Below are 40,836 nucleotides of genomic sequence, written 5' to 3'. Positions count from 1 at the left end.
CCGCGCAAGACGCTCGGTTTCCAGACACCCGCTGAGATGTTCAGCGAATGTGTTGCATCGACCGGTTGAATCCGCCGCCAGAAGCGGTCGTTCGGCAAGACGGCCCAAAGGCGAGCGATAGATGGCGTGTTTGCCTGATATCAATGGTCGTCCAGCCACTCGCCGATGTTCTTCCAGAGATCTTCGATGTTGGCCGCCTTGCCCAGTACATGCCCCTCGCCCCAGTAGCGAACGAAACGGGCTTTCCTCCCGAGCCGCGAAAGCGCCGAAAACATCTCTTCCCCTTGCGAGATTGGAACGTAGTCCTGATCCCCCTGGACGATCATCAAGGGCGCCTTCATCTGTTCGACCGAGAAGATCGGACTGTTGCGGACGTAGCGCTCGGTGTCGGCCCAAGGTGGTCCGCCCATGCGAAAAACACGTTCGCACATCTCAGCCATAGCAAAGCCGTAGATTGCTGGGGAGTCATATCGCATGCGCGGATCGCAACTACCGTGGTAGCTGATCAGATTGGAGATGCCAGCCAACGCGATGCCCGACTTGAAAAGGTCTGTCGTGGCAAGCAGACTCATTACCGCCCAGCCCCCCAAGCTATGGCCCATCACGTGCAACCGCTCGCGGTCTACCAATCCGGAACTCACGCTGATTTCAATCGCTCGCCTGACCTTCGCGGCGACCAGCATGGCCATATCCACCGGCTCCTGGTCCTCTGGAAGAGGCAACGCAGGCTCTATGACGATATAGCCACGCGCAGCCAGCAACTGCAGATTGAACTGCGAGGGATCGTGCAACCTGTGAAGCGACCGCAACTTCCGGCCTGGCGCCGCGCCGGGATAGACCCACAACACTGCCGGGGCAGGCTTGGTGTCGTCATGGTTTGGCGGAAGGAGGAGTCGGACCCTGCGTGGCTTGCCTTGCTCGTCAACATACTCTAGATCGTGGATCTTGCCGGGTCGGACCCCTTGGAGATGTGCATTGGTCCTGAAGATCTCGTCCTGGGTGGCCTTGGCCTCGCGGCACAACACGAGTCGGCTTCCTTGGCCATCCTCGACCAGGAACAGCGCTTGCCCACTCGCCTCGTGCACAGCGACAAGCGCACCATCGGGAAGCACCTGATTCGAAACAAGCGTGGCGCGCTCCAGGCCGGCCTGATGGCCGGTGTCGAATCGCCGCCGGAACTCGACCAACCTTGGGCTCCCTTCTTGACCCGAAACCGGGCAACCGACCCTGCTTCGCACGTCATATACAGCGAACTCATGCGGCACCGCGGCAGTTGGGATGGCCGGAGTCTTTTCGACCGGTGATTCCAGCATGCTGCTTGTCGTTTGTCCCGGCACATTCAGCGCCTGCCATGCTGCAGCAGCTTTCCTGGAACCTTGGTTGTCTATGCCCAGCAGCCACGGCCGGCCCCCATCGGGAACGACCACGCTGGCCAGCAGGCCATCCCCGATCCATTCATAAGGGCGCATGCCGCTCAGCTGCAGGCTGCATTGCGGGATTTTGAACTGCTCGCGGGTCCCCATGTCCATGAAGGTGAGCTGGATCGCATCTGGAGTTGCCGTGCCGAATGCAAGATAGTTTCCACAGGGTGACCATGCTGGCGCGAAGCAGTCTTCCGCAGACTCGACCTTGCTCACGTGGAGAGTGGCAAGTTCCACCGTATAGAGCACGCTGCGCGCGACGCCCGCGAGGAACATATCGCAGTAGTGGCTCGCGTCGGCCAGGGGACGCTGAACACAGTAGGCCAACTTAGTGCCGTCAGGCGAGAAAGCAAAGCACGAGCCGTGCGCTTCGTGAAAGCTGTAGAGGCTAACGACATCCCGTACGGCCAGGCACCGGCCGCTTTTCAGCGATTCATTCATCTTCTTGACTCGGTTATTCAGCGCCGAACGCTCTTGAAGGCGTCGAATGCTATTTGAGCATTCTCCGGCTTGGGTCCACACGTTCACATGTCAGGTTCGCCAAGGTCAAGCGTCCGCTTCGGAGCGGCACTTACCGCAGGTTTGGGCCCGCTCACGACGGCGGCGCGACCGGCTACAGTCGGCCAGGACCGGACATCTGCGAAATGTCCATCGAAGTCGCCGAAGGGCTTCGTTGCAGACATTCGTGCGCGCCTGCCCAACCGGCCTTTTCGAAGCCGCTAGCAGTCATGGCCTTCAGCCGGCCGACGCGGCTTAAAGCTTGATCCCTGCGCCCTTGACGGCAGGTCCCAACACGCTCACCTGTTCTTTGACGAAATCGTTGAACATCGCAACGGTTTCAGGTTTGGCCACGATGCCAAGTTCAGTCAGTTTCCTCTGAATTTCAGGCATCACGAGGGCCTCATTGCACGCCGTGTTCAGCCGTGCCACAACGTCCGCAGGCAACTTGGCCGGGCCCGACAACCCAAAGAAGTTTTCAAGCACCAACTTCGGTTGCTTGAGCTCAACAATCGTCGGAACATCCGGCATCAGCGGCGAGCGCTGCATGCTGGTCACAGCCAACGGCACCAGTTGACCGCTCTTGAAGAAGGCGACATAGGACGTGAGCACGTCGATGCCAACGGGAATCGTGTTGGCGATCAGGTCGGTGGTCATCGGTGCGCCGCCGCGGTACGGCACATGCACCATATTGATCCCCGTCGTCTTCTTGAGCAATTCGCCGTGGATGTGTCCGATCGAGCCTGGCCCCCCGGAGCCGAAATCCATATGGCCTTCCTTGCGCGCGACCGCCTCGAACTCGGCATACGTCTTGATGCCCGACGGTTTGCTGGCCATGATGACGAGCGGTGCAGCGCCCAGATACGCGATGTGGCTGAAGCCAGTCACCGGGTCATACGGCTGCTTTTCCAGCGTGAACGGGCCGAGCGCGATCGGCGTGGTGTTAGACAGCATCAACGTGTAGCCGTCAGGCGCGGCCGAGGCGACCTGGGCCCCGCCGATGGTGCCGCCCGCGCCGGGCTTGTTGTCGACCACCACAGGTTGGCCCAGCTTCTTCGTCAGTTGCTCCGCCATCAGGCGGGCAAGCACGTCGCTGGAGCCACCGGGAGGAAACGTGACGATGATCTTGATGGCCTTGTCGGGCCATTGGGCGAACGCCGGAAGAGCCGCAACGGCGGCGCCAGCGGCAAGGAACTGCAGCGCAGTGCGCCGAGTGGAACGGAAGTTTGTCATGACATCCTCAGCGGCGGTATGGGATGACCTCTCATGCAGGAAACGAGCCCGATGAGATCGCAGCATTGAAGTGTCGGACCTGCCGCATCGTGAGCTCGTGCCGCTGATGCTCGAGGGCGTTGGGATGGCCTGTTCGGTTTCGTCAACACGATCCGGGCGCAGACGATCGAGGCCGGCCTCGACCCGGACACCGTGTTGCGTCATTTCGAGTGGCAGCACTACGTGCCCTCGCTGTACGGTGCCGCCGTGATGGTGACACCTGCCTTGCTGCGCGACCAGCCATCGACCGTTGCGGGGCTGGTGCGGGCGGTGAATCGCGGTGTGGTCGATACCGTCGCCGACATCGAAGCGGCTGTGGATGCAGTGGTCCGGCGAAACCCCTCGATGGACCGCGTCGCCAACCGGGAGCGGCTCGCAGGAACGCTCGCGCTTGAGATGGCGCACGAAGAAGGCTCGGTGCTGGGGATTGGCGCAATAGATATGGCGCGCCTCGCGCAGACCGTCGATCTGATGACACGCGCTAAGCAGCTTGCCCTTCCCCCCAGCCCCGAACGACTGTTCGACGACCGCTTTCTGCCCCCGTCTTCGAAGCGCGTGCGCTCCCTGTCGTCCGCGCGATGACCCCGGCTGGGTCGTCGGTGCGACCGGGACCGCCCTCCTGTCCAGTCTGATGGACTGAGTGTTCCCGGCAGCCCAGCCTTGCAGACCAGACTTCTAGAGTTGGTCGATGGTGTTGCTCGGCGATGCAGTCGCGCCGAGCGCAAATCTCTGCTTCGTGCCCACATAGAAGCTCGCTCCGAAGCGCCCGACGGGCTGGTAGTCCTGCAGCTGAACACGCCATCGCTCGGCGTCAACCAGTCCCTCGCGAACCGCAAGCCACTTCACCCGGCCGAAGAGGACATATCGGCTTTCTGTTTCCATCTTCTCGTGCAGCACGCACTCGAACGCTACGGGCGCCTCAGCGATCCGCGGTGGCGCGACTGTGGCTGACGGGATTGCATGCAATCCGGCATGTGCAAGTTCACTCGTCCCACGCGGCAGTGCATCGCCGCAGGCGTGCATCTGCATCGCCATCGCCTCGTCCGTCAGGTGCACGACAAATTCGCCGGTGCGAAGGATGTTTGCAGCGGTGTCCTTGATGCGGCCGTCATGCATCCGGTTGATGCTGACGAATACCAGCGGCGGGTCTTCCCCGACCATGTTGAACATGCTGAACGGCGCCGCATTGACAGTGCCTTCAGGTTCGAGCGTCGTTATCAGCGCGATCGGACGCGGCACGATCAGGCTCGCCATCAGCTTGTAGCGGGCGTAGGGGTCGAGGGTCTGAAAGTCAATCTCCATAGGGCCTCCTAGATCGAGTTTGGTGATTCGTATGCACATTATTGGTGTTAGTGCATGCAATTTGTGCGAAATAATAGAGTGTGATTCGATGCGAAGTCCGATGGCAAGCATCGCATCCACGCATTATGTGGTTGATTTTAAAGGGGAAAAATACGTTTTCTCCGATGTAGAAGAGATTGGCACGAAGCATGCATGAAAAAAAATCGTATGCAATCCACATTCCATCCAACCGAAGGAGTCGACATGTCAGCAGCCCAACTTCCCCAGCCCCGCGATTTCAGTCGCCGCGCATTTCTGCAAGCCGGCGCTGCCATCGGTGCCACCGCTGCGACCGCGGCGTGGACCTCCGCCGAAGCGGCGGACCCCAAGGTGCTGAACTACCTGTCATGGCCCGGCAATGCCGACCCGTACCTGATCGAAGCCTTCGAGAAAGCCAACGGCGTGAAGGTGCGCATCAAGGAGTACGTCGGGGGCGACCAGATGATGGCGGTCATCAATCAGTCGCCGCCCGGCAGCTTCGACGTGGTCCTGGCAGATGCCGAATACATGCACCTGCTGCACGAGGCCGACTTCCTCGAGGCACTCGACCCGGCCGACTACCCGCTCAAGGACTACTGGCCGGAGTTCCAGAAGTTCCCGCTGCACTGGTTCAACGGCAAGCTCTACGGCGTCATGACCGACTTCGGCTATCTGGGGCTGTCGTACAACACCAAGGCATTCACGCCCAAGGAAGTGGCTTCGTACTCGGCGCTGTGGAGCGAGAAGGCCAAAGGCAAGGTCGGCCTGTTCGACTGGTACCTGCCGTCGATGGGCTCGATCAGTCTCGCCAACGGCAACCGGCCGCCGTTCGATCTGGACAAGGCGCGTTTCGAGGCCATGAAGAAGAAGCTTTTCACACTCAAACCGCAGACGTCGGGCTTCTACACGATCGCCGACATCTTCTCGTCGATGACCAACGGCCGCGCCCTGCTCGTGCCGGGCATCGGCGAGTGGATCACGCTGGGGTTGCGTCTGAACGGCGTACCGGTCGACACGATCATTCCCGAAGAGGGTGGACTGCAGTGGACAGAGTCGCTGTCGATCGTCAAGGGCACACCCAAGCGTGACCTGGCGCGCAAGTTCATCCAGTACACGACCTCGCCCGAAGGCCAGGTTCGCATGGCAACCAAGGCCGACAACAAAAAGAGCATTCCGTCGATGGCCGGCTGGAAGCTGCTCAACGAGACCAAGCCGAAGGACGCGGAAATCCTGCGCATGACGCTCAAGGGGCCAAACGTGATGGACGAATACAAGGCCAAAAAGATCCAGTTCCGCCAGCTCCCCAGCAAGCAGTCGATCGAGGAGTGGAACGACGTGTGGAGCCAGTTCAAGAGCCTTTGAGCACCTGAACATCCGAGCCATGGACGCCGTACCCACTCCACCGCTTGCGGTCCCTTCCGTGCGATCGATGCGCACGGGCATCGCAGGCCGTGGCCCGTCGCTGAAAACGATGCCTGTGCTGCTCGGGCTGCCCGTGCTGTTTTGGCAGGCCGTTTTCTTTGCCGGGCCGCTGCTGTTTCTTGTGATCGTCACCTTCTGGCAGGTGCGATCCTTTCGGCTCCAGCCGGCGCTGTCGCTGGACAACTGGACGCGCATCCTTGGCGCTTCGAGCTTTCACCAGGCCGCCTTGCATAGCGTGGCGGTCTCCGCAACAGCCACCGTGCTCGCACTGGCCATCGCTTTTCCGGCTGCCTACACCATCGCGTTGCGATTGCCCGCGCGCTGGCGCAACGCCGCCATCGCGGCACTGCTGGTGCCGGTGTTCTCCAGCTACATCCTGCGCATCTATGCGTGGCAGATCGTGCTGAGCCCGGAAGGCCTGGCCAACAAGCTGCTGGATGCTGTGGGAATCTCGGCGTTGCCGTTGCTCGGCGGCGCGTTCTCGCTGCAGATCGGGCTCTTGACGTTGAGCCTGCCGATCGCCGTGCTGATCCTGGTCTTCGCACTCAGCGGCGTTGACCCATCGCTCGTGGAAGCGGCGGATAACCTGGGCTGCAGGCGTTTGCGTGTCGTGGGCAATGTGCTGCTGCCGGCCATCCGGTCGGCGCTTGTGCTCGCCGGATCGACCACCTTTCTGCTGGCGTTCGGCGACTACGTGAGTCCGGTGTTTATGACCGGGAGCAACCCGCCGACCTTGTCGATCCTGATCGTTGACACCGTCAAGTCGGGCTCGCAATGGCCGAGGGCGTCGGTGATCGGCGTCTGCATGCTGGCTTTGCTGGGCATCGTCCTGGGCCTGGCCCGCCGTCTGGGCACCAGGCGGGCACCATGAAGCACGAGCGCATGCAGAGAATCTCCCGCGCCGCCCAGTACACGTGGCTCGCGTTGCTGTTCGCCTTCATCGCGGCGCCGATGCTGATCATCATCGTGTTCTCGTTCGACGCCAACCGCTACCCCACGATTCCGTGGGGCGGATTCAGCCTGCAGTGGCACCGCGCGATCCTCGACGACGACATGGTGCGCGAAGCGTTCACGAATACGCTGGTGGTGGCGCTCGGCACCGCGGTGCTGTCGACGGTGCTCGGCTTCGCGGCCGCCTATCTCGACTACCGCTATCGCTATCGCGGCAAGTCGGCCTTTGCGATGCTGGTGGCCATTCCGCCTGCTGTGCCGGCCACCATCCTCGGCATGGCAATGCTGGCCTTCCTGTCGCGCATCGGCTTGTTCGGGCGGCTGGAGGCGATCATTGCCTGCCACGTGGCGATCGCGACCTCGTTCTCGATGGCCATCATCCGGCTGCGCCTCGGCGAGTTGGGCCAGGACATGGAACAGGCCGCGTGGAACATGGGCGCTTCGCCGGCGGTGGGACTGGCGCGCGTGGTCATCCCGTTCTGCAAATCGTCGTTGATCGCCTCGTTCTTTCTTGCTGCAGCCGTGTCCTTCGACGAATTCATGATCGCGTGGTTCGTCGGCGGCGTTCACGAGACCTTGCCTGTGCGCATCCTCAATCTGCTGCAAGGTCAGGTGAGTCCGAAGATCAATGCGATAGGCGCCGTGGTGCTGGTGGTCAGCGTGGCGCTGGTCTTGCTGGCGCAGCGATTCATGGGCGTGCGTGCCGGACGGTCGGCCGCACAAGTTGCAACCGAGTGAGGTCACGATGGACAACAACGCATTCGTTTCATTGCAGGCGCTCGACAAGCGCTTTCCCGGCCACCACGCCGTGCGCGGTATCGACCTGGACATCGCGGCCGGCGAGTTCGTCGCCATCATGGGCCCGTCGGGCTGCGGCAAGTCGACCACGCTGCGTCTGCTTGCGGGGCTGGACCAGCCGACCTCCGGCGACATCGTCATCGGAGGGCGCAGCATGCGCGGCGTGCCGGCCTACCAGCGCGATACGCCCATGGTCTGGCAAAGCCTGGCCTTGTTCCCGTTCCTCACCGTGGCCGAGAACGTGGAGTTCCCACTGCGCATGAAAGGCCTGGGCGCCGAAGCGCGGCGCAAGCGCGCGCTGGACTGGCTCGGCCGCATGGGGCTGGATGGCATGGGAGACCGGCAGATCGCCCAGCTCTCGGGCGGCCAGCGTCAGCGCGTTGCCATTGCCCGCGCGCTGGTCACCGAGCCGTCGATCTTGCTGCTCGACGAGCCGCTGAGTGCGCTGGACGCGCATCTGCGCGTTCGCATGCAGACCGAACTCGCACGGCTGCACCGCGAACTGCGCATCACCTTTGTCTATGTGACGCACGCGCAATCGGAGGCCTTTGCGCTGGCCGACCGCATCGTGATCATGAACGAGGGTCGAATACAGCAGGTCGGCGCGCCGCAGGACGTCTATCGTGCGCCGGTCAATCCGTTCGTCGCCGACTTCATCGGTACCAACAATCTGGTGACCGGCACCGTGGTGGCGCCGGCGTCCGAGGGGTACGTCCGGGTCGACGGAGCGCTCGGCGGCTTCGACGTTCCGGCGCAACGGGCCTTGGAGCACGGGGCGGATGTGAGCTTTGTGGTCGCGGCCGACCGTGTGTCGCTGACATCTTCGGATGCAGGCGCTCCCGCAGATGCCTCGCGCCTCGAAGGGTCGGTGCTCGGACTGGAATTCGTCGGTTCGACACAGACGGTGTTCATCGAGCTGCCGGGCGGGCACGAGTTCCGGGTACAGAAGCAGCAGCACGAGATCGAATCGCTCGATCTCGCGCCAGGCCGGCGCGTGGGGCTGCACTGGGACCCCAGGCACGCATGGCTGTTGCCACGCAACGCCTGACCAATTCAAACAGTCACAGGAGAAACGATGTACGAAGAGAAATTCATGAAGCTGGCGCTGGAGCTTTCGGCGCGCGCGCTCGCAGAACCTGGCACCGAGCCGTTCGGCGCTGTGGTTGTGAAAGACGGGCAAGTGGTCGGCGAGGGCTTCAACCATTCAGTGGCTCACTTCGATCCCACCTCGCACGGCGAAGTCGAAGCGATTCGGGACGCGTGCCGGCGGTTGCAGCGCGTGGACCTCGCCGGCTGCGAGATGTACTCCTCCTGCGAGCCTTGCGCGATGTGCGTGGCCGCCATGCGGGTGGCGGGTATCCGCCGCCTGTTTTTTGCCGCCACGCTCGATCAGTCTGGCGCGGCCTTCGAGGGCTTGCCGATCGCGGCCCGCCATCCCATCGACGTGGATGAACTGCGCCGTGTGGCGGGCGCCACGCTGGATGCCGGCCTGACCCCGGCCGAGCAGCATCTGCCGCGGGAAGCGATCGAGATCCTGGAGGCCTGGGCTGGCTCGCGCAAGGCAGCGGGCCATTCCTGATGAGTCGGATCGCCCGAACGACCTCGGGCGACAATAGCTGCGCTTTCTGAACTCATCGCCACGCGAAACCGAGACCCGTGCCCCCATCCAAACGTCCGTCGAGCACCGCCGCCGCTTCCGAAGACAAGCTCAGTCGGACGCGCACCGAAGCTGTTCATGAGGCCCTTCGGCTGGCCATCATCGAGCAGAGCCTTCAGCCCGGTGCGCGCCTGCCCGAAGACGCGATCGGTGAGAGCTTCGGTGCCAGCCGCACGATCGCGCGTGAAGCGCTCGGCCGCCTGGCGGTGGAAGGCCTGGTCGAGCTAAAGCCCAACCGCGGCGCGTTCGTGGCGAATCCAAGTCTTGAGGAGGGGCGAGAGATCTTCCTGGTGCGCAATGGGTTGGAGCGCACGGTCGTTCAATCCCTCTCAGGCAAGCTCTCCGCGACGAACGAAGCCTCACTGCGATCACATGTCGGCAAGGAAGAGGAAGCGTCCGGGCGCGACGCAGTGCGCTCGATGCGCTTGGCTGGAGAGTTCCATCTACAGCTTGCGGCGATGACGGGCAACCAGTTGCTTGAGCGCTATGTCAGGGAGGTGGTCTCGCGATGCTCGCTGATCCTCGCCACCTATGGCCGGCCGCACTCCAGCGACTGCGCCGTGACGGAGCATGCGGAGATCGTCGACGCATTGGCAAAGGGTGACTTCGAAACGGCAGCGGATGTCATGCAGCGGCACCTCGAAGCGGTTGCTGACCGTGCGCTGCCGCCGATCAAGGCTGGGGTGGACATTCGGGACGTGCTTGCGCGGTATGCATCCGCGACCACCGGGCCCGCGCTGGAAAATGAAAATGCTTCGACCTCTAGTCCCGATGTGAAGGTTGGTGATCGTCGACGTCCACGCAAGCAAGAATAGGCACGGGCTGAAGCTTTGGCGTCGCCGCAATTTCCTGGTTAACGCTGTTTTTTTGGGAGCGGTTCAATGAGCTGTATGACCCGTGCACGAAGGCTTTGAAGAGCTGCTTTCAGGCAGAGCGGACATTCGGAGAAAGTTGACGAAGGACGGCCGTGGGCCCTACAGCGACGTTCGCCGCTTGGTGTCGAACGGCTACAGACAGTCTAGACCGGCCGTAGCGGATGGCCGACCGTGATGGTCGGCCTGCCTAAGACCTGGCAGCAGAGCACCAAGCCGCTAGCACTCGCCCGACCGATGGGCATGTCTCAGACATTAATGCGCTGTCTCGGACTTTAATGCGCTGTCTCTGACATTAATGGCAAAGAACACCAGTCGATGCGCTGTCTCCGGATCACTCCACAGTCACGCTCTTCGCCAGATTACGCGGCTTGTCCACATCGGTCCCCCGCGCACACGCCGTGTGATACGCCAGCAACTGCAGCGGCACCACATGCAGGATCGGCGAGAGCGCGCCGTAGTGCTCGGGCATGCGGATCACGTGCAGCCCGTCGCTGCTCTTGATCTTCGTGTCGCCGTCGGCCAGCACGTAGAGCACGCCGCCGCGCGCGCGCACTTCCTGCAGGTTGCTCTTGAGCTTTTCGAGCAGTGCGTCGTTGGGTGCGACGGCCACCACGGGCATCTCGCTCGTCACCAGCGCGAGCGGGCCGTGCTTGAGTTCGCCGGCGGCATAGGCCTCGGCGTGGATGTAGGTCACTTCCTTGAGCTTGAGCGCGCCTTCGAGTGCGATCGGGTAGTGCAGCCCGCGGCCGAGGAACAACGCGTTGTCCTTGCGCGCGAAGTCTTCGGCCCAGCCGATGATCTGCGGCTCCAGCGCCAGCACCGACTGCAGCGCAACCGGCAGGTGGCGCATTTCCTTCAGGTAGCGTGCCTCGTCGGCGTCGCTCAGGCGGCCCTTGGCTTGCGCGATGGCGAGCGTGAGCAGGAAGAGGCCCGCGAGCTGCGTGGTGAAGGCCTTGGTCGACGCCACGCCGATTTCGACGCCTGCGCGCGTGATGTACGCCAGCTTGCACTCGCGCACCATCGCGCTGGTGGCGACGTTGCAGATGGTCAGCGTCTGCTCCATGCCGAGCGAGCGCGCATGCTTCAGCGCGGCCAGCGTGTCGGCCGTTTCGCCGGACTGACTGATGGTGACGACCAGCGTCTTCGGGTCGGGCACGGAGTCGCGGTAGCGGTATTCGCTCGCGATCTCGACCTGCGTGGAAATCTTCGCGATGCCTTCGAGCCAGTACTTGGCGGTGCAGCCGCTGTAGTAGCTGGTGCCGCAGGCGAGGATGAGGATCTTGTCGATGTCCTGGAACACGCGGTAGGCACTGGCGCCGGTCGCGCCGTCCTGGCCGATGCCGTCGAACAGCTCGGGCACGATGCCTGCCACGCCTTCGAGCGTGTCGCCGATCGCGCGCGGCTGCTCGAAGATTTCCTTCTGCATGTAGTGGCGGTACGGGCCGAGCTCGGCCGCGCCGCTGTGGGCGAGCACGGTGCGCACCTGGCGGGTGACCGGCTTGTGGTTCTTGTCGACGATCCAGTACTTGCCCGGCTGCACGTCGACCACGTCGCCTTCTTCCAGATAGACGATCTGGTCGGTCACGCCGGCCAGGGCCATCGCGTCGCTGGCGAGGAAGTTCTCTGCGCCGTCCTTGCCGGCGCCGAGGATCAGCGGCGAGCCCGCACGCGCACCGACCACGCGCTGCGGCTCGTCGCGGCAGATCACGGCAATGGCGTAGGCGCCGTGCAGTTGCAGCACGGCGGCCTTCACGGCTTCGAACAGGTCACCGTCGTAGAGGCTATCGACCAAGTGGGCGATGACCTCGGTGTCGGTCTGGCTCTCGAAGGCGTAGCCCTTGGCCTCGAGCGCGGCGCGCAGCGTTTCGTGGTTTTCGATGATGCCGTTGTGCACGAGCGCGATGCGGCCCGGCCGCGCGGTCTGCGCATCGGCGCCGGGGCCGTGGCTGAAATGCGGGTGCGCGTTGTGCACGGCCGGCGCGCCGTGCGTGGCCCAGCGCGTGTGGGCAATGCCGGTGAGGCCCTCGACCTTGTCGTCGCGCACCTGCGCCACGAGATCGGCCACGCGCGAAGTGGTGCGCGCCCGCGTCAGGCCACCGGCATGCACCGCCACGCCGCACGAGTCATAGCCGCGGTATTCGAGCCGCTGGAGGCCCTGGACCAGGACCGGAACGATGTTGCGATGGGACGCTGCCCCGACGATGCCGCACATGGTGAGCTGCCTTTGAAAGAAGAAGAGCCTCGATGGTAGGAAGGCATGGAAGAAATATGCACTCGAAATTTTGTTGATTTCGGACTTTTATTTCTCCATTTCTTTGATTTGGACTTTTATTCCATAATTTCATTCAATATGGAATCAATCTCTCTGGATTCAATCGACCTGCGCCTGCTCGACGCGCTCCAGCGCGATGCCTCGCAAACCAATCAGCGCCTGGCCGCCGACGTCGGCATCTCGCCGCCCACCTGCCTGCGCCGCGTGCAGAGGCTGCGCGAAGTCGGCCTGATCGAACGCCAGGTCGCGCTGCTGTCGCCCGACCGGCTCGCCACAGTACTGGGGCACGGCCTGCAGGCGGTGATCGAAATCTCGCTCGACCGGCAGGACGCCGCCTCGCTCGACGCCTTCGAGACGCGCGTGATTGCCGACGACGCAGTACAGCAGTGCTGGCGCGTGTCGCCGGGCCCGGACTTCGTGCTGGTCGTGGCCGCGCGCGACATGCCCGACTACGGCGCACTCACGCAGCGCCTGTTCACGGCCGACGCGAACGTGCGCAACGTCAAGGCCTTCTTCAGCCTCAAGCGCGCCAAATTCGAGCCCCGGTTGCCGCTGCGATAAAGCTTTCGTGCCTCTTCGCGGAACACCGCGGAACCGGCTTTGCCGGGCCGCTGGTGTTGCCCCCGGCAGGGGGTTGGCGAAGCGACACGAAGTGCGCGCAGCCTGGGGGCGAGCCTATTTCTTCTGAGGGCGCTTCCAGTTCGGAAAACTCACCTGCTTGCCCCGCGCCACGGTCAGCGCCCCCGGCTCGGTCGACTTGTTGATGGTCGAGCCGCCGCCGATGGTGCCGCCCGCACCGATGGTTATGGGCGCCACCAGCACGCAGTTGCTGCCCACGTGCACGTCGTCGCCGATCACGGTGCGGTGCTTGTTGGCGCCGTCGTAGTTGGCGGTGATGCTGCCCGCCCCGTAGTTCACTCGCTCGCCCACGGTGGCGTCGCCCAGGTAGGCCAGGTGGTTGGCCTTGGCGCCAGCAGCCAGCGTCGAGTTCTTGACCTCTACGAAATTGCCGATGTGTACCTCGGCACCCAGCTGTGCGCCGGGCCGCAGCCGAGCGAAGGGGCCGATGAGCGAGCCCGCGCCCACCGTCACGCCGGCCTTCTCGCCCTCGATATGCGTGAACGGATGAATCACCGCGCCCGCCTCGATGCGCGCATTGGCAATGACGCAGTTCGCGCCGATGCGCACGCCCTCGCCCAGCGACACCATGCCTTCGAACACGCAGTTGACGTCGATCTCCACGTCGGCCCCGCAATCCAGCGTGCCGCGCAGGTCGAAGCGTGACGGGTCGGCCAGGCGCACTCCCTGCTCCATCAGCGCATTCGCCTGGCGCAGTTGCCAGGCGCGCTCGAGCGCCGCGAGCTGGGCCGGGCTGTTGATGCCGGCCACCTGCAGTGCATCGGTGGTGATGTGCGCGACCACGGGCACGCCGTCGGCGGCGGCGAACTTCACCACGTCGGTCAGGTAGTACTCGCCCTGGGCGTTCTTGTTGTCCAACCGCGCAAGCCAGCCCTTGAGCAGGCGCGCGGGCACGGCCATCACGCCGCTGTAGATCTCGCGCACGGCGCGCTGCGCTTCGGTGGCGTCCTTGTGCTCGACGATGGCGGTGACCTCGCCTTGGCCCGCCGCGCGGATGACGCGGCCGTAGCCGCTCGGGTCGTCGAATTCGATGGTCAGCAGCGCCAGCTTGCTGCCTGCGCTGGCCGCGATGAGCGCGCGCAGCGTGTCTTCGCTGATCAGCGGCACGTCGCCCGACAGCACGACCACCGTGCCGTCGTCCGGCAGCAGCGGCGCGGCCTGCTGCACTGCGTGGCCGGTGCCGAGCTGCGGCTCCTGGCGCGCAAAGCGCAGCGTGACGCCCTCGATGCCGCTGTTCAGCGAGGCCTCGACTTCGGCCGCGCCATGGCCGGTGATGACCACCACGTCGCGCGCGCCGATGCGTGCGGCGGTGCCCGTCACATGGGCCAGCAATGCGCGACCGCCCAATCGATGCAACACTTTGGGCAGTCTGCTTTTCATGCGCGTGCCCTTGCCGGCCGCCATGATGACGACGTCGACCGGCCCCCGGCTGTCTTGTTGCGGAGTCTGATTCATGCGTTTTTCTTCCCGATTTCGTTGCGCTGCAGTGGCCCGAATTATCGGCGTGCTGCTCATCGCCGCCGCCCTGGGCGCCTGCAGCGCGATCAAGCTGGCTTACAACAACCTGCCCACGGTGAGCTACTGGTGGCTCGACGGCTACCTGGACTTCGACGGCGCGCAGACCCCCAAGGTGCGCGACGAGCTCGACCAGTTGCTGGCATGGCACCGCCAGAACGAGCTGCCGCGCATCGCCTCGCTGCTGCAGGAAGCGCAGGCGCTGGCGCCGGGCGAGGTGACGCCGGAGCAGGTCTGCGCCATGGCCGACCGCATCCGCGAGCGCCTGCTGGCCGTTACCGAACGCGCCGAGCCCGCCGGCACCGAGCTGGCGCTAAGCCTGACCGATGCGCAGCTGCAGCAGCTGGAGCGCAAATACGCGAAGAACAACGCCGAGTACCGCAAGGACTGGCTCGACCGCACCTCGGCGCAGGTGCAGGAAAAGCGCTACGACCAGTTCCTCGACCGCACCGAGGACTTCTATGGCCGCCTCAGCACGGAGCAACGCGAACTGCTGAAGCAGCAGGTCGCGCAGTCGGTGTTCGATCCGCGGCTGGCGGACGCCGAGCGCCGCAAGCGCCAGCAGGAGGCGCTGGTGCTGCTGCGCGGCTTCGTGGCCAGCAAGCCGTCGCCGGCCGAGGCGCGCGCGGCGCTGCATGGCTACATCCAGCGCATCGCCGAACCACCGCCCGGACCCTGGCGCGACCAGCAGCAGGCCTTGCTGCAGGAGGGTTGCCGCAACACGGCGGCGCTGCACAACGGCACCACGGCCAGCCAGCGCGCGCAGGCGGTGCGCCGGCTGCAGGCCTACGAGAGCGACCTGCGCCAGCTGGTGGCCACGCGCTGAAGGCCGTGTGGCGGATCAGATCAGCGGCGTAGGCCGCATCGGGCGCTCGAAGTAGTCGCCCAGCGTTTCCAGCGCGTGCGGCTCCATGATGCGCAGCCAGCCGGCGTCGATCTTGTAGAGCCCCAGCCGCTGCAGCCGCCGCAGCGTCTTGTTGGTGTGCACCAGCGACAGCCCCAGCGCATCGGCGATGTGCTGCTGGTTGAACGGAAACTCGACCCAGCCGTCGCGCACCATGCCCACGCGCTGCGCGCGGCGATACAGGTGCATCAGCAGCATGGCCACGCGCTCGCCGGCATTGCGCCGGCCGGTGGTGACGAGGTTGTCATCGACCATCTTTTCCTCGCGCGCTGCAAGCCAGGTGATGTCGTAGCCCAGCTTGGGCTGGGCATGGAACAGGTCCCACAGCCGGTCGCGCGAGAAGGCGCACAGCGTGACGTCGGTCACCGCCTCGACGCCGTGCGTCTGGCCCTCGGCGAACTCATCCTGCAGGCCGAGGAAATCGCCGGGCAGCAAAAAGCTCAGTATCTGCCGCCGTCCGTCGCTCAGCGTCTTGTAGCGGAAGGCCCAGCCTGAATAGAGGGTGAAGAGCTGCGGGCTCGGCCGGTGCTCGTCGATGATCGAACTGCCCGCCTCCACGCGCCGGGTGCCGACGCGGAAAGACTGGATGGCCTGCAACTCTTCGCCGGCAGGCGGCAGGAAGGCATCGAGCCGTCGCAATGCGCACTGGTCGCACGAATTCACGCCCTGGGGAGGCGCTGCAGCAGCGGGGTAGTCCTCGAATTTCACGCTTTACTATAGGCGCTTCGCCTGTGTCTTTTGACATTTCGCGGCGTCCCGGGGCTGCCTACACTCCGCACCGCTTTCCTCCCCAAGACGCATGACAGAAGACCCAAGGCTCCCGCTCTACGAAGTGCTTTACTGCAGCACGCTCGCCCAGGACCTGCCCCCGGGCACCGTGGGCTCGATCACCTCCCGGGCGCGCATGCGCAACGCGGAGCGCGACATCACCGGCCTGCTGGTGTTCGACGGGCAGCGTTTCTGCCAGCACCTGGAAGGCCCGCCCGAAGCCATCGACGCGCTGATGCAGCAGATCGAGGAAGACCCGCGCCATGTCGACGTCAGGGTGGTCTACGAAGCTCCGCTGGCGGCCCGGCGCTACAGCGGTTTCGGCATGGGGCTGGCCGAATGCGAGGGCCCCGACCTGATGGCCGGCGTGCATGTGCTGATTGGCGAGGCGGCGCTGCGGCACTTTCTGGCCCTGGTGCCCAGCTTCGACATCAACGGCTGAATTGAACTGAACGGGCGGCCGCCCGACGGCCCTACCCCAAAAGACGCTTCAAAAAGAAAAAGGCGGCCGAGGCCGCCTTTTCAGCACTTGGAGGGAAAACAATCGCTCAGGCGTTGTCCCAGCTGTAGGTCGCGCCGTAGCCGTCCCACGCCTCCATGACGATGCGCTGGCCCGCGGCCACCGTCAGCGATTCGCCGGGTGCGAGCACCAGGTCTTCGCTGGGGTTCTTGAGCGTGGCATCGGGCGTGATCCACACCCGGCCCTGCTTGACCCGCAGGATGCTGGCCGCCCGCGCCTTCAGGCTCATCGCCTCGCCGGGCGCGATCTGCCAGGCACCACGACGCACGGCCGGCGGAACGGCGGCGGTGCGGGCGGGAACGGACAGGGACGAGAGCGATTCGGTGGTGCAGACGGCGGTGGACATGATGTAACTCCTTGGCTTTGCCGAAGCGCTTGTCAGAAAGTGGCAATAGCGCAGTTCGGGAATGAATGATCGTTTCTATGGCGTTGGCGGTCCAATGAAAACGAGGTAGCCTACTGATGCGCGTTTCGCATCAATCGATCCAAACGCCGATTCGCCCTCCAAAGTCATATCCATGCAACATTCGCAAACCCATCTGCGCTCCCGTCCGATCTCCGCCGGGCACCTGCGCGCCTTCGAGGCGGTGGCCCGGCACCTGAATTTCCGCGCCGCAGCTGAAGAAATGGCGCTGACCCAGTCGGCCGTGAGCCGCCAGATCCAGTCGCTGGAAGAAGAGGTGGGCGTGGCGCTGTTCCTGCGCCATACGCGCGCGGTGGAGCTCACGAGCGCGGGGGCATTGCTGCTGCTGGCGGTGCAGCAGTCGCTGCCGCGCATCGACACGGCTGTGCGCCAGATTCGCCAGAGCGCGGGGCGGCAGAGCGTGTCGCTGACCACTTTTGCCTCGTTCGCCTCGATGTGGCTGATCCCGCGGCTGGAGGCCTTCCAGCGCGACAACCCCGAGATCGACATCCGCATCGACGCCAGCGACGTGGCGGTGGACCTCGAAGTGGCCGACGTGGACATCGCCCTGCGCTACGGCCCGCGCGAGTCCATGACGGCCGGCGCGGTGCGCCTGTTCGGCGAAACGCTGACGCCGGTGGCCAGCCCCTGGCTGCTGAAGAGCAGCCCGCCCATCAAGACACCCGCCGACATCACCCAGTTCACGCTGATCGAGGCCGGCGACGCGCACCGCACGCACCTGGAATGGCTGACCTGGCGCCGCTGGTTCGAGGTGAACGGGCTGGAACGCGCGCAGCCCAAGCGCTGGCTCTATTTCAACTACGCCTACCAGATGGTGCAGGCGGCCCTTACCGGGCAGGGCGTGACGCTGGCGCGAAGCTCGCTCATTGCCGAGAGCCTGGCCAACGGCGATCTGGTCGAGGTGCTGCCGCAGCACCGTATGGATTCGCCGATGTCTTACTGGCTCATTGCCGGGCCGCGCAGCGCGCTGCGGCCGGAAATCAGGGCCTTCTGCGACTGGCTGCTGCTCCAGTCCGAGACCACGCGCGAGACCATCGGCGAGGTGCCCGACCCGGACACCGTCGACAACATCGACTGACGCTGGCAGCTCAGCTGGTCGGCCAGACGACTCCGTTGTCGTTGAGGATGGCGTCGAGCGGCAGGTCGTGCGCCTCGGGCTCGAAGTCTTCGAGAAAGCCGTGGGTGAAGCCCAGACCCACCGTGAACGGCCGCGGCTCGAGCGCCGCCAGCGTGCGGTCGTAGAAACCGCCGCCGTAGCCCAGCCGGTAGCCGCCCGCGCTGTAGCCCACGCAGGGCACGAACAGCAGGGTCGGCACGATCAGCTCGGTGTCCTTGGGCTTGGGAATGCCGTAGGCGTCTTCTTCCATCTGGCAGCCCGGGTACCAGGCATGGAAGGTCAGGGTCTTGTGGACTTTGTCGATCACCGGCAGTCCGATGCGCCGGCGCTGCGTCTCTTCCATGAGTTCGCCGTCTTCCTTCCAGCGGTGCAGGGCGGGCAGCGGATCGAACTCGCCCTTGATGGGCCAGTAGGCGCCGATCACGGTGTCGGGCCGGCCGACCAGCCAGATCCGCATCACGCGCTGCAAAAGGTCTGCGCGTGTCAGCCGGTCGGGCATCGCAAGACGTTGCTCGATGAGTGCCTTCCTCAACTGTTCCTTAAGAAAACTCGCCGTTGCCGAAGTGTCGGCACCCTTTGACTTGTCCATAATCCCCCGATGCAGTTCCCAAGCATTTTGGCACCCAAGCGCCATCGCCCGCGCGTCAACCCGCGCAACGCGGCACCCGCGCTCGTTTTTTCCACTGTTCTTGCCCTCGCCGCGTTGCTCTCGCAGCAACCCGCAGCAGCCCAGAGCAACACCAACGACGACGTGCTGATCCAGATGAAGCAGGCCTTCCAGCGCGGCGACAAGGCCCGCCTGACCGCCCTGCTGCCGCAGGCCCGAGGCCATGCACTGGAGCCCTGGGCCGCCTACTGGGAACTCAAGGCGCGCCTGCAGGACGCCCCCGCCAACGAAGTACAGGACTTCTTCGCGCGCTACCCCGGCACCTACCAGGAAGACCGCCTGCGCAACGACTGGCTGCTTCTGCTCGGCCAGCGCCGCGACTGGGACAACTTCACCGCCTCGGTAGACGGTTTCCGCATGGGCGACGACGCGCAGGTGCGCTGCTACGCGGTCCTGGTCGACTCGCTGCGCACCGGCACCGCCACGCAGGCACAGGCCGACGAAGTGCGCCGCAACTGGTTTGCCCAGAAAGACCTGGACGACGGCTGCCTCACCGCCGCCGACCGCATGGTCGCCGCCCGCCTGATGTCGACCAACGACGCCTGGAAGAAGGCGCGCCTGGCCATCGAGGCCAACCGCCCGCAGGCCGCACGCGCCGCCGTCACCATCGCCGCGCCCGACGCGCTGCCGCTGTTCGAGGAGCTCAACGCCAGCTCGGCCAAGTTCCTGACCGGCCGCGCCTTCGTGGCCGCCAAGTCGCGCAAGGAACTGGTGGTGCTCGCGCTCATCAAGATCGCCATTGCCGACCCCGAGCTGGCCGCCTCTCAACTCGACAGCAAGTGGGGCCCGATGCTCTCCGCCGAGGAGCGCAACTGGCTCTGGGGCACCATCGGCCGCGCCGCCGCGCTGAAGCTCTGGCCACAGGCCGGCACCTATTACGCCAACGTCACCAAGAACAGCGACCTGTCCGACGACATGCTCGGCTGGCGCGTGCGCGCCGCCCTGCGCGCCGGCCAGTGGAAAGAGGTGGCGCCCGCCATCAACGCCATGAGCGAAGCCGCCCAGCTCGAGCCGACCTGGGTCTACTGGAAGGCCCGCGCCCTGGCCAGCGCCGGCGGCGACGAACGCCGCGCGCAGGCCCGCGACCTCTACCAGAGCATCGCCGGCTCGCGCGGCTTCTACGAGATGCTGGCGCTCGAGGAACTCGGCCAGCGCACCATGGTGCCCACGCGCCCCGACCCGCTCACGCCCGAGGAAAAAGCCGCCGCGCGCAACAACCCGGCGCTCGCCCGCGGCCTCTACGCCATCGCCATCGGCCTGCGCCCCGAAGGCACGCGCGAGTGGAACTACGCCACCAACCTGCACGACAAGGGCGGCATGGACGACCGCGCGCTGCTGGCCGCGGCCGACTTCGCCTGCCAGCGCGAGGTGTGGGACCGCTGCATCAACACCAGCGAGCGCACCAAGGGCGTGGTCGACGTGGAGCAGCGCTTTCCCATGCCCTTCCACGACACGGTGCTGCGCAAGAGCCAGGACATCGGCCTCGACCCGGCCTACGTGTACGGCCTGATCCGCCAGGAAAGCCGCTTCATCATGGACGCGCGCTCGGGCGTCGGCGCCTCGGGCCTGATGCAGGTCATGCCCGCCACCGCGCGCTGGACGGCCCGCAAGATCGGCATGAACGACTTCTCGCCCGGCCAGATCAACGACCGCGAGACCAACATCACCATCGGCACCAACTACTTGAAGCTTGCACTCGACGACTTCGACGGGTCGATGGCGCTGGCCGCCGCCGCCTACAACGCCGGCCCGGGGCGCCCGCGCAGCTGGCGCAACGGCCCGGTGCTCGACGCCGCCATCTGGGCCGAGAACGTGCCGTTCAACGAGACACGCGACTACGTGAAGAAGGTGCTGGCCAACACCACCAACTACGCGGCCATCATCAGCGGCCGGCCGCAGTCGCTGAAGGAACGCCTGGGTCGCATTGGCCCGCGCGATGCGGCTGAGCCGGAGCCCAACAAGGACCTCCCCTGAGATGAGCTGGCGCGACGAGGTGCTCGACACCCTCGCATCCGAGTTCTCGGACGTGAGCGACGTCGCGCAACTCACCCGCATCGTGCTGCGCCTCATGCTCGCTGGCGCCCTCGGTTTCGTGCTCGGCTTCGAGCGCGAGCAGCAGGGCAAGGCGGCCGGCGTGCGCACCCACATGCTGGTGGCCATCGGCTCGGCGATGTTCGTGCTGATCCCGCAGCAGACCGGCATCGTGCCGGCCGACATGAGCCGCGTGATCCAGGGGCTGGTGGCGGGCGTGGGTTTCCTGTGCGCCGGCACCATCCTCAAGCAGGGCAAGGACGAGAGCCATGTGCAGGGCCTGACCACCGCCGCGGGCCTTTGGATGACGGCTGCCATCGGCATGGCCTGCGGGCTCGGCCGCGAGGTGACCGCCGTGGTGAGCGCGCTGCTGGCGCTCGCCGTGCTGGCACTGGTGCCGCGCCTCGTGAGCGTGATCGAGCGCGTGGCCGGTCCGAAGAAGAACGACGACACCCGCGAGCGCTGAACGCGCTGCCGCATCAATTCGCGCTGCCTTCGGCATCAATCGCGGCACCGCGCCCGGCTAGCATCGAAGCCCCCCTTTTTGAACCACCGCAACGGACCGGAGATCCCTCTCATGCGCAAGCTCTATGTCGGCAACAAGAACTACTCGTCGTGGTCCATGCGGCCCTGGGTACTGATGAAGCAGGCCGGCATCGATTTCGAGGAAGTCGTGGTGCGCTTCGATTCGTTCGAGGCCGATTCGCAGTTCAAGCACACCATCGCCGCACTGAACCCGGTGGCCAAGGTGCCGGTGCTGGTAGACGACGGCCTCGTCGTCTGGGACACGCTGGCCATCGCCGAATACCTCGCCGAGACCTTCCCCGAAAAGCAGCTCTGGCCCCGGTCCGCGGCTGACCGTGCACGCGCCCGCAGCGTCTGCGCCGAGATGCACTCGGGCTTCGGCGGCCTGCGCAACCATTGCGGCATGAACATCGAAGCCTCGCTGCCCGAGGTGGGCGCCCGGCTGCTGAAGGAAGTGCCCGAAGTCGCCAGCGACCTCGCGCGCATCGTGCAGATGTGGAACGGCCTGCTCGACAAGCATGGCGGCCCGATGCTGTTCGGTGCCGGATTCGGCATCGCCGATGCCTACTTCGCGCCCATCGGCACACGCATCAAGACCTATGGCCTGCCGGTGCCGGCGCATATCACGGCCTACATCGAGCGCGTGCAGGCGCTGCCGGGCGTCAAGGCCTGGATCGACGATGCACTGGCGGAGAAAGATTTCCTGCAGTTCGAAGAGCCCTATCGCACGGGGCGCTAGGGTCTTCGAAGCAAGTGGGGCGGATCAGAACCGGTAGGTTGCCGCCACGTAGGTGACGATCGGGTTCAGCTTCAGGCTGGCTTCGCTATTGGCCACCGGCAGGCCGTAGATCGAGGTCGTCGTCAGCTTGGCCTTGGTCTTCAGCGGGATGTACGACACCGAGAACGAGACGCCCCAGTGCTTGTCGAACTGGTAGGCCGCGCCCACGTTGATCACCGGCGCGAACTTGCTGTCGAGCTTGGCCGTGGTGTTCACAGCGAACGGCGACTGGTGGAACTGGCCGGCCAGTGCGCTCTGCAGGTTCGAGGTCAGCTTGACGTCGCTGTACCAGACGTAGGTGGCGCCCAGGCCCACGAACGGACGGAAGGCGTCGGTGCCCTCGTTGAAGAAGTACTTGCCCAGGATCGTCGGGCTCCACTGGCGCGCCTCGCCGAGCTGTCCGACGCGGCCGAGGGTGCCGGTGCCGTTGAGCTTGAACTTCGGCGGCACGCCGAACACGCCTTCCACCGCCCAGTGGCTGTCGAGGAAATAGGTGGCGTTGAGGCCCACCGTGTCGGAATCGCTCACGCTGGCGCCCGAGCCGGCCAGCACGCTCGGAATGGGCGAGGTCACGGTCAGCGGCTTGCTGGAATCCTGTGGTGACAGATGGAACCAGCCCGCGCCGACGACCCAGTCGCCCGCCTGCTGCGCCATCGCGCTTCCGGATGCCAAGGCACCCAGAGCCGCCAGCGCAAACATTGTTTTCTTCATGATGTGAATTGCTCCTTTGGTTGACATATCCCTCTACGGATGCGGGCGTCGACTTGTGACTGCCGCTGAATTTCGTCCGATGAACGAACGATTTCCCGGTCCGCTCCGGGGATTATCGAACGACCGTTCTATTTTTTGGTACCGGGAGTATCCCTACACTGCACTTATGAAAATTTTTCTCGTTGGAGGTGCACTTCGCGACCGCCTGCTGCAGCGGCCGGTGTCCGACCATGACTGGCTGGTGGTCGGCGCCACGCCCGAAGAAATGGTGGCCCGCGGCTACCTGCCCGTGGGACGCGACTTTCCGGTGTTCCTGCACCCCGAGACGCGCGAGGAATACGCGCTGGCCCGCACCGAACGCAAGAGCGCGCCGGGCTACCGCGGCTTCACCGTGCATGCCGCGCCCGACGTCACGCTGGAGCAAGACCTCGCGCGCCGCGACCTGACCGTCAACGCCATTGCGCTGCCGGCCGAGCTGGTGAGCGCCGACGGCCGCTTCGACCCCATGCCCGAGACCCTGGCCGACCCCTTCCACGGCCAGCGCGACCTGCGCGACAAGGTGCTGCGCCACGTGACCGACGCCTTCCGCGAAGACCCGGTGCGCATCCTGCGCGTGGCGCGCTTCGCGGCACGCTTCGACGACTTCAGCGTCGCCCCCGAAACCATGGCGCTGATGCGCGAGATGGTCGCCGCCGGCGAGGTCGATGCGCTGGTGGCCGAGCGCGTGTGGCAGGAGCTGTCGCGCGGCCTGATGGAAACGCGCCCCTCGCGCATGTTCGAGGTGCTGCGCGAATGCGGTGCGCTGGCCGTGCTGCTGCCCGAGCTCGACGGCGGCACGCAAACAACGATGGCAGTCATCGATGCCAGCGCCCGCCTGCAGGCCTCGCTGGCGGTGCGCTTCGCCTGCCTCATGCGCAACGAGAGCGTCAAGCAGCTGCAGCAGGTGTGCGACCGCTGGCGCGTGCCGGTGGACATCCGCGAACTGGCCGAGGTGGTGGCGCGCGAGCATGGCCACATCGACGGCAGCGACGCGCTGGACGCCACGGGCTTGGTGCGCCTGCTGGAGCGCTGCGACGCCTTCCGCAAGCCCGCGCGCTTCGCCGAGGCGCTGCTGGCCTGCGAATGTGACTCGCGCGGCCAGCCCGGCTCCGGCGATGCGCCCTACCCGCAGCGCGAGCGCCTGCTCGCCGTGCTGGCGACGGCAGCGGCCGTGGCCACCGATGTGGTGGCCAAAGCCGCCCAGCAGTCCGGCGCCACCGGCCCGAAGATCGGCGAGGCGATCCACCAGGCCCGGGTCGAAGCCGTCGCGGCGTCGCTGTCCGCCAGGGCATGACTTCTGGCACTTCCCGGAGCAGACCCGGCCGATAGCATCGACCGGGTGAATGCCACCGCGCCGAAGCCCGCACTCGAATCCGACGCTTCCCAGCATCCGACCGATCCATCCGCCGGGCCGGACGACCTGAGCCTGCGCGTGCTGCGCGAGCATGTGGCCTCGGTGTACGCGGCCTACAACGCATCGGTGTTCGTGCACTTCGGCCTGGGCGCGGCGCTCGGCGCCGCCATGTACGTGCACCAGCCCCGCCTTTGGATCCTGGCCTGGATGGCGGCCCACCTGTCGTTCGGCCTCGTCCTCTTCTTCATGCCGCGCTGGCACGAGGGCGTGCCGCTCGCGGACACGACGCGCTGGGCGCGCCGGCATTCGCGCACCGTCACTGCCGTGAGCATGGTCACGGCCACTGCGCCGCTGCTGTTCATCTCGGCCGGCGACCTGCCCGTGACCTCGGTGGTAACCGTGGTCATCATCGGCAGCTGCGCCCGGGCCATGCAGCTGCTTTGGCCGCTCAGGCCCGCGCTGTACGGCTACACCCTGCCGATGATGCTGAGCCTGATCGCCGCGCTGGCCTGGCAGGGCGACGCCCTGCACTTCTTCCTCGCGGTGTTCAGCCTGGGCTACCTGCTGTTCACGCTGCGCGTGGGCGACCAGCAGCACAAGCTGCTGACCGACTCGCTGGTGCTGCGCTTCGAGAACGAGGCGCTGGCCGCGCAGCTCGGCAAGCAGATTGCCGTCGCCGAACGCGCCAGCGCCGAGAAGACGCGCTTCCTCGCCACCGCCAGCCACGACCTGCGCCAGCCGCTGCATGCCATCGCCCTGTTCGGCGCCGCGCTGGAGAACGAGCTGCGCGAGCACCATGGCGGGCGCAACGCGCAGCGGCTGATGCGCGCGGTAAATGCACTGGGCAATTCGCTGGACACCATGCTCGACGTGTCGCGCCTCGACGCTGGCGTGGTCATGCCGGCCGTCGGGTCCGTGTCGCTGGACGCGCTGTTCCGCTCGCTCAACCACATGTTCGCGGCGCAGGCCGAGCAACGGCAATTGCAATTGCGGGTGCGCGCCAGCGGCCTGTGGGTGCGCAGCGATCCGCAGCTGCTGTACCGCATGCTCTCGAACCTCGTCGACAACGCGCTGAAGTACACGGCACGCGGCGGCGTCGCGGTGCGGGCCCGTTCGCGCGGCGACATGGTGTGGATCGAAGTGCTCGACACCGGCATCGGCATCGCGCCCGAGCAGCACGAGCGCGTGTTCGAGGAGTACTACCAGGTGCAGAACCCGGGCCGCGACCGCGCGCAGGGCCTGGGCATCGGCCTGTCGATCGTGCAGCGGCTCTCGCGCCTGCTGCAGCATCCGGTGCAGGTGAAGTCGCGCCTGGGCGGTGGCTCGCGCTTCCGCATCCAGCTGCCGGCCGCGGCGCCCCTGGTGGCCGACGTCGAGCCGGCCGCAGCTTTCCGCAGCGCCGCTGCTTCGCCCGAGGCGGTGATCCATGCGACACGCGCACGCATCCTGCTGATCGACGACGAAGCGGAGATCCGCGAGGCCATGACCGGCCTCTTCCACGCCCACGACCTGGCCGTGGACGCGGTGGCCAGCGAAACCGAAGCCGTCGAGGTGCTGGGCCGGCCCGATGTGCAGGAGCGGCCCTTCGCACTGCTGATGTGCGACTACCGCCTTTCCAACGGCGACAACGGCCTCGACGTCGGCCTGAGGCTGCAGCGCCGCTTCGGGCTGCAGGCGCCGCTGATGCTGGTAACCGGCGAGACCTCGCCCGAGCGGCTGCAGCACGTGCGCGCCTCCGGGGTGCCGGTGCTGTTCAAGCCGGTGAACGCCGCGGCGCTGCTGCGTGCGCTTGCCGATGTGGTGCCCAAGGCCGCCTGATTCACGGCCCTGACCCCGACGCACGTCCGGTTTTGGCCGACACGCGCATGCTTCGACGCGTGTTAAGGTTTTTCCCGATGCCAAAGTCCTCCAGCAACTTGCAGTTGCCTCCTCCGTTGGGCCGGGATGCAGCCCTCTTCCTCGACTTCGACGGTACGCTGGTCGGGCTTGCGCCCACGCCTGAAGCCATCGAGATTCCGCCTGCCCTCGTGCCTCTGCTGAGCGACCTGCGCGACCAGCTCGGCGGCGCGCTTGCCGTGGTGTCGGGCCGCCAGATCGACTCCATCGACCGCTTTCTCGCACCGCTGCGGCTGCCCGCGGCCGGCGAGCACGGCGTGCAGCGCCGCAACGCCAGCGGCCACACGCAGGAGCAGCGCCCGCCCGATCTCATTCCCATCCTCGAAATTGCCAACGAACTCGCGCGCGTGCACGAAGGCCTGCTGGTGGAGCGCAAGCACGCCGCCATCGCCCTGCACTACCGGCTCGCGCCGCAGCTCGAAGCCGTATGCCGCGACGCGATGTCGCGCGCCATCGAAAACCATCCGCAGCTCGAACTCATGCACGGCAAGTTCGTGTTTGAGGTAAAGCCCACGGGCGTCAACAAGGGCATCGCCATCGACGCCTTCATGACCGAGGCGCCGTTCGCGGGCCGCACGCCGGTCTTTCTGGGCGACGACACCACCGATGAAAGCGGCTTTGCGGTAGTGCAGCCGCGCGGCGGCATCGCCATCAAGGTCGGCTCGGGGCCGAGCCTGGCGCTGCACCGGCTCGAATCGCCGCGCGCCGTCTATGAATGGCTGGTGCAGGCACGCGACATGCTGGCGACACAAAAACCCGCAAAAACCAACGAAGAATCCCCGAGGAGCCCCCGATGAGCGAACAACAACTGCCGGTGGCGCCCGAGGATCGCGCCGGCCAGGCGCTGGCAGGCGCGGCCGGCCCGGACGACCGCGCGCCGGCCGACATGCAGGCAGCCGCAGCACCCGGCCCGCGCGGCTTTGCCCCGCCGGCCGAGCCTTCGCTCAACGTCGGCGTGATCGGCAACTGCGCCTACAGCGCACTCATCGACGCGCGCGGCCGTGCCGTGTGGTGCTGCCTGCCGCGCTTCGACGGTGACCCGGTGTTCAACGCACTGCTGCACCCCGGCGAAGATGCGGGTGCGTGGAGCATCGACATCGAAGACTTCGCCGAGGCCAAGCAGTGGTACGAGCCGAACACGGCCGTGCTGCGCACGCAACTGTTCGACAGCGCGGGCCAGGGCGTGGAGATCACCGACTTCGCGCCACGTTTCTACAGCCGCTCGCGCTACTTCCGCCCGCTGATGATGGTGCGCCGCGTGCGGCCGATTGCCGGCGCGCCGCGCATCCGCGTGTCGCTCGACCCGCGCTTCCAGTGGGGCGCCTCGGCGCCGGTGGAGGTCACGCGCGGCAGCAACCACATCCGCTACGTCGGGCCCGATGTGACGCTGCGGCTGAACACCGACGCATCGATCTCGCACATCCTCTCGCGCCAGCCCTTCGTGCTCTCGCGCGAATACAACTTCATGTTCGGCGTGGACGAGACGCTGCTCGACGGCATTGCCGACACCGCGCGCAAGTTCGAGCAGGAAACCATCTCCTACTGGCGCACCTGGAGCAAGCGCCTGGCCATTCCCTTCGAGTACCAGGAGGCGGTGATCCGCGCGGCCATCACGCTGAAGCTCTCGCTGTACGAGGACACCGGCGCCATCGTCGCCGCCATGACCACCAGCATTCCCGAGGCGCCGGGCAGCCAGCGCAACTGGGACTACCGCTACTGCTGGCTGCGCGACGCGTTCTTCGTGGTGCGCGCGCTCAATTCCCTGAGCGAAGTGGGCACCATGGAAGACTACCTGCGCTGGCTGGGCAACGTGGTGATCGGCTCGCACGGCGAGCACATCCAGCCGCTGTACGGCATCGGGCTGGAGCGCGAGCTGCCCGAGTCTTTTGTCGAGAACCTGGCGGGCTATCGCGGCATGGGCCCGGTGCGCGTGGGCAACCAGGCGCAGGAGCATTTCCAGCACGACGTGTACGGCAACATCGTGCTCGGCGCGGCGCAGGCCTTTCACGATCACCGGCTGCTCAGCCGCGCGGGGCTGGCGGAGTTTCCGCACCTCGAGGCGGTGGGCGAACAGGCGGTGCGCGTCTACGGCACGCCCGACGCGGGCATGTGGGAGCTGCGCACCCGCGCCCGCGTGCACACCAGCTCGGCGCTGATGAGCTGGGCGGCCTGCGACCGGCTCAGCAAGATCGCCCGCGCGCTGCACCTGCCCGAGCGCGCCGCCTACTGGCACGGCCATGCCGCGCGCATGAAGGAAGAGATCCTCGCCAAGTCGTGGTGCGAAGAGCGCCAGGCCTTTGCGGAGAGCTTCGGCGGGCACGAGCTCGACGCGAGCATCCTGCTGATGGTGGAGGTGGGCCTGATCGACGCGCGCGACCCCCGCTTCATCTCGACGGTCGACGCAATGGAAAAGTCGCTGTGCGACGGCCCCTACATGCGCCGCTACGAGGCCGCCGACGACTTCGGCAAGCCCGAGACCGCGTTCAACATCTGCACCTTCTGGCGCATCGACGCACTCGCCAAGATCGGCCGCAAGGCCGAGGCGCGCCAGATCTTCGAAACCATGCTCGCGGCGCGCAACCCGCTGGGCCTGCTGTCGGAAGACACGCACCCGGTCACGGGCGAGATGTGGGGCAACTTTCCGCAGACCTATTCGATGGTCGGCATCATCAACGCGGCCGTGCGCCTGTCCGCTCCCTGGGATTCGTGCATATGAGCCGTCTAGTCGTCGTTTCAAACCGCGTGGCAGACCCACGCAAGCCGGCAGCCGGCGGACTGGCCGTGGCGCTCGGCGAAAGCCTGCAGCAAAGCGGCGGCATGTGGTTCGGCTGGAGCGGGCAGGTCATCGAAGGCGGCCCCACGGGCGAAGGCGAACTGCACCGGCAGCAGGCCGGCAAGGTAACGCTGGCCACCATCGACCTGAGCCGCGAAGACCACGACAGCTACTACCTCGGCTACAGCAACGACGTGCTCTGGCCGGTGTTCCACAACCGGCTCGACCTGGCGCATTTCGACGCCGGCTTCATCGGCGGCTACCGGCGCGTGAACCAGCTGTTCGCGCGCAAGCTGCTGCCGCTGCTGAAGGAAGACGACATCATCTGGGTGCACGACTACCACCTGATCCCGCTGGCAGCCGAGCTGCGCGCCATGGGCTGCAGGCAGCGCATCGGCTTCTTCCTGCACATTCCGCTGCCGCCGCAGATCATCACCGCGGCCATCCCGCAGCACGAGTGGCTGATGCGCTCGCTGTTCTCGTACGACCTGATCGGCTTCCAGGCGCAGCAGGACGTGCAGCACTTCGAGCACTACGTGCGCAACGAGGCCCACGGCGAGTACCTGGGCAACGACATGTACCGAGCCTACGGTCAGACGGTGCGAAGCAGCGCCTTTCCCATCGGCATCGACGTCGACGAATTCGCGGCGCTCACGCATGCGAAGGAATCGCGCGACATGTACGAGACCATGAAGCGCGAGTACTCGAGCCGCCGGCTGCTGCTGGGCATCGACCGGCTCGACTACTCCAAGGGTATTCCGCAGCGGGTGCGTTCGTTCCGCGAGCTGCTGGCCAACTACCCCGAAAACCGGCGCAGCGCCACGCTGATCCAGATCGCCTCGCCCACGCGCGAGACGGTCGACGCGTATGGCGACATCCGGCGGGAGCTCGAATCGCTCTGCGGTGCCATCAACGGCGACTACGGCGAACTCGACTGGATGCCGGTGCGCTACATCCACCGCATGGTGGCGCGCAAGCGTGTGCCGGGGCTGTGCCGCGCGGCGGCCGTGGGGCTTGTAACGCCACTGCGCGACGGCATGAACCTCGTCGCGAAGGAATACATCGCGGCGCAGGACCCGGCCGACCCGGGCGTGCTGGTGCTGTCCCGCTTTGCGGGAGCGGCCGAGCAGTTGAAGGAAGCGCTGCTGGTGAATCCGTACGACACGCACGGCACAGCGGAGACTGTGCAGCAGGCGCTGCAGATGCCGCTGGAGGAGCGGCGCGAACGGCATCAGAAGTTGTTGTCGCGTATTCGTGAGCAGGATATTCACTGGTGGCGGAATAGCTTTCTCGAGGCGCTGCGGGAAGCGGCTAGCGAACGTTGATTGTTCGGGGTGCGATCACGCCGACGGGGGACATTCGCGGAGGGGAGTACCCGGTGTCATTCGCACGCACCCCGAACAAGTCCCCTACCAGCCAGTAAGCAGACGCACAAAGCGCATCACAGGCCGCGCCTCCACAGCTGAAACCTGCCCAACCGGCGGCACGTGCACCCGCAAATGCACCGCCGTCAGCGCAGACACTTCGATCCAGCCGCCGTGCGGCAGCCGATGCACCTCGCCTTCCTCGAGCAGCGTCTCGGCCATGAACACGGTCTCGCCGAACCATCCGGGCGGCGACACGACCCGGGCGCGGCCCTCGGCCAACTGGAGCCAGGCCCCGGCATCGACCGAGGTGCGCAGGGACTGGCCGGGTTCGAGAACGATGGAATCGGGCGCTTGGGAGAGGGTGGTGATCATGGCGAACCTCGGGTGAATGAGGGTTCATCGTAGAAATTCCGTCGCCTAAAAAACAGGCACACGCCATGGCTATTGCGACCGTAACAGCGGTGCCGCCGACGCATCTGTTATGGTCGTTTTCCCTAGCAACTGCATCTGTTTTCGGATGCCCGATACGGGGAACATCGACCCCATGGACTCGCTACCGCTCTACCGCCAGCTCTCCGCGCACTATGTGGACGCGATCCACACCGGCTCCCTCAAGCAGGGCGACAAGCTGCCCTCGCTGCGCAGCCTGATGCGGCTGCACGACATCAGCCTGTCGACCGCGCTGCAGGTCTGCCGCGCGATGGAAAGCGACGGCTGGGTCGAGGCCCGCGACCGTTCGGGCTACTTCGTGCGGCGGCCACAGCGGCTGGCCATCGCGCCGATGGAAGAGCCGATTGCCGACGTGCCGCCCGACCCCGCACAGTTCGTCAGCATGCGCACGCGCATGGCCAACTTCATGGCGCGTGGCCGGCACACGGGCGTGAAGCTCAACTTCGCCATCGCCCGCGCGGCTCCCGAGCTGTATCCCGCCGAGGCCCTGCGCAACTCGATGACGCGCGCACTGCGACAGCGGCCCGAGCTGCTGACCACCGCCTCGTCGCAGAAAGGCCACGAGCAGTTCCGCGAAGCGCTGGCACAGCGCAGCCTGCGCGTGGGCATGACGGTGCCGCCCGACGAAGTGCTCGTCACCAACGGCTGCATCGAGGCCCTGAACCTCGCGCTGCGCGCCATCGCCAAGCCCGGCGACACGGTAGCCGTGGAGTCGCCCACCTTCTACGGCCTGCTGCAGGTGCTCGAAAGCCTGGGGCTGCGCGCACTGGAGATTCCGACCAGCCCGCAAACGGGCATCTCCCTGGAAGCGCTCGACCTCGCCATCCACACCTACGACGACATCAAGGCCGTGGTGGTGGTGCCGCACCTGCAGAACCCCATCGGCAGCGTGATGCCCGACGCCCACAAGCAGCGGCTGGTGCACCTGTGCGAGAGCCACGGCATCGCGCTGGTCGAAGACGACACCTACAGCGACCTCGTGGAAAGCGACGCGCCGCTGCGCGCGGTGAAGTCGTGGGACCGCACGGGCAACGTGATCTATTGCGCCTCGCTGCACAAGGTGCTGGCGCCGGGGCTGCGGCTGGGCTGGATCACCGCCGGGCGCTGGCACGCGCAGGTGGAAATGCTCAAGTACGCGCAGACCCGCAACAACGAGGCGCTGGCGCAGATCGCCGCGGGCGAGTTCGTCGCGAGCGGCGGCTACGACCGCCACCTGCGCCGGCTGCGCGAGCGGCTGCACGTGCAGCGCGACCAGACGGCGGATGCCATCGCCAAATACTTTCCGTCGGGCACGCGGCTGAACCTGCCGCGCGGCGGGCTGCAGCTGTGGGTCGAGCTACCCGGGCAACGCTCGTCGGTGGACGTGTTCGACGCGGCGCTGCGCGAACACATGCTGGTGGCGCCGGGCGCGCAGTTTTCGAACTCGGGGCGCTTCGACAACTACCTGCGCATCAACTGCGGCTGGCCGTATTCGAAGGCGGTGGATGCGGGGCTGCGGCGGCTGGGCGAGATCGTGTCGGCCGTGCGGCCGCCGCACTAGCAGCCAGCCGGCGATTCAGACGATGTAGAACACGACGGCGTCGCGCCTTGCGGCCGCGCCGGCGAAGAAGCGCTTCACGCCTTCCATGAAGCCCTCGAGGTCCCGGGCGCCGTCCTGCCAGACCTTGGCCCAGTAGAGTTCACTGAACTTCGCCGGCTCGCCGGTGAAGCGACCCATCAGTTCCGCCACGTCGCGCTGCGCGAGCCGGGCCGCGGTGCGCTCGACGTGGGCGGCCGTGAGATAGATGCAGCCCAGCCCGTCGGTGCCGTCGAGCTCCTCGCCGTCAACCGCCTCGGGCAGCAGCGTGCGCACCACGTCCCAGGCCTGCTCCACCGTCTGGCTGTCGTGCGGGCCGCCCTGCGCGGCCGGCGAATGCAGGAAGCCCGACACGGTGGACGGATCGATCACCAGCGCGCGCAGCCGGTAGCGGTCCAGGGCGTAGAAGGCGCCGCCGATGCTCATGTGCTGGGTTCCATGCGTGCGGCGCGAGCGACCGTGGCGAGCACCATGCTCACGCTGTCGATGTTGCGCTGCGCGTTGTCGATGTTCCTGAAGTGGTCGGGCGCGCAGATCTGGTTGAGCAGCAGCGTGCGCTTGAAATGCATCAGCGCCTGGCGCAAGTCGCCCTCTTCCTGCGCGATCAGGCCCAGGTCGTTGTGGGCGGTTGCGGCCGCCTGGGAAATGCCCCGGCAGCTGCCCTGCTGGATGTCGAGCGAGCGCTCGAACAGCGGCCTGGCCTTGTCGAATTCGCGGCGCGCCATGAACAGGCTGGCGAAGTTGTTGAGCATGTCGGAGTGCAGTTCGGCGTCGCCCTCACCCGGCGGGAGCTTGTCCAGATGCACGAGGGCGCGCGCGTAGCAAAGCTCGGCTTTGGCGTCCTGGCCGGACTCGGCATAGAGAAACGCCAGGTTGTTGAATGCGCGCACTACACCATCGCTGGAGCCGCCCCGGGCTTCGGCCACCGCCATGGCGATGGTCTTCTTGTAGAGCGCTTCGGCCTCTTCGGCCCGCCCGGCCGCAGCATGCAGCAGCGCCAGGGTGTTGGTCGGCCCGCGCCGCCAGCTGTCGTCGAGGCCGAGCAGCCCGATCATGGCCAGGGCCTCGTCCGCCGAGGCCTGCGCCTTGTCGTACCACTGCAGCCGTCGGCACAGTTCCGCATAGCTGGCCAGCTGGAGCACCACGGCCCTGTCCGCGCCGCCGTACAGCCGGCGACTGGCGGCGACGGCTTCGGCGCAGAACTTCTCGGCCCGGGGCAGGTCGCCCTGGGCCAGTGCGTCGCGGTAGCGCGCGTCGCGGTCTTCGAGCAGGTTCAGCAGCGCGCCTTCTTCGTCGGACGCAGCGCCGTGGGCCTTGCGTTCGGCGATGCCGGTCAGGGTCAGGTCCAGCGCCTTGCGGGCGATGTCCATGTCTTCCGCCGGCATGCCGATCTTGCGGCCGATGGAAAGGCTTTCCTCCAGGCTGGCCCGGGCCCTGTCGAAGGCCTTGAACTGGTAGCAGGCCTGGCCGAGCATGCACAGCGTCATCGCGAGGTTCTGGTGCGGGCCCTTGAACACGCGGCGCGCGGTGGCAACGATCTGCTCGGCGATGGCGACGGCTCCGGCCCAGTCTTCGGCCTCGGCGGCGGCCACGAAGCGCTCCTGCAGCTTGTTGGCTTCAGCGAGGGCGGCGAGGTCGTATTCCTTGGCCTCCCGTGTCCCGGCGCGACGGGCGCGCTGGCGGGCCGGAGCTTCTTCACCATCTTCGACAGCGGCCCCGTCCTGCTGCTTCATCCGCCGGTAGATCCAGTAGACGTCGAACAGCATCCACGGCAGCACAAGCGCCAGGCCGAAGCGCGATCCCGGCAGGCCGGCGACGCCATACAGCAGCAGCGCCAGTTGCGCCGCGCCGCCCAGGTAGCTCCCGAGATAGAAGCGATGCGCCCCGATGAAGCCGCCCACCAGCCACAGCAGGTAGGCATAGGAGCGACGGCGAGGCAGCAGGGTCATGGTGTTCGCCGGATCGTACGGTGGCCGTTCAGTCGAGCAGCGCCAGTGCGGCGTAGTCACCGACCTTGTCGCCCAGGCCGGCGGGCACGAGCGTCACACCACGCGTAAGCGGGAGCAGCTTGCCGTCGACCTGTGCCTGCAGCCGTGGCAGCACGAAGTCGCGGTGGTGCCAGAACACGCTGCCACCCAAGCTGATGCGCTGCAGGTCGAGGGTAATGACCATGTTGTAGAGCATCCGCCCGAACACGCGACACAGGGCCTCCGCCGTTTCCAGCGCCTTGGGTTCACCAGCGGATGCGGCAGAGAACAGATCGGCGGCAGACTGCCCGAAACGGTGCCCGATCGAATTGCCGCCCGCCAATGCCTCGACGTCGCCGTAGTTGCCACAGCCGCAAAGCGCACCGCTGTCGTCGTCGACCACGAAACTATGCCCCGCGTGACCAGCATTGCCGTTCTTGCCGCGCAGGGCCTTGCCATCGACACAAAGGCCAACGCCCACGCCGGTGCTCCAAGTGGCATAGGCGCAGTTGTCCAGGCCCTTGAGCGCGCCCCAATGGCGCTCGGCCTCGAGTGCTGCCACGGCGTCGTTCTCGACCCGGACGCTGCCGAAACGCTGGACCAGAGGAGCCTCGATGATTGCGGTCATCCACGCATTGGGCAGGCCGCGCGATGGCCCAGCGATGCCACCGCAGATATTGGGAGTGGCGAGTTCGACCAGACCGTCGCGCAGCTCGAAAGGCCCGGTCGACGACACGCCCACGCGGTCGATGGTTGCGGCATCGATGCCTTGCTCCGCGCAGACCTCGTCGATCATCCGCATGATCTGCACCGCCACCGCGTCGTTGTCGCCGGTCTTGGCCGTGGGTTCGCTGCGGCGGCCGATCAGCGGCGCGTCGCTCGAAGCGGAAAGGCTTACGGCCACCTTGGTGCCGCCGATGTCTACGCAGGCTCTCATTGCTGTTTGTCTTTTCTCTACAGAAGACGCGCGACCAGCGCCGCGATCATGCTGAGCACCACGGTGCTGGCAATCGGCAGTTGCCACTCGCGGCCGAAGGCGCGGAACTCGAAATCGCCGGGCAGCCGTCCGAAGCCGAAGCGGCGCAGCCAGGCGGTCAGGCCGCTCATGAGCACCAGTGCGAGGACGACGACGATCAGCCAGCGGAACATGTTCGACAGTCTAGGCCGAGAGGATGGCCATCGCTTGCCGGTGGAGTTCGGGCGTTGCCGCCGCAATCACCCGCCCGTCTGACTTCAGCCCCAGCGGCTGGCCCTGCCAGTCGGTGATGACGCCGCCCGCGGCCTCGATCAGACCGGCGGGGCCGAGGTAGTCATAAGGCTGCAGGCCGGTCTCGACCACGAGGTCGATGGTGCCGCCCGCCAGCTGGGCGTAGCCGTAGCAGTCGCCGCCGAAGCGGCGCATCGCGCACTGGCGGCTGAGCCGGTCGAAGGCAGTCCAGTCGGCTGGCGCGAAGATGTCGGGCGAGGTGGTGACGATGCGGGCCTTGGCCACCTCGGTGCAGCTGCTGGCGCGCACGGGCTGGCCGTCGCGCGTGGCGCCCTTGCCGGCCTCGCCGATCCAGCGCTCCTTGAGCACCGGCATGTCGACCACGCCCAGCACGATGCGGCCGCCCTGCAGCACACCGATCAGCGTGCCCCACAGCGGTGAGCCGGTGATGAAGCTGCGCGTGCCGTCGATGGGGTCGAGCACCCAGACGCGCTCTGCGTCGAGCCGCTCGGGGCCGTGCTCCTCGCCGTAGATGCCGTCGGCCGGCACCCGCGCGCCAAGGATTTCGCGCATGGCCGTCTCGGCGGCGCGGTCGGCCAGCGTGACCGGGCTTTCGTCGGCCTTGGTGATGATGTCCAGCGGCGTACGAAAGTAGTGCATCGACTGCGCTGCGGCGGCATCGGCCAGCGCCTGGGCAATCGACGAAAGATCGGGGGTCGAGGAGCTCATGGGAGAGTGGTTAACACATGCCAAAACCTGCGATTAGACCCGAGCCGGGCCGGGTTTGACACGGCGGGGGCGCCGGTCCTAGCATGGCCCGAAAATTGCCAGGAGACAAAACAAATGGCCTCGCTCAAATTCCTGCGCACCACGCTGCTCGCCCTCCTGCTCGGCGCCTCGGCCCTGCTGGCGCACGCCACCCCTTCCGACGCCGAGGACAAGCTGATCGACACGCTGATCCAGCGCGTCTCGAAGATGTCGGCCATGGTCTTCCTGCGCAACGGCAACGAATACACCGCCGCCGACGCCGCCAAGCACATGCAGGCGAAGTACGACTACTTCAAAAAGGAGCTGGTGACGGCCGAAGACTTCATCGAGCGCTGCGCCTCGCGCTCGGAGATGACGGGGCAGGCCTACAAGGTGAAGCTCAACAACGGCACGGTGCGCGACGCCAACGAGTTCCTCAACGGCGAGCTGCGCTCGATGCGGCAAGCCGCGAAGAAGACCAGCGGTTAGCTAGCGCTGCTGGCCCCAGCGGCGCACCGTGAGCCGCTCCAGCGTCTTGAAGCCCAGACTCTCGACCAGCAGGCCGATCAGCACCACCATCGCAAGGCCCGCGAACACGCGGTCGGTGTACAGCTCGTTGCGGTTCTGGAAGATGTACCAGCCCAGCCCGCCCTTGCCCGACGAGGCGCCGAACACCAGTTCGGCCGCGATCAGCGTACGCCAGGCAAAGGCCCAGCCGATCTTCAGGCCCGACAGGATCGACGGCAGCGCAGCCGGCACCAGGATCTGCAACACGTAGCGCAGGCCCTTCAGCCCGTAGTTGCGCCCCGCCATGCGCAGCGTTTCGGGCACGCCCTGGAAGCCCGCATAGGTGTTGAGCGCCAGCGGCCACAGCACCGAGTGGATCAGCACGAACACGAGGCTGCCGCGCCCCAGCCCGAACCACAGCAACGCCAGCGGCAGCAGCGCGATGGCGGGCAGCGGGTTGAACATCGAAGTTAGCGTGTCCAGCAGGTCGCGGCCGATCTGCGTCGACACGGCGAGCGTGGTGAGCGCGAATGCCAGCAGCACGCCGGCGAGGTAGCCCTGCAGCAACACGGCCAGCGAGATGCGCACCTTCTCGATCAGCTCGCCGCTGGCAAGCCCTTCGAACAGCGCGCTCGCCGTGGCGGTGAAGGTGGGCAGCAGCAGGTCGTTGTTCTGCCAGCGGGCCGCAAGCTCCCACAGCACGGCGATGACGGCGAGGATCAGCCCCTTGCGCAGCCAGGCCTGCGACCAGATACGCGCGCCCGGGGGCAGCGTGCGTTCGACCGGCAGCTCGGTGAAGGGCCCGAGCGTGCGCTCGTACTCGGGGCGGATGGGAGGAACGATCGCGCTCATGCCGCGGCCTCCTCGTGCTCTTCTTCGAAAAGCATGTCGTGGATGCGCTGCGCCGTGCTTTGGAACTCGGCACCGCCCAGGCTCGCAAGCGAAAAGCCGTGGCTGTTGATCTCGGCGCGCATGCGCCCCGGGTGCGGCGAAAGCAGCGCGATGCGGTTGCCCACCACCAGAGCCTCTTCGATCGAGTGCGTGACGAACAGCAGCGTGAAGCGCACCTCGTCCCACAGCTCGAGCAGTTCCTGCTGCATCTTGCGGCGCGTGAGCGCGTCGAGTGCGGCAAAGGGTTCGTCCATCAGCAGCACGCGCGGCTGCATCGCAAGCGCGCGTGCAATCGCCACGCGCTGCTTCATGCCACCTGAAAGCTGGTGCGGATGCACATCGGCAAACTTTGCAAGGCCGACCTTGTCGAGGTAGTGCAGCGCGCGTTCGGCGGCTTCCTTCTTGCCGAGCGTGCGCGAAGCCAGCAGCGGGAACATCACGTTCTGCTTCACGGTCTTCCACGGCGGCAGCTGGTCGAACTCCTGGAACACGACGATGCGGTCGGGGCCGGGCTGCGTCACGCGCTGGCCTTCGAGGCGGATCTCGCCTTCGACCGGCGGGATGAAGCCCGCCACGGCCTTCAGCAGCGTGGACTTGCCGCAGCCCGAGGGGCCGAGCAGCACGAAACGGTCGGCGGCGTGGACGTCGAAACTCACGCGGTGCGTGGCGCGGACGACTCGCTCGGGGGTGCGGTATTCGAGGCTGACCTTGTCCACCTGTAGCAGCGGTGCGCTTTCTTGCCCCCTCTCCCTCTCCCTCTCCCTCTCCCTCTCTCGCTCGCGGGAGAGGGTTGGGGTGAGGGCTGCGGGCGATGCCGAAGGCTCCCCCCTCACCCCCGCCCTCTCCCGATGTGAGAGGGAGTCACCCCGGGAAGGCAAAGCCGCTGCCGTGCTCATCGATCAATTCCCCGACGAATTCTGCGCATCGTCGAAGAAGTAATCCTTCACCGAAGCCGGCTTGTTCTTGATCGCGCCCACGCGGTGCATGAACTCCGCCAGCGGATACGTGTTCTGCGGCGTGGTCTTGAACTGCACCTCGGGGTTCTTGATGATCTTCAGCAGCAGATCGCGGTCGAGCTTCGCGTTGCTCACTTTCAGGTAGATGTCGGCCGCCTTCTCAGGGTTGGCCGTGACGAACTTCGCCGCCTCGTCGAGCGCATCGACAAAGGCCTTGTACGTCTTCGGGTTCTCGCTGCGGAATTTCTCGGTGGCATAAAGCACCGTCGCCGACGACGGACCGCCCAGCACCTGGTACGAGTTGAGCACGATGTGCGCGTTCGGATTGCCCGCAAGCTCCTGCTCCTGGAACGGCGGATTGCCGAAGTGCCCCGTGATCTCCGTGCCGCCCTTGATGATGGCCGCAGCCGCATCGGGGTGCGGCAGCGCCACGCTGATCTTGTCGAGCCGGTTGAACTCCTTGTCGCCCCACAGCTTGGCCGAGGCGAACTGCAGCACGCGCGACTGCACCGACACGCCCACGGCGGGCAGCGCGATGCGGTCCTTGTCGGTGAAGTCGGCGATCGTCTTCACGTTCGGGTTGTTGCTCACCAGGTAGTACGGGAAGTTGCCCAGCGAGGCCACGCCCTTCACGTTCTGCTTGCCCTTGGTGCGATCCCACAGCGTGAGCAGCGGGCCCACGCCGGCACCCGCGATCTCGATGTTGCCGGACAGCAGCGCGTCGTTGACGGCCGAGCCGCCCGAGAGCTTGACCCATTCGACCTTGGCATCGACGCCCGCGGCCTTCGCGTGCTTCTCGATGAGCTTCTGCTCCTGCGCGACGTTGAGCAGCAGATAGACGATGCCGAATTGCTCGGCGATGCGGATCTGGCCTTCGGCATGCGCAGCGAGGCTGCCAACGAGAAGGCCGAGGCCGGTGACGAGCGCGGCGGCTTTGCGGGTGAAGCGGTTCATTGACGGGGGTCCGGAAGAGAAATCAGAAAGGCGTGTCGCCGACGATGGTGGTGCGGTTGAGGCGGCGGCGCAGGTGGTCTGGCGTACCCGCTGCGAGGTGCATCAGCGAGCGGTTGTCCCAGAACACGAGGTCGTGCGGCGCCCACTGGTGGCGATAGACGAACTCGGGCTTCACGCTGTGCGCGAACAGCTCGGCGAGCAAGGCGTCGCTTTCGGCCTGCGGCAAACCGACGATGCGCGTGGTGAAGTGCTCGCTGACGAACAGCGCCTTGCGGCCTGTCTCGGGGTGTGTGCGCACCACGGGCTGGACGGCTGGGGCGACCTGATCGATCTGCGCTTGCGAGAGCTTCGGCCGCCACGGGTTCTTCGCGCGCAGCTCTTCGTATTTGGCGAGGTAGCTGTGCTCGGCCTTCAGCGGCAGGATGCGCTGCTGCAGCTCGGGGCTCAGCGACTCCCATGCGAGATGCTGGTCGGCGAACAGCGTGTCGCCGCCTTCGCTCGGCAGCTCCTGCGCGTGCAGCAGGGAGCCCAGGCTGGGGTTGGGTTTGTACGAAATGTCGGAATGCCAGTAGACGCCTGCGTCGCCAAGGCCGATGGGCTCGCCGTTCTCCTTGATATTGGAGACGATGAGGATCTCGGGGTGGTTCTTCAGCTGGAATTGGTGCAGGACGTGGATTTCGAGCGGGCCGAAGCGGCGGCTGAAGTCGATGTGCTCCTGCGGGGTGATCTGCTGGTCGCGGAATACCAGGACGTGGTGGTCGAGGTGGGCTTTGTGGATTCGGACGAAGTCTTCGGTGCTGATTGGCTTCGAGATGTCGAGGCCGATGATTTCGGCGCCGACCGGGGCATCGAAGGGGCGCACTTCGAAGTGCTGTGCGGCGGGCTCGGGCCTGCTGCTGGAAAGAACGGCTGTCATGCCGGGAATGTAGGGGCCGGTTTGTTGTTTCCCAACGAACTCTTCGTTGATAGCTTATGACTTTGGATGTTTGGGTTCCGGGGCCGGGTCTCGGCCCGGCGGCCGACTCACTTTCTTTTGCTTCGCCAAAAGAAAGTAAGCAAAGAAAAGG

The 40,836-nt window shown here is 66.2% G+C and carries 40 protein-coding genes; 21 read left to right on the top strand and 19 right to left on the bottom strand.

What is annotated here, in order from left to right; all coding sequences use genetic code 11:
• Positions 1–140 precede the first annotated feature (140 nt).
• Positions 141–1,862: a S9 family peptidase gene (locus AC07O3_RS34225; protein WP_495341490.1), complete on the bottom strand. Its 1,722-nt coding sequence runs from the start codon at positions 1,860–1,862 to the stop codon at positions 141–143.
• Between the two features lie 312 nt (positions 1,863–2,174).
• Positions 2,175–3,152: a Bug family tripartite tricarboxylate transporter substrate binding protein gene (locus tag AC07O3_RS34220; protein ID WP_495341489.1), complete on the bottom strand. Its 978-nt coding sequence runs from the start codon at positions 3,150–3,152 to the stop codon at positions 2,175–2,177.
• A 195-nt stretch (positions 3,153–3,347) separates the two neighbouring features.
• On the opposite strand from AC07O3_RS34220, the gene AC07O3_RS34215 reads away from it, so the two are divergent.
• A complete protein-coding gene (locus AC07O3_RS34215; protein ID WP_495341488.1) occupies positions 3,348–3,773 on the top strand; it encodes a hypothetical protein in 426 nt (141 codons plus the stop codon).
• Positions 3,774–3,866: 93 nt separating this feature from the next.
• Here the strand turns inward: AC07O3_RS34215 and AC07O3_RS34210 are convergent, their stop codons facing one another.
• Positions 3,867–4,493 (bottom strand): flavin reductase family protein, encoded by a 627-nt coding sequence (locus AC07O3_RS34210; protein ID WP_307617819.1) that lies wholly within the window; start codon positions 4,491–4,493, stop codon positions 3,867–3,869.
• 243 nt (positions 4,494–4,736) lie between these two features.
• Between AC07O3_RS34210 and AC07O3_RS34205 the strand changes: the two genes are divergently transcribed.
• The 6 genes from AC07O3_RS34205 (at position 4,737) to AC07O3_RS34180 (ending at position 10,154) form a co-directional block, all read left to right on the top strand.
• Positions 4,737–5,873 (top strand): ABC transporter substrate-binding protein, encoded by a 1,137-nt coding sequence (locus AC07O3_RS34205; protein ID WP_495341487.1) that lies wholly within the window; start codon positions 4,737–4,739, stop codon positions 5,871–5,873.
• A 67-nt stretch (positions 5,874–5,940) separates the two neighbouring features.
• On the top strand, positions 5,941–6,804 hold the full coding sequence (locus tag AC07O3_RS34200) for an ABC transporter permease (protein ID WP_495341486.1): 864 nt from the start codon (positions 5,941–5,943) through the stop codon (positions 6,802–6,804).
• An 11-nt stretch (positions 6,805–6,815) separates the two neighbouring features.
• Positions 6,816–7,622, top strand: coding sequence for an ABC transporter permease (locus tag AC07O3_RS34195; protein ID WP_307617823.1), 807 nt, complete (start codon positions 6,816–6,818; stop codon positions 7,620–7,622).
• A gap of 7 nt (positions 7,623–7,629) precedes the next feature.
• Positions 7,630–8,730 carry an ABC transporter ATP-binding protein gene (locus AC07O3_RS34190; protein WP_495341485.1) on the top strand — a complete coding sequence of 367 codons (1,101 nt, stop codon included), beginning with the start codon at positions 7,630–7,632 and terminating at the stop codon, positions 8,728–8,730.
• A gap of 27 nt (positions 8,731–8,757) precedes the next feature.
• Entirely contained in the window at positions 8,758–9,261 is a 504-nt protein-coding gene (locus AC07O3_RS34185) for a nucleoside deaminase (protein ID WP_307617825.1), read from the top strand.
• 77 nt (positions 9,262–9,338) lie between these two features.
• Positions 9,339–10,154, top strand: a complete 816-nt coding sequence (locus tag AC07O3_RS34180; RefSeq protein ID WP_307617826.1) for a GntR family transcriptional regulator — start codon at positions 9,339–9,341, stop codon at positions 10,152–10,154.
• Positions 10,155–10,545: 391 nt separating this feature from the next.
• Here the strand turns inward: AC07O3_RS34180 and glmS are convergent, their stop codons facing one another.
• Complete coding sequence (glmS, locus tag AC07O3_RS34175) at positions 10,546–12,426, bottom strand: glutamine--fructose-6-phosphate transaminase (isomerizing) (RefSeq protein WP_093056097.1); 1,881 nt, start codon at positions 12,424–12,426, stop codon at positions 10,546–10,548.
• A gap of 138 nt (positions 12,427–12,564) precedes the next feature.
• Between glmS and AC07O3_RS34170 the strand changes: the two genes are divergently transcribed.
• On the top strand, positions 12,565–13,047 hold the full coding sequence (locus AC07O3_RS34170) for an Lrp/AsnC family transcriptional regulator (RefSeq protein WP_426391539.1): 483 nt from the start codon (positions 12,565–12,567) through the stop codon (positions 13,045–13,047).
• Positions 13,048–13,161: 114 nt separating this feature from the next.
• Here the strand turns inward: AC07O3_RS34170 and glmU are convergent, their stop codons facing one another.
• On the bottom strand, positions 13,162–14,580 hold the full coding sequence (gene glmU, locus AC07O3_RS34165) for a bifunctional UDP-N-acetylglucosamine diphosphorylase/glucosamine-1-phosphate N-acetyltransferase GlmU (RefSeq protein ID WP_495341484.1): 1,419 nt from the start codon (positions 14,578–14,580) through the stop codon (positions 13,162–13,164).
• Positions 14,581–14,611: 31 nt separating this feature from the next.
• Between glmU and AC07O3_RS34160 the strand changes: the two genes are divergently transcribed.
• Positions 14,612–15,466: a DUF6279 family lipoprotein gene (locus AC07O3_RS34160; RefSeq protein ID WP_495341483.1), complete on the top strand. Its 855-nt coding sequence runs from the start codon at positions 14,612–14,614 to the stop codon at positions 15,464–15,466.
• Positions 15,467–15,481: 15 nt separating this feature from the next.
• On the opposite strand, the gene AC07O3_RS34155 is transcribed toward AC07O3_RS34160, so the two are convergent.
• A complete protein-coding gene (locus AC07O3_RS34155) occupies positions 15,482–16,252 on the bottom strand; it encodes a Crp/Fnr family transcriptional regulator (RefSeq protein WP_256216864.1) in 771 nt (256 codons plus the stop codon).
• Positions 16,253–16,343: 91 nt separating this feature from the next.
• On the opposite strand from AC07O3_RS34155, the gene AC07O3_RS34150 reads away from it, so the two are divergent.
• A complete protein-coding gene (locus AC07O3_RS34150; protein WP_495341482.1) occupies positions 16,344–16,754 on the top strand; it encodes a BLUF domain-containing protein in 411 nt (136 codons plus the stop codon).
• A gap of 106 nt (positions 16,755–16,860) precedes the next feature.
• On the opposite strand, the gene AC07O3_RS34145 is transcribed toward AC07O3_RS34150, so the two are convergent.
• Entirely contained in the window at positions 16,861–17,178 is a 318-nt protein-coding gene (locus AC07O3_RS34145; RefSeq protein WP_093056107.1) for a DUF2917 domain-containing protein, read from the bottom strand.
• A 172-nt stretch (positions 17,179–17,350) separates the two neighbouring features.
• On the opposite strand from AC07O3_RS34145, the gene AC07O3_RS34140 reads away from it, so the two are divergent.
• On the top strand, positions 17,351–18,334 hold the full coding sequence (locus tag AC07O3_RS34140; protein WP_093078672.1) for a LysR substrate-binding domain-containing protein: 984 nt from the start codon (positions 17,351–17,353) through the stop codon (positions 18,332–18,334).
• Between the two features lie 10 nt (positions 18,335–18,344).
• On the opposite strand, the gene AC07O3_RS34135 is transcribed toward AC07O3_RS34140, so the two are convergent.
• Entirely contained in the window at positions 18,345–18,962 is a 618-nt protein-coding gene (locus tag AC07O3_RS34135) for a 5-formyltetrahydrofolate cyclo-ligase (protein ID WP_093056112.1), read from the bottom strand.
• 9 nt (positions 18,963–18,971) lie between these two features.
• On the opposite strand from AC07O3_RS34135, the gene AC07O3_RS34130 reads away from it, so the two are divergent.
• From AC07O3_RS34130 to AC07O3_RS34120, 3 genes are all read left to right on the top strand, one after another.
• Complete coding sequence (locus AC07O3_RS34130) at positions 18,972–21,014, top strand: lytic transglycosylase domain-containing protein (RefSeq protein WP_495341481.1); 2,043 nt, start codon at positions 18,972–18,974, stop codon at positions 21,012–21,014.
• 1 nt (position 21,015) lies between these two features.
• The gene (locus tag AC07O3_RS34125) at positions 21,016–21,537 is read left to right on the top strand and encodes an MgtC/SapB family protein (RefSeq protein ID WP_495341480.1); all 522 of its coding nucleotides are present in this window, start codon (positions 21,016–21,018) and stop codon (positions 21,535–21,537) included.
• A gap of 111 nt (positions 21,538–21,648) precedes the next feature.
• Entirely contained in the window at positions 21,649–22,335 is a 687-nt protein-coding gene (locus AC07O3_RS34120) for a glutathione S-transferase family protein (RefSeq protein ID WP_495341479.1), read from the top strand.
• A gap of 24 nt (positions 22,336–22,359) precedes the next feature.
• Here the strand turns inward: AC07O3_RS34120 and AC07O3_RS34115 are convergent, their stop codons facing one another.
• Positions 22,360–23,085, bottom strand: a complete 726-nt coding sequence (locus AC07O3_RS34115; protein ID WP_093056120.1) for an OmpW/AlkL family protein — start codon at positions 23,083–23,085, stop codon at positions 22,360–22,362.
• Positions 23,086–23,251: 166 nt separating this feature from the next.
• Here AC07O3_RS34115 and AC07O3_RS34110 point away from each other — a divergent pair, with 166 nt between their 5' ends.
• The 5 genes from AC07O3_RS34110 to otsA all read left to right on the top strand — a co-directional run bounded on the left by AC07O3_RS34110 (position 23,252) and on the right by otsA (position 30,472).
• The gene (locus AC07O3_RS34110; RefSeq protein WP_495341478.1) at positions 23,252–24,418 is read left to right on the top strand and encodes a multifunctional CCA addition/repair protein; all 1,167 of its coding nucleotides are present in this window, start codon (positions 23,252–23,254) and stop codon (positions 24,416–24,418) included.
• Between the two features lie 45 nt (positions 24,419–24,463).
• Positions 24,464–26,296 (top strand): ATP-binding response regulator, encoded by a 1,833-nt coding sequence (locus AC07O3_RS34105; RefSeq protein ID WP_495341477.1) that lies wholly within the window; start codon positions 24,464–24,466, stop codon positions 26,294–26,296.
• Positions 26,297–26,373: 77 nt separating this feature from the next.
• Positions 26,374–27,171, top strand: a complete 798-nt coding sequence (gene otsB, locus AC07O3_RS34100; RefSeq protein WP_093056127.1) for a trehalose-phosphatase — start codon at positions 26,374–26,376, stop codon at positions 27,169–27,171.
• Positions 27,168–29,090, top strand: coding sequence for a glycoside hydrolase family 15 protein (locus tag AC07O3_RS34095; protein WP_093056129.1), 1,923 nt, complete (start codon positions 27,168–27,170; stop codon positions 29,088–29,090). Before otsB ends, AC07O3_RS34095 begins: the two co-directional genes overlap by 4 nt.
• Positions 29,087–30,472 (top strand): alpha,alpha-trehalose-phosphate synthase (UDP-forming), encoded by a 1,386-nt coding sequence (gene otsA, locus AC07O3_RS34090; RefSeq protein ID WP_093056131.1) that lies wholly within the window; start codon positions 29,087–29,089, stop codon positions 30,470–30,472. The genes AC07O3_RS34095 and otsA overlap by 4 nt, the downstream gene beginning before the upstream one ends.
• Positions 30,473–30,556: 84 nt before the next feature.
• Here the strand turns inward: otsA and AC07O3_RS34085 are convergent, their stop codons facing one another.
• A complete protein-coding gene (locus AC07O3_RS34085; RefSeq protein WP_495341476.1) occupies positions 30,557–30,886 on the bottom strand; it encodes a hypothetical protein in 330 nt (109 codons plus the stop codon).
• Positions 30,887–31,058: 172 nt separating this feature from the next.
• On the opposite strand from AC07O3_RS34085, the gene AC07O3_RS34080 reads away from it, so the two are divergent.
• Complete coding sequence (locus AC07O3_RS34080; RefSeq protein WP_495341475.1) at positions 31,059–32,504, top strand: aminotransferase-like domain-containing protein; 1,446 nt, start codon at positions 31,059–31,061, stop codon at positions 32,502–32,504.
• A gap of 15 nt (positions 32,505–32,519) precedes the next feature.
• Here AC07O3_RS34080 and AC07O3_RS34075 read toward each other — a convergent pair whose 3' ends face one another.
• Genes AC07O3_RS34075 through hisN form a run of 5 tightly spaced genes read right to left on the bottom strand, consistent with a single transcriptional unit; the run spans position 32,520 to position 36,443 of the window.
• Positions 32,520–32,966 carry a DUF1877 family protein gene (locus AC07O3_RS34075; protein WP_093056135.1) on the bottom strand — a complete coding sequence of 149 codons (447 nt, stop codon included), beginning with the start codon at positions 32,964–32,966 and terminating at the stop codon, positions 32,520–32,522.
• Complete coding sequence (locus AC07O3_RS34070) at positions 32,963–34,489, bottom strand: tetratricopeptide repeat protein (RefSeq protein ID WP_093078661.1); 1,527 nt, start codon at positions 34,487–34,489, stop codon at positions 32,963–32,965. The genes AC07O3_RS34075 and AC07O3_RS34070 overlap by 4 nt, the downstream gene beginning before the upstream one ends.
• A 28-nt stretch (positions 34,490–34,517) precedes the next feature.
• The gene (locus AC07O3_RS34065; RefSeq protein WP_093172980.1) at positions 34,518–35,444 is read right to left on the bottom strand and encodes an ROK family protein; all 927 of its coding nucleotides are present in this window, start codon (positions 35,442–35,444) and stop codon (positions 34,518–34,520) included.
• Positions 35,445–35,461: 17 nt separating this feature from the next.
• A complete protein-coding gene (locus tag AC07O3_RS34060; RefSeq protein WP_056509065.1) occupies positions 35,462–35,656 on the bottom strand; it encodes a DUF2905 domain-containing protein in 195 nt (64 codons plus the stop codon).
• 10 nt (positions 35,657–35,666) lie between these two features.
• Complete coding sequence (gene hisN, locus AC07O3_RS34055) at positions 35,667–36,443, bottom strand: histidinol-phosphatase (protein WP_307616339.1); 777 nt, start codon at positions 36,441–36,443, stop codon at positions 35,667–35,669.
• A gap of 114 nt (positions 36,444–36,557) precedes the next feature.
• Here hisN and AC07O3_RS34050 point away from each other — a divergent pair, with 114 nt between their 5' ends.
• Entirely contained in the window at positions 36,558–36,950 is a 393-nt protein-coding gene (locus AC07O3_RS34050; protein ID WP_093172984.1) for a DUF5329 family protein, read from the top strand.
• Here AC07O3_RS34050 and AC07O3_RS34045 read toward each other — a convergent pair whose 3' ends face one another.
• From AC07O3_RS34045 to AC07O3_RS34030, 4 genes are all read right to left on the bottom strand, one after another.
• Positions 36,951–37,820 carry an ABC transporter permease gene (locus tag AC07O3_RS34045; protein WP_495341474.1) on the bottom strand — a complete coding sequence of 290 codons (870 nt, stop codon included), beginning with the start codon at positions 37,818–37,820 and terminating at the stop codon, positions 36,951–36,953.
• Positions 37,817–38,692 (bottom strand): ABC transporter ATP-binding protein, encoded by an 876-nt coding sequence (locus AC07O3_RS34040; protein WP_495341473.1) that lies wholly within the window; start codon positions 38,690–38,692, stop codon positions 37,817–37,819. The genes AC07O3_RS34045 and AC07O3_RS34040 overlap by 4 nt, the downstream gene beginning before the upstream one ends.
• A gap of 66 nt (positions 38,693–38,758) precedes the next feature.
• Positions 38,759–39,769 carry an ABC transporter substrate-binding protein gene (locus tag AC07O3_RS34035; RefSeq protein WP_495341472.1) on the bottom strand — a complete coding sequence of 337 codons (1,011 nt, stop codon included), beginning with the start codon at positions 39,767–39,769 and terminating at the stop codon, positions 38,759–38,761.
• Between the two features lie 22 nt (positions 39,770–39,791).
• Positions 39,792–40,685: a TauD/TfdA dioxygenase family protein gene (locus tag AC07O3_RS34030; protein WP_495341471.1), complete on the bottom strand. Its 894-nt coding sequence runs from the start codon at positions 40,683–40,685 to the stop codon at positions 39,792–39,794.
• Positions 40,686–40,836: the final 151 nt, after the last annotated feature.

This window comes from Variovorax sp. GW821-FHT09D05 (assembly GCF_059416325.1).
The sequence above is the reverse complement of the archived record's forward strand: the minus strand, read 5'-3'. Positions and strand labels throughout refer to the sequence as shown.

Bases quoted from the DNA above. Each gene is read 5' to 3' on its own strand.
- AC07O3_RS34145 (WP_093056107.1), bottom strand. From the start codon at position 17,178: ATGTCCACCGCCGTCTGCACCACCGAATCGCTCTCGTCCCTGTCCGTT.
- otsB (WP_093056127.1), top strand. From the start codon at position 26,374: ATGCCAAAGTCCTCCAGCAACTTGCAGTTGCCTCCTCCGTTGGGCCGG.
- AC07O3_RS34125 (WP_495341480.1), top strand. From the start codon at position 21,016: ATGAGCTGGCGCGACGAGGTGCTCGACACCCTCGCATCCGAGTTCTCG.
- AC07O3_RS34050 (WP_093172984.1), top strand. From the start codon at position 36,558: ATGGCCTCGCTCAAATTCCTGCGCACCACGCTGCTCGCCCTCCTGCTC.
- AC07O3_RS34045 (WP_495341474.1), bottom strand. From the start codon at position 37,820: ATGAGCGCGATCGTTCCTCCCATCCGCCCCGAGTACGAGCGCACGCTC.
- AC07O3_RS34110 (WP_495341478.1), top strand. From the start codon at position 23,252: ATGAAAATTTTTCTCGTTGGAGGTGCACTTCGCGACCGCCTGCTGCAG.
- glmS (WP_093056097.1), bottom strand. From the start codon at position 12,426: ATGTGCGGCATCGTCGGGGCAGCGTCCCATCGCAACATCGTTCCGGTC.
- hisN (WP_307616339.1), bottom strand. From the start codon at position 36,443: ATGAGCTCCTCGACCCCCGATCTTTCGTCGATTGCCCAGGCGCTGGCC.
- otsA (WP_093056131.1), top strand. From the start codon at position 29,087: ATGAGCCGTCTAGTCGTCGTTTCAAACCGCGTGGCAGACCCACGCAAG.
- AC07O3_RS34075 (WP_093056135.1), bottom strand. From the start codon at position 32,966: ATGAGCATCGGCGGCGCCTTCTACGCCCTGGACCGCTACCGGCTGCGC.
- AC07O3_RS34085 (WP_495341476.1), bottom strand. From the start codon at position 30,886: ATGATCACCACCCTCTCCCAAGCGCCCGATTCCATCGTTCTCGAACCC.
- glmU (WP_495341484.1), bottom strand. From the start codon at position 14,580: ATGAATCAGACTCCGCAACAAGACAGCCGGGGGCCGGTCGACGTCGTC.
- AC07O3_RS34130 (WP_495341481.1), top strand. From the start codon at position 18,972: ATGCAGTTCCCAAGCATTTTGGCACCCAAGCGCCATCGCCCGCGCGTC.
- AC07O3_RS34030 (WP_495341471.1), bottom strand. From the start codon at position 40,685: ATGACAGCCGTTCTTTCCAGCAGCAGGCCCGAGCCCGCCGCACAGCAC.
- AC07O3_RS34120 (WP_495341479.1), top strand. From the start codon at position 21,649: ATGCGCAAGCTCTATGTCGGCAACAAGAACTACTCGTCGTGGTCCATG.
- AC07O3_RS34205 (WP_495341487.1), top strand. From the start codon at position 4,737: ATGTCAGCAGCCCAACTTCCCCAGCCCCGCGATTTCAGTCGCCGCGCA.
- AC07O3_RS34190 (WP_495341485.1), top strand. From the start codon at position 7,630: ATGGACAACAACGCATTCGTTTCATTGCAGGCGCTCGACAAGCGCTTT.
- AC07O3_RS34035 (WP_495341472.1), bottom strand. From the start codon at position 39,769: ATGAACCGCTTCACCCGCAAAGCCGCCGCGCTCGTCACCGGCCTCGGC.
- AC07O3_RS34195 (WP_307617823.1), top strand. From the start codon at position 6,816: ATGCAGAGAATCTCCCGCGCCGCCCAGTACACGTGGCTCGCGTTGCTG.
- AC07O3_RS34220 (WP_495341489.1), bottom strand. From the start codon at position 3,152: ATGACAAACTTCCGTTCCACTCGGCGCACTGCGCTGCAGTTCCTTGCC.
- AC07O3_RS34210 (WP_307617819.1), bottom strand. From the start codon at position 4,493: ATGGAGATTGACTTTCAGACCCTCGACCCCTACGCCCGCTACAAGCTG.
- AC07O3_RS34170 (WP_426391539.1), top strand. From the start codon at position 12,565: ATGGAATCAATCTCTCTGGATTCAATCGACCTGCGCCTGCTCGACGCG.
- AC07O3_RS34135 (WP_093056112.1), bottom strand. From the start codon at position 18,962: ATGGACAAGTCAAAGGGTGCCGACACTTCGGCAACGGCGAGTTTTCTT.
- AC07O3_RS34225 (WP_495341490.1), bottom strand. From the start codon at position 1,862: ATGAATGAATCGCTGAAAAGCGGCCGGTGCCTGGCCGTACGGGATGTC.
- AC07O3_RS34080 (WP_495341475.1), top strand. From the start codon at position 31,059: ATGGACTCGCTACCGCTCTACCGCCAGCTCTCCGCGCACTATGTGGAC.
- AC07O3_RS34070 (WP_093078661.1), bottom strand. From the start codon at position 34,489: ATGACCCTGCTGCCTCGCCGTCGCTCCTATGCCTACCTGCTGTGGCTG.
- AC07O3_RS34150 (WP_495341482.1), top strand. From the start codon at position 16,344: ATGACAGAAGACCCAAGGCTCCCGCTCTACGAAGTGCTTTACTGCAGC.
- AC07O3_RS34115 (WP_093056120.1), bottom strand. From the start codon at position 23,085: ATGAAGAAAACAATGTTTGCGCTGGCGGCTCTGGGTGCCTTGGCATCC.
- AC07O3_RS34060 (WP_056509065.1), bottom strand. From the start codon at position 35,656: ATGTTCCGCTGGCTGATCGTCGTCGTCCTCGCACTGGTGCTCATGAGC.
- AC07O3_RS34140 (WP_093078672.1), top strand. From the start codon at position 17,351: ATGCAACATTCGCAAACCCATCTGCGCTCCCGTCCGATCTCCGCCGGG.
- AC07O3_RS34200 (WP_495341486.1), top strand. From the start codon at position 5,941: ATGCGCACGGGCATCGCAGGCCGTGGCCCGTCGCTGAAAACGATGCCT.
- AC07O3_RS34065 (WP_093172980.1), bottom strand. From the start codon at position 35,444: ATGAGAGCCTGCGTAGACATCGGCGGCACCAAGGTGGCCGTAAGCCTT.
- AC07O3_RS34185 (WP_307617825.1), top strand. From the start codon at position 8,758: ATGTACGAAGAGAAATTCATGAAGCTGGCGCTGGAGCTTTCGGCGCGC.
- AC07O3_RS34095 (WP_093056129.1), top strand. From the start codon at position 27,168: ATGAGCGAACAACAACTGCCGGTGGCGCCCGAGGATCGCGCCGGCCAG.